Below are 57,671 nucleotides of genomic sequence, written 5' to 3' on the forward strand. Positions count from 1 at the left end.
CGTTGAGTTTTTTTGTCATTTAATCTGTACAGAGAAGATAAATAAATAGCTTCAGTTTCATGATAAGGGCGCTGGCGAGGTTTGTCAAGGGTGCGCCAAGAAGTGCTTGGAGAACAGTTGGTGAAAATCCAACACAAACAAAGTCTAGCCAACCATACGCGTCAAGTTAAGAGATTGTGAGCAAATTTAGAGAGGTTAAAGTGGATACTCTAGCCCTTCTACGTTTGTCTTTTAATGAAAATCGCGACCAAGTTATAGTGAGTTTTTTAAGAAATACTTTTAAACTATTAATCTTGGTTAATACTAAAAATAACTCTCTAACCCGTCTTTTTAGCTCAATAAATGCCTTTGTTAAGCTAAGTTCTGTATTCTTTTTCACTTCTGTGCAACCAACTATGCCGTGAAATATAAGAATTGCGCACAATTTAGCATATAGTTCACATAATACTCTGCATGGCTTTCCTTTTAGCTTATCAAGTCTGATATGGCTTTTATACAATTTAAATAATAACTCAATTTGCCACCTTACTCTGTAAATCGTTAATACTTGCTCAGCACTAATTTTATTTTCTGGAACATTAGTTATAAATATTGACCAGTTCAACAATTTTTGATTTCTTTTAGAGGATGTATATCCCTGCGATCTTGCTAATCTATTAGCTTTCCTTCTTCTGGCTATAGACTGTTCTTCAGTTAGTTTCTGACATATAATTCTTACTCTAATTTTTGCTTCTTTTCCTAACAATACCTCGTTTTCTAAAAATAACTTATCCTCTAAACATTCTAATAACTCCATTTTTTGATTTGTTTCTACATCATATACGTTGGTATCGGATTTATAACGACTTATGAAATAAGCTCCTATTTCATTGATTTGTTTAAAAGAACTTGGCACAAAATAACCGAGATCAGATATTAGCAAATCATTGCTTGATATATTACTTAAATGTTTCCTATATCCCTGGTCTGATCTTATTCCCTCCGTTAAATTAAGTTGGTCTATTATCTGATTCATGTAATCGAAAACTAATTGTAACTTTATTCCAGACTTAGTATTGCTTTCATAGCCACTGTAGCTAGTACCATAACCTTTATACATCTCTTCCATACTGTTAGGTAGAGTAATATAGCTACTGTCCAATAATTTAACACTATTAAATTGCTGTAAGATTTTGCAATCAACTTGCAAGATATTTTTAAAGAGAACCACAGATTCATTATACATCCTTTTCATAAATTCCACTGCTTCTTCAGTAAATCTAAAATCCAAACCTTGTTTTGTTATATCTATCGAGTCCTCGTTTAGTAATTGACACATTGTTTCTACGCTACAATTATCAACTCCTATATTACCCAAGACCATGGCTTTTACGAATGATGAACCTTTTAGCTTTCTCTTTCTTTTTATAAACCTTGTTGTAATTGAGATTTTCTCTGCTTTTTCATTAAAAAATTCTTTGAGCTTTTTTGATAAGCAAGTTATTTTATTCATTGGTTCTCTCACTAAAAGTATATCTGGGAGAACTTATACCTTATTATTCTATCTCTTTCATACCTTTATTTCCTTAACTTGACGCGTATGGTCTAGCCAACAGTTTGGAACAGACCACTATGTTGCATGAGGTAACGAGTGTAATAGAGCTAGTGGGATGGACAATGCAGGGCACAACGGAAGTGAAGGAGTGGAGTCCCGAAATACCTGAAGACATAGAGGTCGACATGTTCATGGCCATGGAAGACAGCATGAAGGATAACGTAAAGGCAAGTTATCACTCACTCTATCGGGATCTGAGACCGTGCCATGTATTGAAATGGACTTCAAGTGAACTTGGGAGATCCCATGCATTCCTATTAAGGTACGTTGGAACAAGTCAACAAAGGCAAGAACTAGCGGAAGATGCAGGGGAAGTCGGACTGATTGATAGTACTCAGAATGTGGGAAAGCCACGTACAAGGGGAAGCGATCAGCAATATAGTAACTGGAATAGGGATTGCTATGCCAATACAACGGAGGTAGGAATAACATGCGATATAAACTAAACCAGATAGCAGTAAGAGCAAAGCAAGATAAGCGACTAAAATTCACATCGTTAGTCCATCTGATAAATACAGAGAATCTTGCGAGATGTTATAAAGAACTGAAGCGTAACAAGGCTTGTGGAGTAGACCAGATAACAGTGGAATCATACGGAGAAAATCTGAATGAGAAACTCGAAGTGCTAGTAGAAAGTATGAAGAGGAAGCAATATCAACCACAACCAGTAAAGAGGGTATATATACCGAAAGCTGGAAGTAAAGAGAAACGCGGACTCGGAATACCATCGACCGAGGATAAATTAGTACAGATTATGCTGAAGAAGATATTAGAAAATATTTACGAGGCAAACTTTCTGGACAGCTCATATGGATTTCGACCAGGAAGAAACTGTCATCAAGCGGTAAATGCACTAGATAAAGCAGTTATGTACAAGCCAATAAACTACATTGTAGAAGTGGATATCAAGAAGTTCTACGATAATATACAGCATAAATGGCTAATGAGGTGTCTAAGGGAACGAATAACTGACCCAAATTTGCTGTGGTTAGTAAAGCGGTTTCTCAAGGCAGGGATAGTCGAAGCTGGAAATTATGAAGCAACAAAACAAGGTACACCACAAGGCGGTATAGTAAGTCCTGTATTAGCAAATATATACTTACATTATGTGTTGGATTTATGGATAGAAAAGAAATTTAAACCAAGATCCAGAGGATATATACAAGTAATAAGGTTTTGCGATGATTTTGTGGTTTGTTGCGAAAGTAAGGTAGACGCGGAAGAATTTCTGGAATTACTGAAACAAAGGCTAAATAAATTTGGGTTGGAAGTATCTGAAAACAAGACCAGAGTAGTAAAGTTTGGCAAGAGGGAGTGGCAACGAGCGATAAGAGAGAAACGAAGGACGGAAAGTTTCAATTTTCTGGGGTTTACGCACTATGGTGCAAAAAGTCGTCGTGGTAGATTAATGATGGGACATAAAACCTCTAAGTTAAATCTAGCCAGAAAACTAAAAGAAATCAAGGAGTGGTTGAAAATAGTCCGCGGAAGTATTCGACTTAAAGATTGGTGGCAAGTACTGAAGGCTAAATTAACAGGACACTATAACTACTTTGGTATTAGCGGAAATTATTGGTGTTTGAAACAATTTTACACATCAGTAAGAAAGCTAGCATTTAAATGGATAAATCGGCGTAGTCAGAAAAAGAGTATGACCTGGGAACAGTTTGTACACTACGTAGAAGTAAATCCATTACCAAAGCCAAAAATACATTTTTCTTTATATGCATAAGAGGGACGACTGTGAAAACTAATATTGATGAGCCGTGTGCGGGAAATCTGCAAGCACGGTTCTTTAGGGGGAGTTGTAGTAATAAAACTCAAACGAGAGGAGTAAAGCTACAGCTTCTACCGAACAATATAACAAATTTCTCCAAGAAAGAGGAAGCATTTTTTGTTATATCAATGACGCCATAGAAAATTGGTACGAGAATTGTCCAAAAATGCAGGGCGGCAACTATATTTATAGTGATAAAGTTGTGATTTTGGTGCATATAATCGTCAGTTTCTTTAGAATTGGTTTAAGACAAACAGTCGGGTTTATAAAAGGGTATTTGCAACAAATAGGAAGAGATTTGGCAGTTATCAGCTATTCACAAGCATCAAGAAGGTTTAAGAAACTTAATATTAAGATAAATGATTGCAGAATTGATAAAAATAATATGGAAGATATCGAAATTGCTATAGACAGTACAGGAATTAGTATATACAACAACACTCCTGGTCACAGCAAGGAAAATAGCACTGACAGAAAATATCGTGGCTATGAGCAAACGAGAAAATTGCACGTAATGTTGAATATAAACAACAAAAAAGCCATAGCTGTAAAATACAGTAACGGTGTCTACTCTGATCACTATGGAGCTTGTGATTTGCTAAAAGAAGTTGATTTTCAGCATGCCATAAAAGCACTATATGCAGATAGAGCATGTGATAGGCACAAGTTTTATAAGTTGTGTAACGAATATGATATAAAGACAAAAATTCCACCAATAAACAATGCGGCAGAACATCCAGAAATAGATTATATGTCTGACAGGAATGCTGCTATTAGGTTAATAAAATTATACTGTGAAGATGGCATGAAAGAATGGAAAAAAGAAGTAAATTATGGGAAAAGATCTTATATTGAAGGGTTTTTCTCAAGATTAAAGCAAATATTCGGATTTAGTTTTAGGAATAAATCTGAGATAAATCGAGAAAAAGAACTGCTAATCAAATGCTATTTGCTTAATAAATTCACTGATATTGGTATGGCTAAATTTGAGATAGTTACATGAATTTACCATAAATCACCATCTCATAAAGTGTGATGCAACAAAGTCATCCCAGTGTCAAGCACTGGGATGACACCCTCCTTATGGGCCAAAATCACAATGTTCGTACAGTTGTGGATTCATTCGCGGTATCTCGGCATAGATTCCGCTAACAAGTAGCGGAATGACGAATTTGTCATTTTTTAGATTGTTGTAAGTCAGTTTAGCTATAGCATAATGCTATATTAATAAATAATCTATATAATGCTATTAAATGTAATAATTAAAATCTAAATCACTTTCTCTATAAAAGGAGAAATTTACCTTAATGAAAATATATATATATTTAATATTATTTTTATTTTTTTCTTGCGCTCAACTATATGCTGACGAGGAAATTGCAAAATTTGATTTACTTATTGGCGAGATAAATGAAGCAAGCTTCACTCTTAAAGGTGCAATAAAGGTTACAGTAGAACCAGGCTGGCACATATATTATAAAGATCCTGGAGATTTTGGCCTTCCCACGTCTATTAGTTACAAAGGTAATGCATCAGATATAAATATTCACTGGCCTATTCCAAAGGAACATAAAGATAAAGTAGGGAGAGAGACGTTTGTAAGTAACGTATATGAGGATATGGTATTATTTCCCTTTAAGATGAATATATTTTTAAATCAAGGGTATATTGACCTTAACTTCCATATAAATTATGCGATATGTAAAGATAGGTGCATCCCTAAAAATGTTGAGATAAAAATCAGGCAACCATTAAAGGATTTTATAGATTCTGATATCAATAAACTTATAAATGAGTGGTATGAAAAATAGAGTTCTCATGGGGTAGGTGTCATTCCAGCGCGTGACACTGGAATCTCATTTACTTTTTTGTTCACTATGTGAGGAACTTGGGCCTACAAGTATATAAACATAATGGTTTCGCATAAAAAATTTAGATCCCAGTGTCACGCACTAACTGTACGAACATTGAGATATAAGAGTAATTTGTACCAAGAAAAAAGATGTCATCCCAGTGCTTGACACTGGGATGGCTTTGTTGCATCGCTCTTCGGATAGTAGGTAACGCACAATAAATTTATGAAGCTATCTCAAATTTAGCCATACCAATATCAGTGAACTTATTGAGCAAATAGCATTTAACAAGTAGTTCCTTCTCTCTATTTGTCTCAGATTTATTCCTAAAACTAAACCCGAATGTTTGTTTCAGTCGCGAGAAAAAACTTTCTATATAAGATCTTTTTCCATAACTCATCTCTTTTTTCCACTTCTTTATACCATCTTCATCATATGACTTTATGAGCTTGACTGCAGAATTTCTCTCAGCCATATAGTCTAACTTTGGATGCTCTGCTGCGTTGTTTTTCGGAGGAATTTTCGTTTTTATACCATATTGATTACACAGCTTATAGAGCTTTTCTCTGTCATATGTCCTATCTGCATATAGTACTTTTATGACATACTGAAAATCGACTTCTTTTAGCAAATCACAAGCTCCATAGTGATCAGCCGTTACTGTATTTTACAGCTATGGCTTTTTTGCTGTTTGTATTCAACATTACATGCAATTTTCTTGTCTGTTCATAGCTGCGATACTTTCTATCTTCGCTATTTTCTTTGCTATGACCAGGAGTGTTGTTGTATATACTAATTCCTGTACTGTCTATAGCAATTTCGATATCTTCCATATTATTTTCTGCAATCATTGATCTTAATATTGAGTTTCTTAAACCTTCTTGATGATTGTGAATAGCTGATAACTTGCAAATTTTTCCCAATTTGCTCAAGGTATCCTGCTATAAACCCAACTGTTTGCCTCAGGCCTATTCTAAATAAACAAGTTATTATGTGCACCAAAATTACAACTTTATCGCTATAAATATTGTTGCCACCTGGTATTTTTGGACCATTCTCGTACCACTTTTCTATGGCTTCGTTGATATAATGAAAAATATTTCCTCTTTTTTCTAGAAATTTGTTATATTCGCTATGGTTACTGACCCTCATTTTTTGTGGCATATTTTTTCTTTCAAGGTTAAATGGCTATTTTATAATGAATTTTGTCAGTAATCACTAATTTTTCTGCTGCTATGCAACAAAGCCCACTGGGATCCAGATTGGACACTAAGTTGGTGAGTATAAAAGTAGCTAACCTTATGTTAAAACACAATATTTTTGGTGAGGGGTTGCATTAAAAGCTGGATTCCAGTGTCAAGCACTGGAATGACATCGTCTTAACATTGTACCATATTACAATGTTCGTACAGTTATGTGTCACGCTACTTGGATGACAAGAAAAGGTTTCTAGAATGACGGAAACGAAGTCATACATAGAAAATAGGTTAGGTATTTTCAATTTTTGTTGTATACTCAAATAAAAATCTCACTTTTACAGATGGATACAGTAAAGTTTGTTTTATTACTGCCAACAATATTACTCATGCTAGTTGCTGGTGTTTACCTATCGATTAAACTAAAATGGCTACAGGTATTTAGATTACCATACGCCCTTTCACTCCTTGGAGCTAAAAAAGGAGAAAATAAATTTTCTTCTATAGCCGCTCTGTTTACAATTTTAGGGGGAAATTTAGGAGTAGGAAATATTTCAGGAACTGCTGTTGCTCTAAAAACCGGAGGACCGGGCTCTATTTTATGGATGGCAATAATTATTGTTATCACTTCTGTGATAAAATATGTCACTTGTTATCTAAGTATAAAAACCAGAAAGGAAAAGAACGAACGGTTTATAGGTGGCCCTGTAGCCTACATGACTGATGCGTTTAACTCTAGGAAGGCCACAATTGTCTTTCTAGTTATCATGATGATGGTTTCAATAACAGTTGGTAACCTTGTTCAGGTAAATTCTCTATCAATACCACTTAATATGATAGATGTGCCTGTAGTTGTTGGTGGCATTGTAATGGCCATAATATTTTTTGTTGTTGCAGCTCTCAGCTTAAAAAAAATTAAAATTTTTATATCGGCTATGATACCGATAATGACGGTAAGTTACCTCACACTTTGCGGTATCATATTATTTAAATTTAGTGAAAATATTCTTCCTTCTCTAAAACTAATAACAAGCAGTTTTTTTACAACCAGTAGCTTTAACTCTGGTTTATCTCTAGGTTTGATTCTAGAAATGTTGACTATTATTCAAGTCGGAACTTTGCGAGGTATTTTTGCAACAGATATAGGGCTTGGCCTTGAAGGAATCGTACATTCTTCAATTGTTCCTAAGAAAAATAATAATAAATTTATTATTGAGCAGAGTCTAATTACGATAATATCGCCTTTTATAGTTGCGTTTATAGTGTTTATTACAACAATGGTACTGCTTGTCACAGATTCTTGGGTCACTGATTTAGAGAGCACTAACATGTGCATATTTGCTTTTAGAAAGGCAATGAATTGGCCTTATATTGACTATTTAATTATGGCCATAATGTTTTGTTTTGCTTTTACTACTATTTTTACTTGGTTTTTTTGCTCAAAACAGACAATACGCTATGTGTCTATGGATAATAAATACACTAAAATCTGGATTGTAATTTTTACCATGATCATTCCGCTTGGTGCGATAGGTAAAGTCCGGTTGCTATGGGATGTTGCTGATATCTCGATTGCTGCTTTGTTGTTTATCAACATACTCGCTATACTCAAGCTAACCTCTCAAGATCCAGAAGTGTTTACTATGAGTAGCAGATATTTGAAGTTGCAAAAACAGAGCTATAGCTAAAGCAATTTAGGCTATGCAGCTGTTGTGATATAAGAGTGATTTCCGCCAAGAAGGATGTCATCCCAGTGCCCAGACACTGGGATCCAGGAATCTTGATTGGCACTAAGTTAGTGAGCATAAAAGTAGCTAATCTTATGTTAAAACACAACATTTTTGATGGGGTTCGTGAAAGGCTGGATTCCAGACTGGAATGACAACTTAAATCGTTTGATGTTACCATAAAATAGCTTGTGTCATCACATTAGTAACACAACCTTCCTTAATAAAAATTCAACCAATGCTTGTGATAATTATATTAGCTAGTATTAGCTAGAACTAAAGGCAGAGGGTTATTAGTGAGGGATATATGGGCACTAACGATACACAACAAGAACACATTTATAATGAGCGCATTCAAGAAATTTTTCCTTTATTTGATAAAATAAAAAAGGAAGACGACCCAATTTATAATGCTAGAGTTGATTTTAACACAGTAAAGTTTTTAACAAAACACGCCAACTGGAATTGGGACGAAGAAGAAAACAAAGATAAAGCATATGGAGTTATTCTTCAGAAATGCGACAAGACAAAGAAAGCTGGACAAGACCTTGAAAGTGAAGTTAAAGAAAGGTTGAAAGAGTATGTTGATGATGTTGCAGGAGTTTCAATATACGGTAATCACGCAAGTATTACGCTGGGAAATAACAAAAAAGAGTTTAAAATCAGCGAATTTTTAAACAGTGATTTTTGTGAGAAGAATGAAATCTCGGGATTTTCAACATTGCATAGTGATGGAAAGAGAGGAATGCATGGTTTTGTTGCCGAGGAAGAAGGGAAAAAAATAAGACATTATGTCGTAACTGATGGTTCATATGAAATGACTTTAAAGTGGTATGCGGAGGGGAAGGAATGTAAGATCAAAATTAAGATTGATGCTAACGGTGTAGACCTTGTTAAAGGTGATGATTTTTCTCTAGAACGGTTAGAAGTAAACAGAGATGTAAAAATAGGTGGTTTATTCTTGCATGAAATACAATTCAGGGAGAAAGGACAAGGAAAAGCGAATGAGATGCAACATAATAAAGACAGTAACGAGCTATCATCTGAAACTACAACAAGAATTGATGTTAATAGAGGTGTTAGCGTTCAAGCTACTGATATAACTCAAAAAAAAGAAGACCACCATTCACATTTTGGACTACAATCTAACAGCAGAAGGCAGTCTTACGATAGCGGAATTGGAAAAGATTTTGACGATAAAATTAATTCTCAGGAGGCTAAAGAAAAGCGTGAGCTTAGACAAGCAGCACGAGAAGCAAATTCGGGAGGTCAAGTTTATAACCTACAATCGCTTTTTGAGGAGAATCCTCAGAACAAAAAAACTCCTCCGCCACTTCCACCTAGAACTAGTTCACTACCACCTAAAAAAGGTGTTTTCGATGAGCAAGGGGGAGCCAAATCTGGAAGCCAAAAACCAGATGACTTGCGCGAAAATGAGCAAACACCTAATAATCAGCAAAAAGGTGCAACTTCTGATTCTTCAGATAGTTCTACTTTCACCAAGTCTGTAAGCCACAATCAAGATAATAGGCAAGAAGATGAACGGTATGACAATCCTACATTTGGACATGCTGTACCTGGAAGCCAAAAACCAGATAGAAGTGAGCAAACACCTAATGATCAGCAACAACCTAAAACCCAGCAACAAGAAGGAAATAGCAAAGGCGATCTGTTACAAGACATCAGAAATTTCAAGAAAAACAACTTACGGCACATTGATGTTGATGATAGAAAAGCATCAATTGCAGGAAGTAGAAAAAATAACCCATCACCGTTAGAGACATTAAAGGACATAATTCCTTATTCATCTTCTCCAGATAACAGTGATAACCAAGATGCTAGTGATGCTAAGTGGAAAGAAAGTGAACAGCCGCTCTCTGCTACAGCACTCAATAATAAAAGTGACTCGGGCTATTCATCTCCAACTCATGACAATAATGAACAATCTCAAGTAAATCCTGAACAGTTAAAGAAGAGCTTAGAGAACATTGAACAAAGTGATCAAACTCCACCTGAAAATCTTCTTAAAGAAATCAGAGATAGATCACAGCAGGATAATAGAGGATTAAGGCAAGTTGATCCTACTGATAAACTGTCACAAGATAAAGAAGATGGATTGCAAAAAGACGATTTAGCAGATGTAAAAATAGTGGAAGGTCCAACTGTTAGTGTCTCTGCTTCAACACCAAATAGTATAAGTGATTCAGGCTATATATCTCCAACTAATAGTGATAGTAAATCTCAAACAGATTTAAAACAGGTAGGAAGGAAATTAGAAGAACATATTAGACAAAGTAATCTAACTCTATTTGAAGAACTTAAAAATACATTAGGTCAAGAAAATCTCGGGTTAAAACCAGCTGATCAGAGTCAGATTAGCGAAGAAACTAAAAAACGCTTGAGAGAAGTTGGGTTGCTAAAAGACAGCTCAACAGACATAAAAGCAAACGATTCGGGCTATTCATCTCCAACTCATGACAATAATGAACAATCTCAAGTAAATCCTGAACAGTTAAAGAAGAGCTTAGAAAACATTGAACCAAAAGAAATCGGAGATACGAGTGAGTTAAAAGGAGCATTGGAAAACCCGGATAAAGGGTTAAGAGAACCGGCACAACAGGCTACTAAAGAAAATATTCCTAAAGATTCATTCTCAGAAAACATTTTAGAAAAGATAGGAGAAGGTAAACAATATGACCCTATACGTAAGTGGTTAGAAAAAACAGTGGCAGAACGAGAAAATAATGACACTAATCCAACTGTAGATAAAAATAGCGAACTATATAAATTACTAGAGAAAGATGAAGCACAACTGAAAGCTGGAGTAATAGAAGAAGAAAGAGGAGATACTTTAACAGAACACACTGATGGTTATGATCGCAATAGAATTGCATTAGCTAACAGAAATAAAAGACCACTAGATTGGGCTAAACAGGTTGCTGAGTCACAACAAAAAAAAGATACTAATAAAGGTATTTCAATATAAATTGAAGTTAAAATAATTGCTTAGCAAACAATAGGTTTCATGTAATGGTAACCCTATAACGGAAGAGTAGGAGCCGCGTAAGAACAATACGAACACTCCAGCTAGGCCTTGTATATTGCATCCCCCCGCCCTATTTTTCCACTCTTCTGATGCTAAATAATACTTAATTTCTTGTTCACTGAGACGTTTAAATTTCACTATTGTAACCACAGTCCTGATATGTTGTTTAGATTGATCGGGAGTTAATAGACATACACTGGTGTATACTCTATGCCTTCTTCCTGATAACAAGCGGATACATTTTTCTGCTTGCTCAACGTTTTCAGCTTTGAGCAATATCCTTCTACCACAAGCAACAACTGTATCAACACCAAGCACAAAGTAATTTGGATTTGAGCTTTGTATTTTCTCCGCTTTACTTTTTGCCATACGGATTGAGTAATCCTTCGGAAGTTCCTTTTTTAAAGGGGCTTCATCTATATCTGCTGGCAAAATTAAACCTGGCTCAATGTTTATTTGTTTTAGTAAAGCTATACGCCTTTTCGATGATGAAGCAAGAATAAGATTATTTAGAGATCGTTCTGTCACTTGTACCTTTAAGCCTTCTAATGATCCTACCCTTTCTCGCATTCCTATCGTAAATGCTCATCTCAACTAACACCCTATCCCCTATAATGATGCGTATTTTACTTCTTCTCACTTTCCCTGATACATGACAGATAATCTCATGTTCATTGTCCAGTTTCACTCTAAATTCTGCTGCAGGTAGTAAAGCAGTTACTGCCCCTTCCACTTCAAAAAGTGTTTTCGATTTCTCGTCTTTTATCATATGTTATATTATAATTTAATAATCTTTTTTAGTCTACTATAGATTTTAAATTATTATCAACAAAAAAGACCTTTTGCGCCCCACTTAAGTTGCAACTTAACCCCAACCATCTTCACAATGATACCCTACCTACGTTTCTACTCTCTGCCACCTTCTCAATAGAACTTATAGGACTTATGTTGAAAGATAAATCATTATCACAATTTTCTTCATCGCTATCAAGTCCACTATCAACGCTTAAAGATCTGAGTAATGTTGTCTTCTCTCTCAGTGGAACATAAGACTCATTATCAACGCTTGAAGATTTGGATAACCTTTTCTTCTGTCGTGGAGCATTACCAGACTCATTAGAAATTTCTCCCGTTAATTGATTGTTGAAGCTCCTTTGTTCATCAGCACGAATTTTTTCTTCCAGTCCATCAAGCATTCCTACCAATTCATCACCCCATTCATTTTCTTCTTCTAATAATTGTTTACACTTTTCTTTCTCACGCTCTAGCTCGTTTCTTAACTCTTCGACTTTATCTTCATCTTTAGTGAGTTCAAGTGTAAGCACCTTATCTCCTGGAAATTCCTCGTACTCGTTTTCTAGCTCTTCAATGTTGAGTTTTAGTCTCTCTTCTCCAAGTGTATCTTGTAAATTGCTATCCTGCCTATCTGATTCTTTAATCTTTTGCCCAATTTCTACTTGTACCTTATATTCCTGATCTAATTCTCTTAGCTGATCTTTCAAGCGCTCTTTCTGCTGGCGTCGTTCAACCATTATCTGTTCCGCATCTTCTCGTGCTTGATTTAGCTCTTTTTCCAAATTCTTCTTTCCTGCATTAACAATTTTCAGCTCTTCCTTTAGCTTTCTTTTTTCTTCATATACACCTTTAAGTTCTTGTGCTTTCCCTTGTAGCTCTTTTAACACACCTGCTAATTCTTCATTTTTTTGTGCCAGTTCAGTTTGCAATTCCGTGTTTTTTTGCTCCTCTTTTTCAAACCTGTCTTGTAAATCGCTATTCTGCTTCTCTAACTTTACAATTGTTTGATTAGCTTCTGCTTGGGTTGTTTCTAGTTTCTCCTGTAGTCGCTGATTTTCTTGTATTAATTCATGGTGCTTTTTATTTATCACTTGCAACCCTGCTTCTATTTCTCGCTTCAATTCAACAGCTTCTTTTTTCAAATTTGACATTTCTTGCTTCAATTCAACGTTTTCTTTGGACAGCATCCGATTATTTAAAATCAATTCATCCATTTGTTGTGAAGCAACTTCTGTCTGAGTTCCAGTGTGCTGTAAATTGACTTCCGTTTGAGTTTCGATTTGTTGTGAAGCAACTTCTGTTTGAGTTTCAGTGTGCTGTAAATTGACTTCCGTTTGAGTTTCGATTTGTTGTGAAGCAACTTCTGTTTGAGTTGATGCATTGCTATTAATAGAAGGAGGAAGGCTATTGTCAGCATCAACTTTAGGGTCTAATTCCCCCTCTGGTTCCTTGCGATAGGCCACTATAGATTCATTTTGAAAATTGTTATTAGCAGTAGGCACAACATCAGCAGCCTTACCCTTTTCTAGTACAGCATCATATAAGGAGAGACTTTGAATATATAATTCATCATTTTGCTTTATCAATTCTAAGATCTCCTCCGATAGCACAAAATCTTCATCATTAAATTTTAGTACTTCAGTTATGCCATCGCTACTCACATTCATAATGTTCGGTAGAAGCTGTAGCTTTACTCCTCTCGTTTGAGTTTTATTACTACAACTCCCCCTAAAGAACCGTGCTTGCAGATTTCCCGCACACGGCTCATCAATATTAGTTTTCACAGTCGTCCCTCTTATGCATATAAAGAAAAATGTATTTTTGGCTTTGGTAATGGATTTACTTCTACGTAGTGTACAAACTGTTCCCAGGTCATACTCTTTTTCTGACTACGCCGATTTATCCATTTAAATGCTAGCTTTCTTACTGATGTGTAAAATTGTTTCAAACACCAATAATTTCCGCTAATACCAAAGTAGTTATAGTGTCCTGTTAATTTAGCCTTCAGTACTTGCCACCAATCTTTAAGTCGAATACTTCCGCGGACTATTTTCAACCACTCCTTGATTTCTTTTAGTTTTCTGGCTAGATTTAACTTAGAGGTTTTATGTCCCATCATTAATCTACCACGACGACTTTTTGCACCATAGTGCGTAAACCCCAGAAAATTGAAACTTTCCGTCCTTCGTTTCTCTCTTATCGCTCGTTGCCACTCCCTCTTGCCAAACTTTACTACTCCGGTCTTGTTTTCAGATACTTCCAACCCAAATTTATTTAGCCTTTGTTTCAGTAATTCCAGAAATTCTTCCGCGTCTACCTTACTTTCGCAACAAACCACAAAATCATCGCAAAACCTTATTACTTGTATATATCCTCTGGATCTTGGTTTAAATTTCTTTTCTATCCATAAATCCAACACATAATGTAAGTATATATTTGCTAATACAGGACTTACTATACCGCCTTGTGGTGTACCTTGTTTTGTTGCTTCATAATTTCCAGCTTCGACTATCCCTGCCTTGAGAAACCGCTTTACTAACCACAGCAAATTTGGGTCAGTTATTCGTTCCCTTAGACACCTCATTAGCCATTTATGCTGTATATTATCGTAGAACTTCTTGATATCCACTTCTACAATGTAGTTTATTGGCTTGTACATAACTGCTTTATCTAGTGCATTTACCGCTTGATGACAGTTTCTTCCTGGTCGAAATCCATATGAGCTGTCCAGAAAGTTTGCCTCGTAAATATTTTCTAATATCTTCTTCAGCATAATCTGTACTAATTTATCCTCGGTCGATGGTATTCCGAGTCCGCGTTTCTCTTTACTTCCAGCTTTCGGTATATATACCCTCTTTACTGGTTGTGGTTGATATTGCTTCCTCTTCATACTTTCTACTAGCACTTCGAGTTTCTCATTCAGATTTTCTCCGTATGATTCCACTGTTATCTGGTCTACTCCACAAGCCTTGTTACGCTTCAGTTCTTTATAACATCTCGCAAGATTCTCTGTATTTATCAGATGGACTAACGATGTGAATTTTAGTCGCTTATCTTGCTTTGCTCTTACTGCTATCTGGTTTAGTTTATATCGCATGTTATTCCTACCTCCGTTGTATTGGCATAGCAATCCCTATTCCAGTTACTATATTGCTGATCGCTTCCCCTTGTACGTGGCTTTCCCACATTCTGAGTACTATCAATCAGTCCGACTTCCCCTGCATCTTCCGCTAGTTCTTGCCTTTGTTGACTTGTTCCAACGTACCTTAATAGGAATGCATGGGATCTCCCAAGTTCACTTGAAGTCCATTTCAATACATGGCACGGTCTCAGATCCCGATAGAGTGAGTGATAACTTGCCTTTACGTTATCCTTCATGCTGTCTTCCATGGCCATGAACATGTCGACCTCTATGTCTTCAGGTATTTCGGGACTCCACTCCTTCACTTCCGTTGTGCCCTGCATTGTCCATCCCACTAGCTCTATTACACTCGTTACCTCATGCAACATAGTGGTCTGTTCCAAACTGTTGGCTAGACTTTGTTTGTGTTGGATTTTCACCAACTGTTCTCCAAGCACTTCTTGGCGCACCATGGTACACATTTCGGATCCATCCTTTACAGGCCAAGTGCTTGTCATTTCATAACATGCGCCTTCTTTAAATTCATAATATCTTTTCTTATCTTCTTGATGAGCGTGTATTTCATGTTTTTTATTGCAATAGATATTCAGCTCTTTAATATCTTTCTCTTGCTGTAAAATGTCACTAACCCTTACTGGCTCATTTCCATTGTGATTAATAGAGTTGATATTCAAAACTCTATAAGCGTTATCAGTTTCTGTGTAATAAGCTTGAAGCTCTACGCCTTTCCTTCCAAGATATTTACTTGCAGCTTTTTTTCCCTGCTCTGCCAACTTTATGCATTTATCTATATCTTTCTTAAAGCTCTTATTAGCAGACTCTGTTACTGCTTTATCTATGTACGTTTGTTTAAAATCTCTATCGTTTATTAGGTCATAAAAACTCCACTCATCTCTATAAGCCTTCTGTATAGCAGTGAGGTCTCTTTCTTCTTTCAAAAGCATTAAGAAGCCTACCTTGTCTTCTAGGTTTTTTAGTTTAAAGCCTGTTATTATCTTCTCTAATTGAGAATCAAATTCTTCATTGGCAAAATTTTCAGCAAGATTATTTAAATTTTTTAACTCTTTGTATAATTTATTATTTTCTGCAATTGAGCGGCAGAACTTTATTATAGCAGATTCCTTAGTGAAAGAATTGTCTTTTTCCATTTTATTGATACAGTCCTTGAGGGATGTAAAATGCGATTCAAGCCATGACGAATATAGATCGTATTCATAAGATGCCAACAAGCAATGTATTGCATTCCAAGCACATGATGCTACCCTTATAACTGATTCAACATCATAATTCTCTGACTGATTACTTGTTTTTCCTGCCTCTGCTGTTTTTTCTTCCTTAGCCAAACTTCCAATCATAATACGCCCCCTTAACTATATTTATATTATATCAATTAACATATATTAAAAGAAATCAAACTGTATAACCTCGTCCTACACTAACTTTTATGATTACTTAATTGTGTAAAAATAACTGCAAGTGTTAAACTTGAGCTTTTATTTTTCATTATACATTTCTTACTACATGTTTATACTGCTGTCTTGCATAATAGACTATTCGAAGTTACACAAGTATTTTTTTTATTAGATAAGAGTTAGTAAGAGCCTGTTCATAATTTTTTCAGAAGTAAGGCAGTGAAAGCCAGAACTACCATTTGTAGGCTAGTATTGAGTTTTCGCTCACAATTTTTCCACAATCTTCTACATTTTTCTAACTAAGCAAAAGATCGCTCCACAACCCATCTTTTGGGCAATACAACAAAGGAACGTAATTCATTTCTTTTGATCACTTCAACGGTTGCACCAATAATCGTTTTTATTTGAGTTGCAAAATTCTCTCCAGTATAGCCTGCATCAACCAGTACATTTTTAACTCCCGAGAGGTTTTCTTTTGCATTTTCGACCATTCTCACAGCACTGCTACGGTCAGTTATCTCTGCTGTTGTTGTATAAATTGCATGCTTGCGTATCTACTGCAATACGGCCCTGAAATCTTCTTGCCTGCATCATAGCTTCAGCAGTATCTGCATTTTTTATACTCTGTGCATCAATTGTGCAGAAGCTTTTCCGACCATTGTTTTGTCGCAATTATTTTTTTTTAATACCAGCTCCAGAACACTTTCTTTATTTACATCTGGTTTTTCACTCCACTTCTTAAAATAGTCGTAACAATTGCGCCATTTTGGGAACTCTTTTGATACCATTCTCCACTGGCAACCACTTTTTAACACGTATAACACTCCACAAAATACATCATGTAAATCAAGTGTTCTTGGTTTTGTCTTCTTTCTGCAAGATTCCAGATCTGCTACAATAATCTCAAACTTTTCTCGACTTATGTCACTTGGTTATAAACTTCGCATATCCTACTTTATATACTTTATCCTCTCACTTTAACTCTTTTTTGAGATTACGTACAGGCTCTAAGATACAAAGACGTTTTCAGAAATCTTTAAGCTTAATAACATCCTCTCTCTTTGGACTAGTTGAAATTAGATGAATTGGTACACCTATTAATTTTTCTAACCTGTCTATATATTTTATTAAATTGATAGGCAATGTTTCAATCGACCTTTTACCTTGAGTGTTTTCTTTCCAGCCAGGAAACTCTTCATATATTGGCTCTAATTCCCCTTGTATTGAATGCGATGCGGGTAAATAATCATACATTTTTCCGCTATACTTGTAACCAGTGCATATTTTAATTGTATCAAAAGAATTAAGCACATCTAATTTGGTTAATACAATGCTTGAAACTCCAGAGAGTTGTACGGCCTGGCGCACTAAAACTGCATCGAACCATCCGCAACGCCTTCTTCTATTGCTCACTGTTCCAAGTTCCTTACCTATAGTAAACAAGCTATCTCCTACTTCATTTTTCTGCTCAGTAGGAAATGGGCCATTGCCCACTCTTGTTGTATAAGCTTTTACCACACCAATAATGTAAGCATTGGAGGATAACCCTGAGCCTGTTATTGCTTGCGATGCTACAGTATTACTTGAAGTAACAAAAGGGTAAGTTCCGTGGTCGATATCTAAAAATGCGCCTTGGGCACCTTCAAATATTATTTTCTTACCTTCTTTCATCAAGTCATTTAATATCTTCCACACAGGTTTTTTATATGAAAGAATTTTTTCTGAAATCTCTTGAATTTCCTTTAATATTTCTTCTTTTTTAACCACCTGGTAGTTAAGGCCTTTCCTGATAGCATTGTGGTAATTCAAAAGAGTATCCACTCTTTTATTGAGCTCATCTGCGTTTTCTAAGTCACAAAGGCGTATAGCTCTCCTTCCAACTTTATCTTCATAACATGGCCCTATCCCTTTGTTTGTTGTACCAATTTTGTGATTTCCATTTAAATCTTCAAATAGCTTTTCCTTGTCCTTATGTATGCTAAGTATTAATGGACAGCTCTCGGATACCATCAAGTTGTTATAGTTTACGTCTACTCCTTTAACTTTCAATGACTCTATTTCTGAGATTAGAGCGTGTGGATCAAGAGCAACGCCATTTCCTATGATAGATATTTTGCCTGGCCTCAAAACAGCAGAGGGCAGTAAATTTAATTTATAAACCTCATCATCTACTACTATAGTGTGCCCTGCATTATTTCCTCCCTGAAATCTCACAACTACATCTGCATTCTCAGAAAGATAATCTACTATTTTACCCTTGCCTTCGTCACCCCATTGCAGACCAACAATTACAATGTTATTCATCATTATTTTCTAGATTAATACATAAATATTAATGCAGTACGCTACAAATGGAAAGAGAAATCTACGCCTTTCCTACACCTCTTAAATAAAGAAATATACTGTCGATTTTCTTAATATATTACCAAATTATTCATCATTATATGATATAACTTACAGCATATTTGCAGTAAGGTGTTATTTATGAAAGAGACAAAAGGAAAAAATAATAAGAGTCCAGTAGTTAGATTAAAGGCCACAGCTAAAGAGTTCAATTTTAGTAAATTAAGAGCAGATCAAGATAATAAATTAGCGAATTCCGGTGAAACAATGTTCTTAGATTTTCAAAGGATGAATTTTATTATTAACGGAAAAGAAATAGATAAAAATCTTATTATTGCATTTAAGGAAGGAGCTAAGCACCGCAGAAGCGAACTTTTTAATAGTGATGATATATATAATGACGAAATATTTAACAAAAAAGGAACAAGAGAAATAGATACGGATCGTGGCAAAGCTTTTGTTGCTTCAGTACTCGAAGATATTGAGAAAGAGCTTGTAAGTGACGCATTGGGTGAGCTGTGGAAAAATCACTGCGAAGATCCCAAAACTACTGATCATCAAAAAACTGATTCATATAAGAAAGAATTTGAAGAATTTTACAATGCTGGCCAAAGGTATATCCATCTATTACCAACAGAGAAAGATGAAAACAAGGATTACCGTTCCTTTGCAAAAGAAGTTTTCAAAAAAATGTTCAGATACACTGGGGCAGAAGTTCCAAGTGATGCTATTTTAGAAGAGCTAGTTACCAATTGTAATCAAGCAGGGTATGAGGCTGCTCCATTTATACAAACCCAACTTGCACTTGGACAGTCGTTCATAGTAGAAAATCCTAAAAAAGTAATAAACATTGATTGTGCTAACCAAAATAATGTGAGAATTAGATCTGATATGAGGCTACCAATACTCTCTGTTAAAAATCAAGTTATGCATGGCGATAAGATATGTAATCTGTCTAGTTCATTGGAATTTACAATTGAATCTCACAATGGTGAAGACTTTGTAACATACAGAGATGGTAAATTGTCACTTACTATTCCTAAAGAGTTAAAAAATTATAAAGATAATGGCAAGAGCTTGTTTGACATTATTAAAGAATATTTTCAGAAATTCTGTGCAAAATTAGGATTTAAACCTGAGACAAAAATACAAATAGAGCATGGCTTCGGTGCTCAAAGTAACTATTTAGATGGTACAATATCAACCACAGGATCAGATGCAAATGAAGAATTTATCAATCTTTTAAGCGAAAATCTCAGAGAGAGGTTATTGGGGTCAGGAGTTGCTCTAGAAGATGAAGATGTTGATGATATTGTTGAAGTCAGAGTATCTACCGTTATAGATCTATTGAGTGATTATGCTAAATTGGAAGATAATAAAGAACACAGAGAGTTATTAATAAGTAAAGTAGCAGATAATTTAGGACTTTCCACTCAAGATAAAACAGCACCAGAAGTATTGATGGAATTAGGCTCTTTACCTTCTTTGATAAAAGGTCAGGTTAATCATAATCAAGTGCAGTCTGTTGTAAATACTTTTATTAAGTTAATTATTGAAGGGAAAAGCGAAGTATACAAAAAAGGAGGTGCGATTAATGCAATTGATGCAATTCATAAGGAGATAGATAAGGCAATTGTTGAGCAAGAAAAAAAAGCAACCAACAAACAAGATATAGAAAATGATAAATGGACAGATAGAATCAAAAAACAGAATTATTCTGCGGAATCACATGAACATTTACCTTAAAGATATTAGTAGGCTCTTTAAATATTTTAGAGTTCATGGTTACAACGGTTGCTATTTTACAGTGCATCTCACAACACTTTCTTCAAAAATATACATGTTAACATACCCTGGACGTACAAGATCACACTTATACCCAAGCTTTTCATAAAATACTTTCGCTTTTTGAAAATTCATGGTTGCAACGGTTGCTATTTTACAGTGCATCTCACGACCATAATCATGAACTTCTTCCATTAGCTGCTTTCCCATACCTTTTCTTCTATAATCAGAATGTACCCAAAGCAAGTCAGTGTAAATTGAACCATAGATAACAAAACCGCTACAACCTGCAATAATTTGTTCAGTATCATCGCGAATAAAAAAAGCAAATGGGTTACACGTACCTTTATCAACGGTTTCTTCATTAATCTTTTTGAGTAGGAATTCAATGTCTTTGCTACTTGGTGATGTGGTGTGTTCTATTTTCATCTCTCGGCCTAATACCGCATACTGATTTCTCTCTTTATCTTATATAAATTAATTAAGTAAAGTGAATACAGTATCCACACTACTAAAAAAAATGTGGCACAAAACATAAACATTGCAACCAGTGGCAACAGCAGGGAACTTTCTATTGCTATTCCACCTTTTCTCAAAATGCTTGCTGGCTGATGGAGAGTGGACCATAAATTCACGGAAAATTTTACTATAGGAATATTTATAGCACTAAAGATGGCAAATACTGCTGCTGATTTTTCTGCCCTCGCTTCATTATCAAAAGCGCTCCACAATGAAAGGTAGCCAACATATAGGAAAAGTAAAATCAGCATTGAAGTAAGCCTTGCATCCCATACCCACCAAGTGCCCCAGGTTCCTTTTCCCCAGATGCTGCCTGTGATTAAGCATATTGCCGAAAAGATTGTCCCTGCAGGAGCAGCAGCATGTGCCAAGACACTAGCAATGCTATTGTTCCATACCAATGAAATGAAACTGAGTGATGCAATTAATCCATATATTCCAAGAGCAAGCCATGCAGAAGGCACATGAATGTACATGATTCGTACAATTTCTCCTTGTTTATAATCTTCTGGAGAGAAGAATAACGCCAAAGACATTCCAATTAAAAAACATGCGAAACAAATAACCCCAAGCCAAGGTAGAGCTTTCTTAGAAAAATAAGAGAAATTTGTAGGCTTTAATAAAAACATTCGTTTTGAGAATAATTGTGTTAAGAATTTACCAATTAGTTTGAGTTTTATCAACAGGATAGTTTTTCTATATTTACGTAGGTCAACAAATTAGCATAATTTCAGTAGCAGATTGCTAGCCATTATTTTTAGTATAACACTATATAAAACATGACCATTAAAAAGCTTAATCTACACTTAGTATCAGATTCAAGTGGTGAAACTGTTATATCAGTTGCAAAATCAGCTCTGAAACACTTTCGTTCTATAGAAACGATCGAATATGTTTGGTCTTTTGTGAAAAAAGAGGAGCAGATTGACAAAATTCTGGAGGAAATTAATAGGAAAAGTGATGAGCATAATTTTGTTATATGCACTATTACTGATGATGAGCTAAGAAAATATTTAAAAGATAACTGTATAAAGTTGAAAATTCCCTATAGAGCAATATTATCACATATTATTAGAGAAATTTCGTCCTATCTTGAAATTGAAAAAGACGAAAAGCTTGACTTGCATACTGAGATAAATAACGAATATTTTCAGCGCATTGAGGCAATAAACTACACTATTAATCATGATGATGGACAAAATATTCAAGATATTGATAAAGCAGATATAATTTTGGTTGGAGTTTCACGTACATCAAAATCTCCCACCAGTACGTATTTAGCTTACCGAGGCTATAAAGTTGCAAATATTCCTTTTGTTAGTGGAGTACCCTTTTATGTTGACTTGGCAAAATTAAAAAATAAACTAACGATAGGGGTAACAATAGACGTAAGTAGGCTAATAGAAATACGCAAAAATAGACTTACTTCAATTAACAACGAAGATAATAATATATATGCTAACCCTGAGAAAGTAGAAAAGGAAATTAAAGAAGCAGAGGAGCTCTTTAAACAGAATAACTGGCCAATTATCGATGTCACGCAAAAGTCGATCGAAGAAGTATCAGCAACAATTATACAATATTTTAATAAAATGTTATCAATTGACTAACTCTTGATAAGTGATTATAATGTAAAGTAAATTAATTCTTACTATAGATATGAAAGTCAAAGGGTCGCTAAAATCTCATCGTAACAGAGATAAAAATTGTAAAGTTGTGAAAAGGGGTGGTAAGATTTACATTATAAATAAGGTAAAGCCAAGGTGTAAAGCGCGTCAAGGTTCTTAGCTTTTTGTTCACCTTTTCATGTTATATATTTTTTATATGTGAAAGTACGGTGCTTATACCTAAAAAGAAGCAAAAATTGCTGTGTTTAAGCGCAGCCTTACTCATTTCTTCTCTTACATTATATTTCAGCATTAGCACAATTACAGGTAAACGTGGCTTATTGACGCTAATAGACTTAAAAAAAGAAATCGAGTACAATAAACTTTTGCTAAAGGATGTCTCTTCTGAAAAGGAAAAGTTGGACAACAAAGTATTTGGCTTATATGAAAAAAGCTTAGATTTAGATCTGCTTGATGAGCAAGCAAAAAATGCTTTAGGTTATGTGAACCCTAATGAACTTATGGTTGTTCTTGACGTGGAATAGCAGTAGAGATCTCCCTACGTCATACCGCCGCGGCGCTAACACGTAGCGGGATGACGGTTTTTCAAATTGTCGGTAAATCTAAGTCAGTTTAGCTATATTGTCTCTCACACCGCTTAGCTGAACAGACAATGGCGTCAACTTAAGGAAAAATGTCAGAGATTGTGTATAAAATTTCTCTCTAAAATTTTTACCATTAAATTACCCAAAAGCTGCATGACCTTACCCAGAAAAAGTGGAGAGAAAGAAAAGAGTTTTTTTGGGTAAAATAAAATTTTGGAGGATTAGAAATGGTAAGAGAATATACAGCAGAATTCAAATTGGAAGCTGTTAAGCTGGCAAATGAACAAAGAAAGGTAGGTCAACCAGTTGCAAAAGTAGCAAGAGATCTAGGAATAAGGGATAGTGTATTAGGAAAATGGATGAAGAAATATAACGAAAAAAAGTCAGCGGCAAATGCATTTCCAGGTAGAGGTAACATGACTCCTTACGACAAAGAGAGGTTTGATTTACAAAGAGAGTTAGCAAGAGTAACAAGGGAAAGAGACATTTAAAAAAAAGCCCTGGCCAGTCAAAAAGAGTAAAATATTTTTTTATAAAAGAGCATAGTATAGCTCTTTCCATAAAAGTCCGGATGTGATAGGATAAGGGTAGATGATGATAAGGAGGTTGAATGCCAGCAGCATATAGTTATGATTTAAGAAAAAAAGCAATGGAAGCGCTAGACGAAGGAGAAAGCAGAGAAACAGTGGCAGCAAGATTTAAGATTGGACGAACTACTTTATGGGAGTGGCAGCAAAGAAGAAAAGAAACAGGAGACTTTCAATCAAAAAAACTTGGAAATGGGGGTTACAATCACAAAATTACCGACTGGGATACCTTTGCCAAATTTGCCAGAGAACACGGAGGAAAGACTCTATCGGAAATGGCTAAACTTTGGAACAACGTTAGTATCCAAACGATCTATCGAGCCCTTAAAAAAATTGGATTTACGCGCAAAAAAAGACATATGGATACAAGGAAAGAAACGAAGAAAAACGTGCTGAATTTTTGAAAATTATAGCGACAAAAGAACCTAAAAACTTAGTGTATATAGATGAGTCTGGCATTGATAACACCGAAGACTACCCCTACGGATATTGCCAGAAAGGACAGCGGTTTTATGCCTTAAAATCTGGAAAGAAAACTCAACGAATCAGTATGGTTGCAGCCTTAAGTGGAAGAAAGATAGTTGTTCCGTTAACCTTTGAAGGCCACTGTAATATGGATGTTTTTAATGGATGGTTTGAGCAATTTTTGACACCGATCTTGGAACCTGGACAGACTGTCATTCTTGACCATACGCGTCAAGTTAAGAGATTGTGAGCAAATTTAGAGAGGTTAAAGTGGATACTCTAGCCCTTCTACGTTTGTCTTTTAATGAAAATCGCGACCAAGTTATAGTGAGTTTTTTAAGAAATACTTTTAAACTATTAATCTTGGTTAATACTAAAAATAACTCTCTAACCCGTCTTTTTAGCTCAATAAATGCCTTTGTTAAGCTAAGTTCTGTATTCTTTTTCACTTCTGTGCAACCAACTATGCCGTGAAATATAAGAATTGCGCACAATTTAGCATATAGTTCACATAATACTCTGCATGGCTTTCCTTTTAGCTTATCAAGTCTGATATGGCTTTTATACAATTTAAATAATAACTCAATTTGCCACCTTACTCTGTAAATCGTTAATACTTGCTCAGCACTAATTTTATTTTCTGGAACATTAGTTATAAATATTGACCAGTTCAACAATTTTTGATTTCTTTTAGAGGATGTATATCCCTGCGATCTTGCTAATCTATTAGCTTTCCTTCTTCTGGCTATAGACTGTTCTTCAGTTAGTTTCTGACATATAATTCTTACTCTAATTTTTGCTTCTTTTCCTAACAATACCTCGTTTTCTAAAAATAACTTATCCTCTAAACATTCTAATAACTCCATTTTTTGATTTGTTTCTACATCATATACGTTGGTATCGGATTTATAACGACTTATGAAATAAGCTCCTATTTCATTGATTTGTTTAAAAGAACTTGGCACAAAATAACCGAGATCAGATATTAGCAAATCATTGCTTGATATATTACTTAAATGTTTCCTATATCCCTGGTCTGATCTTATTCCCTCCGTTAAATTAAGTTGGTCTATTATCTGATTCATGTAATCGAAAACTAATTGTAACTTTATTCCAGACTTAGTATTGCTTTCATAGCCACTGTAGCTAGTACCATAACCTTTATACATCTCTTCCATACTGTTAGGTAGAGTAATATAGCTACTGTCCAATAATTTAACACTATTAAATTGCTGTAAGATTTTGCAATCAACTTGCAAGATATTTTTAAAGAGAACCACAGATTCATTATACATCCTTTTCATAAATTCCACTGCTTCTTCAGTAAATCTAAAATCCAAACCTTGTTTTGTTATATCTATCGAGTCCTCGTTTAGTAATTGACACATTGTTTCTACGCTACAATTATCAACTCCTATATTACCCAAGACCATGGCTTTTACGAATGATGAACCTTTTAGCTTTCTCTTTCTTTTTATAAACCTTGTTGTAATTGAGATTTTCTCTGCTTTTTCATTAAAAAATTCTTTGAGCTTTTTTGATAAGCAAGTTATTTTATTCATTGGTTCTCTCACTAAAAGTATATCTGGGAGAACTTATACCTTATTATTCTATCTCTTTCATACCTTTATTTCCTTAACTTGACGCGTATGGTCATTCTTGACAATGCTACTTTTCATAAGTCTGATAAGATTATCGAGCTTGCTAAAGGGGTTGGTGCAGAAATTTTGTATCTGCCGCCTTATTCTCCAGATTTCAACAAAATTGAGCATCATTGGTTTGCTATAAAAAACAGAGCCAGGAAAAACATTCCTCTATTCGAATCCTTTCGTCGTGCTGTTGATTCTGCCTTCCTATGACCTGTTCGGACTATTATGAGAAATGCTATAACTGCTATAAAGTACAGGAATTATGTAGGATTTTCTGCTAGTGGCTACTATAAGTGGACCACAAGAAAAATAAGCAGTAGAGAATCAGCAAATAAAGAGCTACTCGAAGCTATTCAAAAAATATATCAAGTTTCTAAATGTAGATATGGAGCTCCTAAAATTCATGCTGAATTGAAGGCTTTGGGTAAAAGTTGCAATTTGAAAACGGTGCAAAGTATTATGCAGAAAAATGACATCAGGGCTATACTGAGAAGAAAGTTTAAAATTAAAAAACAACAAACAGATAATAGAGCTGTAGCTCCCAATATATTAGACCAAAACTTTATTGTTGATCAACCAAATAAAGTATGGGATTACTTACATCAAAACCAAGGAGGGATGGCTATATTTGGCAGCAATAATTCTCACGTATGGTAGTTAATGAGTAGTGCAATAAAAATAAACAATTGGTTATGAACTCTTTATTAATGGCCATTAATAGGCGTAAACCTGTTAAAAATCTACTGCTGCACAGTGACCAAGGTTCACAATATACTGCGCAAGGGTATCAATATCTCTTAGCTGTAAAGAATATAGATGAGTAATAAAGGCTGTTGTTACGACAATTCTGTTGCAGAAAGCTTCTTTAGCTCATTGAAAAGAGAAATACTTATTGATACTTCACAACACTCTGCTCAACAAACTAGAACTGCAATATTTGAATACATAGAAATTTTTTATAACAAACAACGTCACTATTAACTATTGCATTCCAGAACAATTTGATGCATCATTCTTTTTGTAAAAAACATTCCAAACTTTCTCTCCACTTTTTCTGGGTAAGGTCAAAGGATCTTATGTCTTAAACCTTATCACCAGGCTTAACAAATAGGTGGCCCAATACTATTAACTTTATGGATTTACCTTCGTTATTTGCTACTATCCAAACCCCATCGCTCTCATGATCAATAATTTCTATTGGTGCAAATACTATATAATTATTATCATCAACAATCTTTATTCCAAGAGCACCTTCGTCACTTAAGCTCAGGGCTGAAGAAGGAACTTTATATGCAAATCTTTCGCCTGAAGGTAGCCTTACGTTGGCAGTTAGTCCCTGCAAGGATATCATTTTATTATTAGTTACCTTTACTTCTACCCTATAAGACCCAGTTTTAGGCTCAGCAATTTTACTAATAAAACTTACTTCACCTGCCAATTCTTTTCCGTCCAGCAAATTAATTTGAGCTGTGCTGCCTAGCTCTATTTTATTTACTTCATTTTCCGAAACGTATAACACTACAAGAATTTGATCGAAATTAACCACGTCAGCTATTTTTTGCCCAGCATTAACAAAATCCCCTTCGTTTGCATTGATTTTATCAATATAACCATCTATAGGAGATGTGACTGCAGTATTTTCTAAATCCAATTCTAGCCTTTTTAGGTCAGCTTTTGCACTTTGTAACGCAGTAAAAGCTGCTTCTACTTGTATTTGTGCCCCATAGCCTTTTTTATTCAGTTTGTGAGAGGAATCATACTCAATTTCACGCTGCTTTAATAAAGCTTTGGCTTTCTGAGCTTGCTCAATCCTGTCATAATCTTCTATCTTTAACACTACATCATCTCTTTTTACCTTTTCACCATCAGGTAAATAAATAGCAATAATCTTACCACTTATTTTTGAGACAAGGCTAGCTCTATGTAAGGGATTTACTGTACCAGAAAAATTTAAATATATAGTGCGGTTTTGCGGCGCACATTCTTGAGTTTTTACTGAAAAGCTACTAGTTGCATTATCGCTATGAACCGCCTGATCTTTTTTTAAAAATGCACTGCTGATAAAAAACAGTAGAATAAAAGCAATACTGGAAATGATGATTACTTTATTTCTCATCTTTAAACAATAGAATTTGTTGACCAATCTTGTTAGAAACAATTGCATAAATTTTCGAATCAGAAATGTAAGTATAATACATGTACCATTGTCACTCCATAAATAGTTTTATATGAGAACAAACACAAGATTTTCCTATAATAAGTAAGTTTTTTATTGCTAAAATGCAATTTTTAATCGAATAAAATTGCAAACAAAGTTGTGCATAAGACTGGATTTAAAAAAATCTCGAAAAACATACTAAAACTTTTAAATAATAACTTTATATCTAGTGGCTTTGCCTTCTCCAAGACGCTGTAAGTATTTCATCCCTAGCAGTTTCTTTGTAATTGCCTCTACTGTTCTTGGAGGAAATCCTAGAGCTTCTATAGCATCTTTTCTACTAAATTCTTTATCTGCAAGGCTAAGTGCCCACTCCCAGAAGAATAATTGTTTTCTTGATAATAAATATTCAGTATTCTCCCTCTCAAGAATATAATGCGCCTCATTTGCTTGCGTTTTGAGCACATTAAGAAAAAATATTAACCATGGGGAAATATCTTCTTTGCCACTTTTCCAGCTACTTTGTGTTTTATTAAGCGCTAAATAGTAATCAAGTTTGTTAGTTTCAATTATCTTTTCATGTGATACAATAGATACAAAATCATAACCCTGCTGCAACAGCATTAAATTAGTTATCAATCTACTAGTTCTGCCATTCCCATCTTGAAAAGGGTGTATTGCCAGATACTCAAAAACAAAGTTAGCAACAATAATAAGAGGATGCTTAAATTTATTATTTAAGGACCAGTGATACCAATCAATAAGCTCTTGTACTTCCTTTCTAACAAGGTAAGGTGGTGTGGGATCAAAAATTATACCAACAACTTTTCCATTCTGATCTTTTGCCTCAACTCTATTAGAACTTGCTTTGTATTTTCCTCTATGATACAAATCTTTTTCACTATAAAGTAGCATCTGGTTATTAATGTGCAATATTGATGACTCACTAATTGGAATATCCGTATAATCATGAAATATTAGTTTAAGCATTTCTAAGTAGCCAGCAATTTCTTGCTCATCTCTATTTTTAAATTTTTTGACACGTAGGTTTTTATATAGGTCCTCAACTTCTTTATCGGTTAGACGATTTCCTTCAATACGGTTAGAAGCGCCAGAAGATGTAACAATAACTGAATGAGTTAATCTTTCAATTGTTTGTGGTAGTAGTTTTTTCGTTATCTGCCAGCTATTTTTAACACTATCAACTGCAGTAATTAACTCGTACACTTGCTCAATTACAGGCCCTTCTAGGTTGAGACGTGTACTAAGACGAAAATTCTTCCAGTTCATATTCTTCTCACATGCATATTATGTGAGATAATGTGAGATAATGTGATAAAAGTCAATAGTAAGCTTTATATGCATAGCAGAGCTAACTACAAAAATTATACATTTTCAAGTGATCCTAACCATATCAAAAACTACAGGGCAAAGCTGTTGGAGGAAGGCTTAATTAGTTAAAAATTTCAATCTTATGTAAAATATTGTCTTATTTTGTAATTTTCTTGTTGACTAACGAGACGATATCTACTTTTCAATAAACTCCATTTGCATTTCTTGTATACTACTTTCTATTTGCTCTATTTGTTCTATTAACCTTTCTTCTAAGTCAAGATTACCGCTCAGCCTCGCTTCGGTTCTTTCTTTTCGTAATGCATTTAATTCTTTTAGTAACACTATATTATTCCACACAATTTCTGCAGATTTTCTCTCGTTCAGTTGGCTATTTAGTACACTAGTTTTTTCAAATACATACTTTATAACGTTAAACTGTTTCAATTCTTGTAACAAAGCCTCTTTATCGAGTTTGCTTTTGTTACTTATTACATCAATTACACGCTGTTGTAATCTTTTCATCTCATTAGTAAATTCAAAATGAGAAAATTGCTCAAAAAATATAGGACGGTTCAAAATTTCAGGAAATTCTACGGCTATACGCAAAATTACGGCCTGATTTTGCTCTGCTTCAATTAGCTCTGGAGATTTGTTATGAAGATACTCACCTTTTGTTGCTCCAGTTTTACTATTAAAAATCTGTTTTTTGAAGCTACTTCTTAGTTCACTAGCCTTATTGTAAAAATAATCTCTGTAATACCTTCTAATACTGCTGTTGCTAATAGTATTTACATATTCCATGAACTTGTGCTCAAGAATTGAATATTTTTCCGGAGCAAGTTTTTCATAATTTTGCAAATTGCTATCGATTATGTGATGCCATAAATATTCAGAATGCAGTTTTGTTGAATGGTCAAGAGCAGTCAACACGTCTTCTTTCTTGTATGCCAGTTCGTTACATATATCGTATGGATCTTTATTACTTGGCAAAGTCACAAACTTTAACGTGTATCCAGGCTCTAATATTGGCAGAGCAAGTTCTGCAACTCGGGTAGCAGCATGACGTCCAGCACTATCGCCATCCATACAGATGGAGATTTCTTTAGCAAATCTCCATAGATTTTTTATCTGTTCTGCAGAAATTGCGGTACCAAGCGGAGCAACTGCATTACTAATTCCTGCTTGATGTAGCGCTATAGCGTCCATATATCCTTCAACAACGAGTATGTGCTGTTTTTTACGTATTTCGCTTAAAGCAAAGTTTAATCCGTATAAATTCTCCCTCTTCTTGAAGAGCTGACTCTCTGGACTGTTTAAATATTTCGGCTGTTGCTCAGAACTTAGCGCACGTCCGCCAAAACCAATAACTCTCCCTGCAATGCTCTGTATAGGAAATATCAGCCGGTCATAAAAATAATCATGAAAATTTTTGTTTACTAATCCAATATCAATTAAAATTTTGTCTTCAATACCTGAAGAGTTTAAATACTCTTTCAAACCAGAGCTTGGTGCATAACCTATCTTAAATTTATCTATGATTTTAGGTAAAATCTTACGCTGCTTTAAATAATCTACAACACCTTGATTTTTTTGTGCAAACCAATTTGCAGCTAAATCAAGCGCTAAAAATAGTTTATTGTCCTCTTTTGTAATACTAAGATTTTTGGGCAGTTCAACACCTGTAACCGATGCTAATTTTTCCAATGCTTCTTTAAAGCTTAATCCTTCAGTTTGTGAAATAAATTCAAATGCATCACCACTAGCCAAGCAACCAAAACAGTAATATAACCCCTTAGTATTGCTCACCGAAAAAGATGGGGTTTTTTCGTTATGAAATGGACAGAGCCCAACAAAACTATCTCCTCTTTTTATTAATCTGACTTTTTTACCTACTATGTCGGATAATAATAATTTTGATTTTATAATATCTATATGATCCATCTTGTTAAATTAGTAGTAGGATAAAAATTATATAGAATTTATACACATCTGACTCGAAATTTATTTCTATAACTAAAGCAATTTAGATTTACCGACAATGTAGCTATACAAATTGTTCGGTAGAAGCTGTAGCTTTACTCCTCTCGTTTGAGTTTTATTACTACAACTCCCCCTAAAGAACCGTGCTTGCAGATTTCCCGCACACGGCTCATCAATATTAGTTTTCACAGTCGTCCCTCTTATGCATATAAAGAAAAATGTATTTTTGGCTTTGGTAATGGATTTACTTCTACGTAGTGTACAAACTGTTCCCAGGTCATACTCTTTTTCTGACTACGCCGATTTATCCATTTAAATGCTAGCTTTCTTACTGATGTGTAAAATTGTTTCAAACACCAATAATTTCCGCTAATACCAAAGTAGTTATAGTGTCCTGTTAATTTAGCCTTCAGTACTTGCCACCAATCTTTAAGTCGAATACTTCCGCGGACTATTTTCAACCACTCCTTGATTTCTTTTAGTTTTCTGGCTAGATTTAACTTAGAGGTTTTATGTCCCATCATTAATCTACCACGACGACTTTTTGCACCATAGTGCGTAAACCCCAGAAAATTGAAACTTTCCGTCCTTCGTTTCTCTCTTATCGCTCGTTGCCACTCCCTCTTGCCAAACTTTACTACTCCGGTCTTGTTTTCAGATACTTCCAACCCAAATTTATTTAGCCTTTGTTTCAGTAATTCCAGAAATTCTTCCGCGTCTACCTTACTTTCGCAACAAACCACAAAATCATCGCAAAACCTTATTACTTGTATATATCCTCTGGATCTTGGTTTAAATTTCTTTTCTATCCATAAATCCAACACATAATGTAAGTATATATTTGCTAATACAGGACTTACTATACCGCCTTGTGGTGTACCTTGTTTTGTTGCTTCATAATTTCCAGCTTCGACTATCCCTGCCTTGAGAAACCGCTTTACTAACCACAGCAAATTTGGGTCAGTTATTCGTTCCCTTAGACACCTCATTAGCCATTTATGCTGTATATTATCGTAGAACTTCTTGATATCCACTTCTACAATGTAGTTTATTGGCTTGTACATAACTGCTTTATCTAGTGCATTTACCGCTTGATGACAGTTTCTTCCTGGTCGAAATCCATATGAGCTGTCCAGAAAGTTTGCCTCGTAAATATTTTCTAATATCTTCTTCAGCATAATCTGTACTAATTTATCCTCGGTCGATGGTATTCCGAGTCCGCGTTTCTCTTTACTTCCAGCTTTCGGTATATATACCCTCTTTACTGGTTGTGGTTGATATTGCTTCCTCTTCATACTTTCTACTAGCACTTCGAGTTTCTCATTCAGATTTTCTCCGTATGATTCCACTGTTATCTGGTCTACTCCACAAGCCTTGTTACGCTTCAGTTCTTTATAACATCTCGCAAGATTCTCTGTATTTATCAGATGGACTAACGATGTGAATTTTAGTCGCTTATCTTGCTTTGCTCTTACTGCTATCTGGTTTAGTTTATATCGCATGTTATTCCTACCTCCGTTGTATTGGCATAGCAATCCCTATTCCAGTTACTATATTGCTGATCGCTTCCCCTTGTACGTGGCTTTCCCACATTCTGAGTACTATCAATCAGTCCGACTTCCCCTGCATCTTCCGCTAGTTCTTGCCTTTGTTGACTTGTTCCAACGTACCTTAATAGGAATGCATGGGATCTCCCAAGTTCACTTGAAGTCCATTTCAATACATGGCACGGTCTCAGATCCCGATAGAGTGAGTGATAACTTGCCTTTACGTTATCCTTCATGCTGTCTTCCATGGCCATGAACATGTCGACCTCTATGTCTTCAGGTATTTCGGGACTCCACTCCTTCACTTCCGTTGTGCCCTGCATTGTCCATCCCACTAGCTCTATTACACTCGTTACCTCATGCAACATAGTGGTCTGTTCCAAACTGTTGGCTAGACTTTGTTTGTGTTGGATTTTCACCAACTGTTCTCCAAGCACTTCTTGGCGCACCATGACACCCTGACAACCGTCATCCCGCTACTTGTTAGCGGGATCTAGAGATACCGTGATGGTATGACGTAGGGGTTGCCGAGAACTTGTCATCCCAGTGCTTGACACTGGGATCCAGTTTTTCGTATAATTTTGTCAAAATCTATTGTGCTAGCAAGTTCACTAGCGTCACGCGCTGGTCTGTTAGACATTTACGTGTAGGGTGAAGAAATTTTGAAAAAGACATACCAAATATGAAAGGCCTATATATTAAAACTTACGGCTGTCAGATGAACGTTTATGACTCCGTTTTAATGGAAAATGTAATTAAACCTTTGGGGTTCAACGTTGTTAGTGATGCAGGGAAAGCCGATTTAGTGATACTGAATACTTGTCACATTAGAGAGAAGGCAGCAGAAAAACTTTACTCAGAGCTTGGGAAGATTCATTCGTTACGAAAAGAAATGACTATAGTGGTGGCTGGGTGTGTAGCGCAAGCAGAGGGAGAAGAAGTGTTCAGAAGGGCTCCTTTTGTTGATATTGTTGTTGGTCCGCAGAGTATCGCTACCTTACCGGAGCTGATAGTCAAAGCAAGCAGAAGTAAAGGTCATGTAATAAACACTGATTTTCCTGAAGTTGCAAAGTTTGATAAATTGCCAGATGAATGCTATGGCAATAGCCAGGGGTCTTCTGCGTTTCTTGCCATACAAGAGGGTTGTGATAAATTTTGTACGTTTTGTGTAGTGCCCTATACTCGTGGAGCTGAGTATTCACGGCCAGTGAATGAAATATTTCGTGAAGCATTGAAATTAGTTGCAAATGGGGCAAATGAGATCAATTTGCTTGGTCAGAACGTCAATGCTTACCATGGGGAGTGCGAAGGGGAAGTGTGGGATTTAGGAAAATTAATTAGTCATATTGCTAAAATTGAAAAGCTAGAGAGGATTCGTTATACAACTTCTCATCCAAGAGATATGCATGAATCTCTCTACTTGGCACATGCGGAAGAGCCAAAGCTCATGCCGTTTGTTCACCTGCCTGTGCAGTCTGGTTCGAATAAAATATTGCACGCGATGAACAGGAAACACACTGCAGAGGAGTATTTGGAAATAATAGACAGATTTCGCAAATTGAAACCTGAAATCGAATTTTCTTCTGATTTTATTGTTGGTTTTCCTGGAGAAACCGAAAAAGATTTTGAAGAAACTATGAAATTAGTAGAAAAAGTTAGATATGCTCAGGCTTATAGTTTTAAATACAGCCCAAGACCAGGCACACCGGGAGCGGAAAGAAAAGATCAAGTACCAGAAGAGGTTAAAACAGAGCGCCTTCTTCGTTTACAGAAATTAATTAGTAAGCAACAACTTGAGTTTAACCAGAGTATGGTAGGTAAAACTATACCTGTTCTATTTAGCGATAAAAAAGGTAAACACCAAAACCAAATTATTGGTAAAAGCCCATATATGCAATCAGTGTGCATTGATGATTCTGAAGATAAATACAGGGACAAAATAGTAAATGTGAAAGTGTTGGAAGCTCGGCAGAGTAGTTTGCTGGGGTGTGCATTTCACTGATTTTAAGCAGCGTTAAATATAAATCTTAAGCAAAGAGTATTGAAAAAATGCAATCATAATCTTTTTCAAAAGTTACAAAGTTTAATTGCTACCTCTGCTGAACGGGTACCTTAAACCTACAAATTTGAGCTTACCTATATCAATTTTTTGTACAAGATGAGTTAGTAACAACTTTATGTATAAAATTGAAGAAGAATAAAAATACAATAACGAGCATTAAATTAAATATTCCCACCTTTAAAAAACCCTCTTTATATATTTCTAAAGATTCTAAATAATTTATTTTACCATTTACTGAAGGAACTGACATAAATTTTGATATTGCAACTCCGGCTAGGTTAGAAAACGCTAATGACAGCATTACTATACCCATCACTACTCCTCTAAGGTTTTTGGGGGCTAGTGTAGTTGCTTGTTCTTGGACTAATAGAGCAATACATAATTCTCCCAGTCCCATAAAGGAGATAGCAATTATTAAATATAAGTATTCTACTTTACCTTCAATGTTAGAGTTTAAACATCCTATGTACAGTGTGAAAAAACACATAGCCATTGTCAGAAGGCCAAGGGTAAACATGGAAGTTGCATATTTTTGCTTAAACTTCATGTATGTTCCAAAAAGAAAGCCAAATATTATAATTGACAAAGGATTTATGGCTTGAGAAACTGAAGCTGGGATTGTTATACCTAATACATTGTTAATAACGTTTCTTTCGGTGAATAAGTTAACCAAAGAGCCAAGCTGCATTTCTAAAGCAAAAAAACACAAGAAAAATACCACAAGAATAGATAATGCCACTAATTTTCGTCTTTGTTCTGCTGATAATTTAGATATTATATAAATAAATATGCCCAGAGCTGTTATTCCAATAAATATGAGCATATTAGTAAAAAATTCACTATGTATAAGCATTTTAGCAATTATTGATGATGACAGAAAGCTTCCTATCAATACTATACCAAAAATTTTAATCCCTAATATGCGCTTATTCATAAGCTCTGGATAAGGAGAAAGGCCGCTATCTCCTAAAAGATTCTGAAATTTGAGAAAAAAGATTAGCCCTATAGACATCCCAATACCAGCTAAACCAAAGCCGTAGTGCCAGCCAAACAAGTGGGCTACATAACCACATGAAATAGAAGCCAATATTGCTCCAATATTCACACCTACGTAAAATAAAGTAAAGCCTCTGCTACGTTCAGGATCGTCTTTGCCATAGCATGAACTAAGTAAGTTAGTTACGTTCCCTTTAAACATACCAGTACCTATGGCTATTAGAGATAAACCTAAATATAATAAACCTGGTTCAAACTTAACCAATGACATGCAAGCATGACCTGCTATCATCACTATCCCTCCAAGCAACACCATGTTGCGGAATCCCATCAACTTATCAGCTAAAAAACCTCCAAGTATTGGTATAGCATAACCTGTTGCAGCAAATAATGAGTAAATAGTAAAGGCCCTCTCATCAGTGAAACCTAAGTGAGAAGTCAAAAATAGGACCAAAAGTGCCCTCATTCCATAGTAAGAGAAACGTTCCCACATTTCAACAAAGCACAACATTTTTAAAAATTGTGGAAACTTATCTGTCTTCTGATCCATAAAATACCCCTAAAGCTTGGGTTAATGTTAAGTAAAACAATAAAAACTGCAAGTAAAACTTAAAAAAAGGTATTGGAAGCTCGGCAGAATAGTTTGTTGGGGTGTGAGCTACGGAAATATTTTTGAATTTGTAATTTTTCAGAAAGCCCTATATTCTTTAGTTTTACATAGCGAACATGAAGTCAAAGCATTATCCTGATACAGTAAGTAGTCCTGATTTTTCATCGTTAGAAAAGGAAATCATAAAATTTTGGCAGGAAAACAAAGTTTTTGAGCGGTCAGTTGAAGAACGTTCCAAGGATAATTGTTTTGTCTTTTACGATGGGCCTCCGTTTGCAAATGGACTTCCGCATTATGGACATTTACTCACTGGTTTCATCAAAGACGCATTTGCAAGATATCAAACTATGCTTCAAAAAAGGGTTGAACGTAGATTTGGCTGGGATTGCCATGGATTGCCGGCTGAGATGGGTGCAGAAAAAGAACTTGGAATATCTGGTAGAACTGAGATAGAGAAGTTTGGTATAGATAAATTTAACGATCATTGCCGTACTTCTGTGATGAAATTTTCATCAGAGTGGGAGAAGTATGTAAATAGGCAAGCAAGGTGGGTAGACTTTCACAATGACTATAAGACTATGGATAAATCATTCATGGAGTCGGTCATGTGGGCATTCAAGCAGCTTTATGATAAGGGTCTGGTGTATGAATCAGTGCGCGTTGTACCATATAGCTGGGCATGCGAAACTCCATTATCTAATTTCGAAACAAGGCTTGATAACGCGTATAGAGAAAAAGTTAGCAAAGCTGTAACTGTTGCATTTGAGCTTTTAGAAAACCCACAGCAATTTAAAAGTGTTAAACGAAAGTGTAAATTACTTGCTTGGACTACAACTCCTTGGACGTTGCCGAGCAACTTGGCTTTAGCAATAGGAAAAGATATTAAGTATTGTGCAGTGTCAGTCCACCCTTTGATGTCATTCCAGCGCGTGACGCTGGAATCTATTTCTGGATCCCAGTGTCTGGGCACTGGGATGACAGGGAGTAGTGAAGGAAGTTCAATGAATGGTGAAATATACATTTTTGCTGAAAGCTACTTAGAGAAATTTATCAGCCACTCTGAACAAAACAATATTCCATATGAAAACTGCAATATAAAACTTAAAGCGAATGATCTTGCAGGTCTTTCTTACAAACCACTGTTTGACTATTTTAAAGACACAAAAAATGCATTTCGCGTTTTTATTGCTGATTATGTGACGGAAGAAGACGGTACTGGCGTTGTGCATACTGCTCCTGGATTTGGTGAGGAAGATTTTTACCTTTGCCAAAGCCATGATATTCCAGTTATTTGTCCAATTGATAACAGTGGAAAATTTACTGCTGAAATTTCAGATTTGGCAGGGGTTCATGTTTTTGATACCAATGATACAGTAATAAAAAAATTAAAAGAGCAAGGGAATTGGTTTAAAACTGAACAATATATTCACAATTATCCACACTGCTGGAGAACTGACACTCCTTTGATCTATCGCACTATGCCTTCTTGGTATGTTGCTGTTACAAAATTCAAAAGCAGAATGGTAGAGCTAAATAAGAGAGTTAATTGGATACCAAACCACATTAGAGATGGTCAATTTGGAAAATGGCTTGAAGGGGCACACGACTGGTCAATTTCACGCAATCGATTCTGGGGTACGCCAATCCCTGTATGGAAATCAGACGATGCGAGATATCCAAGAGTAGATGTATATGGTTCAATAGAAGAACTGGAGAGAGATTTTAATGTTAAAATAGACGATTTGCACGGACCATTTATCGATACTTTAACAAGACCAAATCCTGATGATCCAACAGGAAAATCAGTTATGCGCCGTGTACCTGACGTGTTTGACTGCTGGTTTGAATCTGGCTCGATGCCATTTGCGCAAATCCACTATCCGTTTGAAAATAAGGAGTGGTTTGAATCTGCGGATTTTATCACTGAATACATAGCGCAAACCAGGGGGTGGTTTTATACGCTCTTTGTATTGTCCACTGCTTTGTTTGATAGGGAACCATTTAAGAACTGCATATGCCACGGTGTTGTTTTGGATGTAAAAGGGCAAAAATTGTCCAAACGTTTGAATAACTATGCAGATCCAATGGAGGTTTTTGATAGATACGGTTCTGATGCACTGCGTTTTCTTATGCTTTCTGGATCTATTGTTTGTGGTGGTAATTTGCTACTCGATAAAGAAGGAAACTCAATACGAGATGTTCTGAAAAACGTAATAAAACCTATTTGGAACAGTTATCACTTTTTTACTATGTATGCAAATGCAGATGGAATTAAAGCTGAAGTTTGTAAGGATTATCAAAGTACTATTGATCGCTACATGATTTCCAAATGTTTTGAAGCTATAGAAAGTATCCAAGCTTCTATGAACAGCTATAACTCCCAAGAGGCTTGCAAAATTTTAATGAACTTTTTTGAAGTGCTAAATAATTGGTATATTCGTCGCAGTCGCGAGCGTTTTTGGAAAAGTGATTTGGATCAGGATAAAACTGATGCTTATAATGTTCTATATACGGTTTTTTATTACATACTAAGAGCTGCAGCTCCTTTGTTGCCACTTATAACAGAGAATATATGGCAAGGGCTTAAGTATGAAGAAACATCTGTTCATTTGGCTAATTTTCCACAATTAGAGAAGTTTGATAGTCAGCTCATTGCCAAGATGGATCTAGTGAGAGAGGTGTGCAACTCTGCACTTTCGATCAGAAACACTTTTAATATACGTATCAGACAGCCGCTTGGCAGTATGATCATTTATCATCAGTCTTCCTGTAGTTTTCTTGAAGGTGAACCGCTTTCTGTCATCCCAGAGTTCTCTCCTGTTATCCAAGTAGCTGACACTGGGATCCAGTGTGCTGCAGATTCAAATGAGTACCAGGAGATGATAAAAGATGAGGTAAATGTAAAAAAACTGAAGTTAGTAAACAGACTTGAAGATATTGCATCACTAGAGTTAAAGCTAAATTTCCCACTGCTTGGGAAAAGAATTCCAGACAAAATCAAGAAGCTAGTTCAATATGTCAAGGAGGGAAAATGGAAGCAAGTTGAGAATGAGCAGATATTTCTAGGAGACGAATCAGAGAACTATATTATAGAAAAAGGCGAATATGAACTATTGTTAAAAGCAAACAGTGAATATTCCTCTGTATTTGATAACAATAAAGGGATTGTCATTCTAAATACTGAACTAAATGATGAATTAATTCTAGAAGGGCTCGCGAGAGATATTGTGAGGCTCATTCAAGAAACTAGAAAACAAGCTGATTTTCATATATCAGATAGAATTAGAGTAACAATCAAAACAGAAGATGAGAAAATTAAGGAAGCAATAAATACGTGGAGTGAATATATAAAAGAGCAGACCCTTGCCTTATCTTTGGACATTAATACAGAAATTGGAACTAACTTCTATTCTAAGGAATATCAGGATTTAAGTGTTAGTATTGAGCGTTAAATTTTTAATAAAGTTGCAAGATTGTCAGTATTTATGCTATACTTAAGGTAATTGGATAAGGTTATAATATGAATAAAGCTGTTGCAGATGATTATGAAGAAGTTGTTAACAATAGTGGTGGTTTAGGTAAAGCAGAATCTGTTGTTACTTTGGAGGAGGAAGAAGAGTTTTTTGATGCTATGGAAGCTGTTTCTAATGTAGAAGAAGGGAATAATTTAGGTCTTGCTACTTCAGAAGAGGAAGAAGAATTTTTTGATGCTGTGGAAGAACAAGAGCCGTTAGCTAATTTTAACGTTCCACTCAGTATATTTCATTATAAAGATTATAACTCTGATTTTTTTACTTCCTGGTATAATATATCAAGCGAAATATTTAAGGAAATAAATAGAACTTGCCCAGAAAAGAAAATATTAAATTTAGCTCTGTCAGTTTTAATGCTTCCTTATATTGCTTTTACTGCACTGGGATTAGTCGTATGCAGTAGATTTCAAGCAAACAGCAAGACACAAAACAGTGTAGGGGAAGATAAGACAAAAAAGAGTGAAACTGGCGTGCCAAAAAGATTGGCATATGGTGTTCTTGCTGCAATAGCAATTTTTGTTAATATGGCTGTACTTGTAGCCTTAGTTGTTCCTGCAACAATTGCTTTGGCTACTTTTTATCTTTTAAATAGAGATTTATCTCACTCTTTAGTTACTGCTCTTAAAATAAGTATGGGGCGGTATTCTAATAAGCATCAAAATATTGAGGTGTCTTTTCATGAAAAGGAAGTTACTGGACCAAATATTGCGTGGGATATGGAAATAGAATTTCCACCGCAATTTAAACGATTGCTTAGAGATTTGTATGAAAATGAAAATAACAAGTGGTTTGATGTGACGCGGGATTCAGAGCATAGCATCGTACTGAAATTGTCAACTAACATCAATTTAAAAAATGGTCTTAAGCCCTTACGCAATGAAATCAAGGATGTGCTTGCAACTTCTATTCAGGAATTTGCGAAGACTATGGAAGAACTGATAAAGCTAGAAAAGAAAGAGATTACATATGATAAATTGAAGGAATTATTGAACGGATTCAAGTCGAAAGTGGTAGATAGTATAGGTCCTAATTTGACAAGTCACTTAATACAAAGTGCTTATCAAGTTGCCTTTATACAAGCAATTAAGTTTCAGCGAGATAGACGGGGAGAAGATTTTTCGCTGGAAGATGAGATAAAAAATTCTTTAGTGAGACAGGAATTAGAGAGCCAAGGTAAGGAATTACCAAGTAGAAAAGAGATTATAATAGAAGATTTGAAAAACGCAGGAATGGAAGTAGAAGACTCAAAAGATGATGAATTTTCTGTACATGAGGCGGAATGGAAAAAGCTTATAAAGGAAGGCGAAATAGTTAAAAGGACAGTAATTGATATTTATAAAAATAAGCATCTCCAAGCAACAGAGAAAGCCTTAGGTAATGCGAAAGAAGAAATTGAACGTTTAAGAGGAATAGGTCAAACAAGGTGTAACGATATATATAAGAAATTAAAAGAAATACATGAAAACAGTAGCTTAACAAATGACACCTTAAAAAGGGGGTTAGAAGACCTTTTTAAATTCGAATATGATGATCAAGAGATTGAGCGCAGGCTGATAAAATCAGTAATGAAAAAAGTTCAAGGTAAGTTAAGTCAATCAGATATACCGGATAAGGAGAAGCAAAGCCTAAGGAAGCAGCTTGAAGATTTAGAAAAAAAAGTAAAGGTTCCATCGGATAAGGAAGCTTCAGCTAAAATAAATGACTTTATAGAAAAGATGTATTTAGAAATAAAAAAATATAAAGTGCAAAGGTTACTTCGAGAACAAAAAAAGGGTGTTTTACGTTTATGCAAGAAATTAAGAAAATATGGTGAATCAGGTCTAGCAGAAATAATTGAAGCTTTTCGCGTGCAAGATGAAGGACATTTAGAAAAATCTACATTAGAACAAACACTCAAAGATCAAAATAAGCGTTTACAAGCTGAACAAAATAACAGGGAAAAAGGGCATCCGGGTACAAGATCAATAGAAGTGCTCTTAAAAAGGAATGAAGAAATTCTGAAAGCATTAAAACAGTTAGAATTAGGCAAAAAAGAATTATTGATAAATGAAGAAACAAAAAATGATTATAAAGAAGAACTAACGTCTCGTGAAAAAATAAAATTTGCAGTAATAGAAGATGATTTACTGAAGGTATTCAAGCTTGAAACTTTTGATGAAAAAGAAATCAAGAAGTTATTAGAAAGAGCAGAACTGGAGTACTGTTTAGCAGAAAAACGCATCAAATATCCTGTAATTAAAACAAAAGATAATATCAAACATTTTAGTCAAAATTTATTGTCTCCTTTGATAGACAATTTGACAAAAAATATAATAAATAATATACCAGGAAATAGTGAAGGTTGTATACAGAAAGTTAAGAACTGGAGTAAAGTTATGTTTGGTGCAATAAAGATTGGAGCATCAAATGCTTATAAAGAGACTACAGAGAGAAAAGCGTTAAATGTGGCACATAATACTTATAAAGAAGGAGAGACATTTCTTCAATGTTTTCAGTCAAATTATGAAGGTATTGGAGCCTTTTTAGGTAATTTATTTTCTGATGATGGGGTAACATTTAAAAATGATGTGTGGCCTAAAATAGAAGAGCATTTGCATGGAATGTGGGATAGATTTTTCAAGGATATTGAATTCAATATTGGAAATAAATTGGATGAAGTAAGTGTGACACAGCAACGGCAGGAAACTATGATTGTGACTCAACGATAAGTTCTCAAAGTTCCTCCGGTATTTTCACATACTAAATTAACTATAGCACTTGATTCTTTTTGGATCTCTTTTTCAGTTAAAGTGTGGATTGGAGAGCAAAAAGTAACTGACAACGCTATAGAGATCTTATTCGGTTCTATATTATTTCCATGGTATACATCGAATATCAAAACTTCTGTGATGAGCTCTGAGCTTTTTTTTATCACATTGATTATGTTACCTACTTCCACATCCTTATTTACTATAAATGCAAAATCACGTTTTACACTTTGGTATTTATAATCGATAAATTTCTTTCTACTTACAGGTAAATTTTCAATATTTTCTAGTATTACCTCAAAACCTACAACTTTTTGCTTGATATCAAAAAGATCTAATATATTAGGATGCAACTCTCCAAAATAACCTGCTACTTTATTCTTAAAAGAGAGAGTGCCTGACTTTCCTGGGTGGTAATGTTCTTTTTCTGCTTTCTCTATCGTTAAATTATCACAATTAACGTTAAAAAACTCCAAAGCTGCTATGCAATCAGCCTTTGCGTCAAAAACATCTACTTTCCTATCAGTATTATAATGGTTTCGCGGTAAATTATTTCCTGACCTAATTCCACTTAAAACATACTTAGACTGAGCTTCACCATCGTAAATCGGCCCGATTTCGAAGATTGCAAGATCAGATATTCCATGGGCAATATTATCAGCAGTAACTTGCAATAAATTTGGCATAATACTTGGTCTCATTATATTAAAGCTATTGTTAAACGGATTATCGATGATAAATAACTTATTCGAGTAACCAAATTTTTCAGCTGTTGATTCACTCATAAACGACCAGGTTAGCACTTCATGAAACCCTCTGTTTGTCATCAAAATACGCAAATTGTCGTATGTACTATCTACTTCTTCAACATTATTTGGTAGTGGTTCTTCTTTTATTTTGTCATAGCCGTATATCCTTGTTACTTCTTCGATTAGGTCAGCCGGTATTGTCACGTCCGGTCTCCAGCTTGGTACTTGTACATTCCAATTGCCTTCGGTTTTTTTATCAATACTAAACCCTAGTTTCGTTAAGATATCAAGCACCTCATCAGGCGATACAGACACACTTCCAAACTTGTTCACATCCTGATAATCAAAGCTCACCTTGGTGTCAGCACTATCTAAACTGCCAGCAGACACTACGCTTGAGGTTTCTCCACCACATAAGTCCAGAATCATTTTAGCTGCAAGGTTGAGTCCATCAAAAGTAAATCCAGGATCAACTGAACGTGCAAATCTGTAACTAGCGTCTGTGGAGATGCCGAGCTGCCTTGAAGATTTAGTAATAGAGATGGGATCGAACCAAGCAGACTCTAAAAAGATATCAGTAGTTTCAAGAGTACATTCACTGCACTTACCACCTATAATTCCAGCAATTCCATGAATATTTTTATCACCTGCAATAACGCTTATGTCTTTGTTTAATAAGTATTCTTTACCGTTCAAACCAGCAAATTTTTCTCCGTCGTTTGCTTTGCGTACTGTGAGCTCTCCTTCTATTTTTTTTGCATCATACGCGTGCATTGGGCGGCTGAAAGATATCATAATATAGTTCGTGATATCAACTATTGCAGAAATGGAGCGCATTCCTATCGATTCCAGCCTATCTTTTAACCATTTTGGGCTTTCTTGATTTTTTACATTGGCGATGTATATTCCACTAATAAAACTTTCCCCGTCAGTAACTTCAACATCGATTGGTGAATTTATGGAGCTGGTAAGTTGTGGAATGCTTAAAGTCTTTAATGTCCCAATTCCAGTTGCAGCAAGGTCGCGAGCTATTCCATAAATGCCTAAGCAATCTCCACGGTTTGGAGTAACATTTATATCAATTACAGGGTCACAATTGAAAAATTTATCCCCTACTTTATAATCATCGGAAAGCTCGATTATTCCTTCACTTTCCTCTTGAACCAGCGCAAGTTCAGAAGCAGAGCAGAGCATCCCTTCACTTAGCATTCCTCGTATTTTTGTGGACTTAATTGTGAGATCACTTTCTGGCAACGTGCTACCAAGAGATGCAAGTACAGTTTTCATACCTTCTCTAACATTGTTTGCTCCACAGACTATTTGTAGAATTTTACTTCCATCATTTACTTTACATAATTTTAATTTATCAGCATTTGGATGAGGTACGACTTCTAATACCTCTACAACAATAAACCCAGTCAATCTGGAATTATCGATCACATCTTCTACTTCTAACCCTATGTGAGTTAATTTATCGGTAATTTCTTCTAAACTAGCATTGGTTTCTAAGTGTTCTAATAACCAAGATAATGTGAATTTCATGGACCTAAAAAGAAGTGAAAAAGTTATTGTAATGTAAAATGTAGTGATTTTAAAGCTTATTGTAGTGGAATGAAAAGTGACTTCTGTATCACAAGCAATGATGCAGAAGTTTTTGTAACTTTATATCTTCTTGTAAAGAGAATTTATCTTCTTTATATCACCTTTTAAATCTATCTCCGTAAAGGATTTAAGATTCATATTGTGGGTATCTGCATGGAAGCTATGAATGTAGCCATCTATAGTTAAGTCTCCTATCATATTATGGCTTTCATCTAGTATTTCGCTTCCTATTTGATAATGGCCAGTATATTCGTTAAAGGAACCATCTGTCAATTTGATGTATCCGTTACCAAATTCCTGCTCTAAATTTAAAGGATGATTAGCGTTAATAAAATCTATTTCGTTGTTCGGTAGAAGCTGTAGCTTTACTCCTCTCGTTTGAGTTTTATTACTACAACTCCCCCTAAAGAACCGTGCTTGCAGATTTCCCGCACACGGCTCATCAATATTAGTTTTCACAGTCGTCCCTCTTATGCATATAAAGAAAAATGTATTTTTGGCTTTGGTAATGGATTTACTTCTACGTAGTGTACAAACTGTTCCCAGGTCATACTCTTTTTCTGACTACGCCGATTTATCCATTTAAATGCTAGCTTTCTTACTGATGTGTAAAATTGTTTCAAACACCAATAATTTCCGCTAATACCAAAGTAGTTATAGTGTCCTGTTAATTTAGCCTTCAGTACTTGCCACCAATCTTTAAGTCGAATACTTCCGCGGACTATTTTCAACCACTCCTTGATTTCTTTTAGTTTTCTGGCTAGATTTAACTTAGAGGTTTTATGTCCCATCATTAATCTACCACGACGACTTTTTGCACCATAGTGCGTAAACCCCAGAAAATTGAAACTTTCCGTCCTTCGTTTCTCTCTTATCGCTCGTTGCCACTCCCTCTTGCCAAACTTTACTACTCTGGTCTTGTTTTCAGATACTTCCAACCCAAATTTATTTAGCCTTTGTTTCAGTAATTCCAGAAATTCTTCCGCGTCTACCTTACTTTCGCAACAAACCACAAAATCATCGCAAAACCTTATTACTTGTATATATCCTCTGGATCTTGGTTTAAATTTCTTTTCTATCCATAAATCCAACACATAATGTAAGTATATATTTGCTAATACAGGACTTACTATACCGCCTTGTGGTGTACCTTGTTTTGTTGCTTCATAATTTCCAGCTTCGACTATCCCTGCCTTGAGAAACCGCTTTACTAACCACAGCAAATTTGGGTCAGTTATTCGTTCCCTTAGACACCTCATTAGCCATTTATGCTGTATATTATCGTAGAACTTCTTGATATCCACTTCTACAATGTAGTTTATTGGCTTGTACATAACTGCTTTATCTAGTGCATTTACCGCTTGATGACAGTTTCTTCCTGGTCGAAATCCATATGAGCTGTCCAGAAAGTTTGCCTCGTAAATATTTTCTAATATCTTCTTCAGCATAATCTGTACTAATTTATCCTCGGTCGATGGTATTCCGAGTCCGCGTTTCTCTTTACTTCCAGCTTTCGGTATATATACCCTCTTTACTGGTTGTGGTTGATATTGCTTCCTCTTCATACTTTCTACTAGCACTTCGAGTTTCTCATTCAGATTTTCTCCGTATGATTCCACTGTTATCTGGTCTACTCCACAAGCCTTGTTACGCTTCAGTTCTTTATAACATCTCGCAAGATTCTCTGTATTTATCAGATGGACTAACGATGTGAATTTTAGTCGCTTATCTTGCTTTGCTCTTACTGCTATCTGGTTTAGTTTATATCGCATGTTATTCCTACCTCCGTTGTATTGGCATAGCAATCCCTATTCCAGTTACTATATTGCTGATCGCTTCCCCTTGTACGTGGCTTTCCCACATTCTGAGTACTATCAATCAGTCCGACTTCCCCTGCATCTTCCGCTAGTTCTTGCCTTTGTTGACTTGTTCCAACGTACCTTAATAGGAATGCATGGGATCTCCCAAGTTCACTTGAAGTCCATTTCAATACATGGCACGGTCTCAGATCCCGATAGAGTGAGTGATAACTTGCCTTTACGTTATCCTTCATGCTGTCTTCCATGGCCATGAACATGTCGACCTCTATGTCTTCAGGTATTTCGGGACTCCACTCCTTCACTTCCGTTGTGCCCTGCATTGTCCATCCCACTAGCTCTATTACACTCGTTACCTCATGCAACATAGTGGTCTGTTCCAAACTGTTGGCTAGACTTTGTTTGTGTTGGATTTTCACCAACTGTTCTCCAAGCACTTCTTGGCGCACCATGAGCAAACATCACCATGCCAGTGCTATAAAATCCACGTAAAGATCCAGCACCGCTTAGGCCTTGAAATGGATCTTCTTCCAGCATCTTTTTGGATAGTTTTTTTGTGTGGTGGGTAAGGATTATACCTGCATCTGGATTAATAATGTTCCTCAGTCTTTCAAGCGTTTTTTGCAAAAAGAATAGCATAGCGCTGTTGTCATTTTCATTACCATATTCACTTGAGTTAAAAATGTTACGAAGAGGATCAATTGCAATAATATCAGGTTTGAAACGCTCTTTAACGGTGCTTTTGATCTCATCTATTTCTTCACTGCTGAAAGATAATTGCACTCTTGGCGTGATAATTAAGTTATTGGCAGCTATATCCAAAAGTTCTTGGTCGAATGTCAGTTGCTGTAAACGCTCTTTCATGTATTCATACTCAATTTCAGTTTGCATGTAGAAAATTTTCATAGGACGACTAGGAGTCATACTGAGAAATGAAACTCCGGCAGCCATGTGAATCAACCAGGAAATAAGAAAATCACTCTTGCCAATCTTAGGTGGGCCACCCAGTACCAATAGACCTCTTTTAGTTAGAATCCTTGGTGCGATTATATCTTCTGGTATTGGCGATTGATCATTCAAATATTCTTTCACACTGAAAAAGGGAATTTTTTGACCGATATTGAAAAAGCTTTGTTCCATAATAATTATTCTCCAATTTTTAATTAAGCAATAGGAGCCAAAGTTTTGGCTTTAATTTTCGCAAGTAATTTACCCAAATGTGGTTCTTCAACCATATTCAGGCAGCCACTTCGATCTTTAGCTGGGTATCCCCAAGTATTAATAGTCTGACAGATAAATGAACGTACTTCTGTGCCATTATCTTTCTTAATTCCAACCATGCTGATTACCTCATCAACAATACCTGGAATCTCACTAGCAGTTTTAGCTCCTTCACATTGAGGTAGCCAAGTTGGACGATTGCAGTCATCGAGATATTGACCTAATGTGCCAACTATGATGATGTCTTTATCTCTGATATGTTGAAACTGATTGAGCCAAGCCATCATCTCTTGAGCAAGTAACCCATAAGCAGCTCTTTTGTCTTCTTTTCCCGATCTATCAGAAAAACACTCAGGTTGCATCCTTGCCCATAAAAGACATAAACGTGAAGCAACGGTTATACTATCTACAAAGATGCATCGGTATTTAGAAGTCTCAGAAAGAAGATCTTTATACTTGCCAGATACATGTTCATGGTGTTTTTGACTGTATGCTTGGTCAGATTTCAGCGCAGGGTTTGGACCACCAATTAGGCAGGCAATATCCCGAGCTTGATTCCAAGTACGAACACTAATTGAATCTCCCTGCCAATCTTGAACAGCAAGCAGACCTGCTTCAAAGTCAAGACATAGTGTTGGTTCACTTATAGTCTTTAAGAGGCTGGTTTTACCAATACCGTAAGGACCAAAAATTACTACTTTTATGCCTGTAGTTGTTTTCAATCTTTCATTATTGTTTAAAATTTTAAAAGTCATTTATTCACCTCAATGGTATATGTTATATATTCAGGAAAGGTAGAATTTATGTTCAATTTTTCTTTTTGCTCTTGTAGTAGATGGAAGAGAGTTTTATACGTATTTTTCTTACCATAGTATTTAAAGTAGTTCTTGATATGTTGTTCATCTTAGCAACTTCATATAAGTTAAAGTACTTGAGTTGTTCGCATATCTTTTGCATCTTTCTTGGTAGCGTTGAAATCATGTAATCTACATCAGTACGTTTTGCTACTTCATCTTCAAAAGCTTCTGTTTTCTCAATATTGACGTAGTTATTAATGTTGCGTTTAATACATAGTTGTTTCTCCAATAAGTTATTGGCACGACGTTCAGTTAATCTTGCTACAAAAGTGTTAAAGCTACCTTTACTTTCATCATATCTATCAAGATAAGTCCAAATTTCACAGAAAAGTTCTTGCTCAAGATCTTCATGAGTTTCATGAGCAAAGCATTCAAAAAGTTTTAATCTCTTAGCTTGATACCGTATATTTTGAACAACTATGGCAGTTTTTAGTTTCATAACTTTTCCCTAAAACAATTAATGCTTTAAGGATGAGAACTTATAGGTGCACTTTGTAGGACAGGAGCAAAAATAAATAATACAGATGCAATTTTTAACCTATTGATATTCTATTGTTTTTTTTCGAGAATAATACAGTTCGATTTTTAAATAATACTGCAACAAAAAATTAGGCAAAAATTCATTTTTTTTGGACAAAAATTTTCCAAATCCTGAATATATATTATATAAGCCTTTCAAACTCATCACAGGTGTCAATTCTTACACAATCAGGAAGAGCAGCAATAGCAGCCAGCATAAAAGAGCAAGTTATACATCTTGCTTGGGGAACAGGTGATTCAAGCTCTGGAAGTAGCCATCAGGTCGAAAAAGTTTTTGTTGAGGGTGAAATAGCTCTAGATCACCACACTATTAAAGATGTAAGGGTTTTTACAGGACAAACAACTTATCAGTCAAGTATAGATTATATAGTTGATAGCAGTAGTGGTGTAATAAAACGTACGGAAAATAGCTCTATCAGGGCAAATAGTGCAGTTACTGTAGAATATAGTGAAAGCACACCACCAGAGCTGATAACTTCTGAAAAACTGCTCAATGAGCTTGGCAGACGTACTGCGAACGAAGTGCTCTTCTGCACAGGTGATGAGAATGGAGAGCTTGTTACTCCCTCCGGAAGGTTTAGGCCCTCAAATGTACCAACTAATAATCTCTATCTTAAATTTACTTTCGATTTCACGGACGCAGCAAATCAAGTTATCAGGGAACTTGGGGTTATGGTTGGTACTAAAGTAAAAAAAGGATTACCTACAGGACAGAGATATTTTGAGCCAAAAGACATTGAAGATTCAGGAATTTTGTTGGTACTTGAACATACGGTACCACTTATTCGAACTGCAGCAACTCGGGAAACTTTTTCCTTTGTTGTCACATTTTAAAAAACTTAAAGGGAGAAAAAAATGATAAATGATGCTATTGTCCGTCTTCAGAAGATGGGACTTGATGATTTAACTGCAAAGCAGCTGCTTAGTTTTAAAGATAATGAAAACTTCTTATACGACTCAGCATTTAAAATTACCGACTTATTCGAAGATAGATTTGTCGAAGCGGTAAAAGATATATTTTTAGAAAGCACAGCACGGGATATCTATCAAAAAGCTGTGGCCAGGAAAAAGTTTATCTCAATTTACATGGCAAACGCTAGGAACATCTCTGAGCCTCATTATCGAGCTCAACGTTGTTGTAACATACATTAAAATTTACAGGAGAAAAAATGCAAATACCAAAAATCTTTAATACCGACGATTACAATCAATGTGAAAGTTGCCAATCGGTACTTAGTCCTGCAGCTTATCTGGTTAAATTATTGGAAATAGTTGATAAATATGAGCAGCCACCTAAATTACTTAAAAAACGTCGTCCTGATCTCTACGATATTAAACTCGATTGTGACAATACCAACAAGGAAAAGCTATATCTTGAAATTGTCAATGAAATAATGGAGAAAAATCTAAAACTTACGCTTAAAGAAGATGATGTCCTATGTAAGCTTGCAACTGCCAAATATCCTTTTAATCTTCCAGCAAATTTTCCGCTAATGAGTATACGTGCTTACCTTAAGAAGCATAAGACAAGCTTAGCAGAGATATATAAAATACTGATTGAAAATGCTGACACTGATGCAGAATTTTTGAGTCTTTCTCCGGAGGAATATGAAGTAATTACGTCTGATAATGAAACAGAAGCTTATTTAAAAGAGGTATATGGAATAAAAGATGGAAAAATAGATCAATTGAAAAATGTTGATAAATTCATTGCACAAACAGGTATAGAGCATGATAAGCTTCAACCATTACTTGATAGCTATAAAGGTGCAAAAAAACTTACTATTACAGAACAAACTATAAATAATCTTGATAATCAAGCACTGAGCTTTCTACATCGCTTCATTCGTTTAGCAAACAAACTTAATTGGTCATTTGCTGAATTAACTCAAGCACTAAATGGGAGTAAAATTGATCAGAAAAAAATAGCAAAGATTAAAAATCTACAAGAAAGATTTAAGCAACCTTTAGCTAAGATATTTGCATTGTATGCTGATAGTTTACCAGAGAGTGTATCAAGTAAAATTGACAGTCTACCAGAATTTAAAGCACTTTTAAGTCAAAAAAGCCTCAAAGATCTAGCTGCTACAGCAAGTAATTATAGCGCATTGCAAAATATTTTAGAAGTAAACAGTAATGAATTAACTGCTTTGATTAACTACCACAATGATCAAGAGGTATTCGGAGAAAAAATTTTAAAAGTATATAAACAAGTTCTGCTTGCAAGATTAGTAAACATACCAATAGCAGAGCTCTTATTACAATTAAGCGTAGAAGGAATAAATCTGGAAAATGTGGTTGAATTTAATGATTGGCTCACAAAACATGCAATTACGACAGAGCAAATACGCAGATTGATTGATCCTGCTTCAAGTAAGCAACTTGCGAAACAATTATATGAATCAACAAAAGAAGTAAAAGATTCGCAGAGTTTCTATAACGAAGTATATAAGTGTGTAGGCAACATTCAACCTGAAATACTCGATGCTATTTATGCATTTACTGTTGATCCCAATAAACCACAGTCATTTTCAGACAAAGGATTTTTAGAAAAGCTCATTCATAACATAGATGTATTTACAACGCTAAAGTTTGAAGTAGAGGGTATTACAAGTTACAAAAGTGTCTATGGAGTAGAGGGAAAATGGTCAATTGAGCAGATTCGGACTCTGTTAAACTATAAAACACTTAAAGCATCATATTCTACACTACCTGAATACATTAACTGGTTATTTGGCAATGACTACAGCAGTGATAAAGTAACGGAGAAAATGGTTCAGCTTACTGGTTGGAGTAAAGATACACTCGAAGCTATTAAAAAAGTCGAAATATTTAAGCAATGTTTTGGCAAGCAAGATTCGGTGAATTCTTTAATGAAGATTAAGTCTCTCATGGATATAGCTGAAATCAATGTCAAAGTTCTACTGAAGCTTCAGGATTTATACAATTTAAAAGCAAGTGAAGGATGGAAAAAATATACCGATACTGAAAAAGATTTAGAACTGATCACTGAAAAAGACGAAGGATATTTAGCAAGAGAAAAGCGAGATATTCTAGCAAGGTACATGATACATACTAATCCAGGTCTGAAAAACATGAGAGATCTTTATGGATTTTTGTTGATCGATGTTGAAATGAGTGAATGTTCAAAGATTTCGCCGATTAAAGCAGCACTAAATAGTGTTCAGCTATACATTCATCGCGCTATGATGAAGATAGAAAAAGATAAAGATAAGGATGTGGAGATTAAAGGCCTGACGGAAGAAGAATGGAAATGGCTGTCCAGTTATCGTGAATGGGAAGCAAGCAATAAGATAAAATTATATCCAGAAAACTACTTAAATCCAACATTACGTAAAATTGTTACTCCAGAGTATAAGAAACTACAAAACACGCTCATGCAAGGAAATATCACCGACGAAGGAGTAAGTGATGCATACATGAAGTATTTTGAAGATTTTGAACAAGTAACTAGTTTAAAAATAGTTGATAGTTGTTATGAAAAAGTAGAAGGAAAAAACACACTGTACGTTATTGGCAGAACTCTTGCGCAACCATACGATTATTATTACCGCGCAGCAGTATTTGATCAGAAAAATCAAAATATACTTTACTGGACTGCGTGGGAGAAAATAGAGGCATCGATTCCAGTTGAAACAATAACCCCAATACATGCATTCAACAGATTATTTATATTTTGGGTGCAACAAATTGAAAAAAGTGAAAATAACGAAAAAAGAATCGATGCAACGATTAATTACATATTTCAAAAACCAAGTGGCAGTTGGACAGCACCACAGAAGCTTGCAAGTGATATTAAAATAGATCCAGTTGATGAAGCAAAAAAATTATACTGGAAGAAAGTGGCAGCTTTTTACCTTCAAGAAGAGAACGGAAAAGAAAAACGGATAGTAATTGTTATCGGCAAAACAAAGTTTGATAGTGTAAGTTTATCTAATCTATTTACTCTTGATGAAGATTTAGTTGCTAGTAAGAATCAGAAAGGAAAGTTTATTAATAATCTTCCTTATAAATATCGTATTATCGACCTAAACAAAAGTTTCCTTAATCGAAAGAGTATAACGATTACAGGAGTTGGCAATAAGGTCATTTTTTTTGGTGGCAGGAGTGGCAATTATCCAAATTATCAATACTTTTCACAAGTAAATGTTTACGATGATAACACAGGAAATTGGACAACTCATACTTCTAGCGAAGCACGATATCAACCAACAGTAGGAATAGTAAGCAACAAAGCTATTTTCTTTGGGGGTACTACAAATAATCGGTTCTCAAAGGAGCTATTTTCCTCAAAAATAGATATTTATGACAGTGAAACAGGAAGCTGGACTACTCATACTGCTAGTGAAGGACGGTGGGATGTAGCAGTGGCAGTAGTAAATCACAAAGCCGTTTTCTTTGGAGGTAAGAAGATTAATGGTGAATGCTCAGCACGAATAGATATTTATGACGATGAAACAAGAAGTTGGACAACATGCACTACTAGTGAAGCAAGAATGAGTGTAACAGTAGCGGTAGTAGGAAAGAAAGCTATTTTTTTCGCAGGAAATAAAGGTTATGATAGTAGTAATCATGTAATATGTTCTTCGCAAGTAGATATCTATGATAGTGAAACAGGAAGTTGGACTACTCATACTGCTAGTGAAGGAAGGTATAGTGCAAGAGTAGGTGTAGTCGGCAAAAAAGCTATTTTTTTTGTAGATATAAAAACTATAGGTAATTCTTCAAAAATAGATATTTATGACAGTGAAACAGGAAGTTGGACTACTCACACCACTAGTGAAGCACGGGAATGGATATCGGTAGCAGTAGTAGATAAGAGAGCTATTTTCTTTGGAGGTTACGAATCCTCACAGATAGATATTTATGATGATGAAACTGGAGAATGGACAGTACATGCTGCTAGTGAAGCGAGGGCTTTTGCAGCAGTAGCAGTAATTGGCAAAAAGGCTATTTTCCTTGGAGGAAATAAAGGTTTGAGAAATGGTAATTTTATATACTCTTCGCAGGTAGATATCTATAATGACGATGAAGTTGATGAAAATAAAAAATGGACTTCACACACCTTAAGTGGAGAACTAGGTAAAGACAAAGTTGCAGTAGTTGGCGATAACGTTATTTTCTTTCGTAGCAAATTAGATGGTAAGTATTGTGAAAAAGTATATGTTTACAACAATGAGGCTGATTATTGGACAACCATAACTTCAAATATTAAAAGCGATGCCTGCTCTATCATTCGAGGTGATAAAGTATCATTTTTCGGTACTGATGAAAATAATAACGTATTCAAACAAGAAATACAAATAAGCATTTCATACCCTTCTTATGATGTAATTAACCGTGATGATAAACTTCATTTAGGGAAAACTAAAAATATCTTTGAAACTAACGTTACTAATAAAAAGGATAATGCTGAACTTCTACATAAAGATGATGATAAAAAGTGGTTAACATTGCTAAGTAATTTTAAAAAGTCCTTATCCCAGCAAGTAATCAATAAACCTGGTTGGTTCATCGTTGAAGGTAACCTCGAGCGTGAAAATATTCGTGAGTCTTTCTTGCTTTTACCTAAAGATTACGATCTACCTGCAATTAGTGAGAAATCAACTTACAAGATAAACAAAAGTGAAAATAAGCTTGAGTTTGAATATGATGGTAAAAGCCAAAAATCTAACTTTCAAGATATAAAATTCTCTTTTACGAGGTTAAACATCACCGGCAATGTTCGCCATTTACGTCAAAAAGCTTATGCTGGTGGGCCAAAAAGTATTTTAACTCTAAAGTCACAGAAAATAGAACAACTTCCATTTTCAAGATTTAATCCAACAGATAGTATCTCTCATCGTCCAAGTGATACTTTGGACTTCAGTGGCGCTTATGGCCTTTATCTATGGGAAATATTTTTCCATATTCCAATGCTGGTTGCTTGGCACTTGCACAAAGAACAGGACTTTGCTACAGCAAGGAAATGGTATCAATATATCTTTAACCCTACCAATAATAATAAAGAATGGCAGTTTTTGCCTTTTGAAAAGCATAACAGTGATAATATCGTTGAGTCGATAAATGATACTCAAACTGCTGAAGAACTGGCAATTGATCCATTTGACCCATACACCATTGCAAAACAACGTACCACTGCATTTGAAAAGTATATCATCATCTCCTACATAGATAACCTCATTGATTGGGGAGATATGCTCTTTGCTAAGGGATCTTGGGAAGCATTAAATCAAGCTACGATGCTGTATATCAGAGCTTGGGATTTACTTGGCCCAAAACCTATTAAAAAAGGAAATTTTTCAGTTCAACCTCAATCCTTCAGTGAATTAAAAGACCATGATTTATTGAAAATGGAAACAGAACTACCAGCTGGTTCACAACTCGCAGTTCAATCTGATGAAGCTCATGATCTTATCAAATACAGCAATTACTTCTGCACACCTGAAAATAAGAGCTTTATTGGTCTATGGGATAAAGTTGAAGATCGCTTATATAAAATAAGACATTGTTTAGATGTTAGAGGAAAAAAAGCAGTATTACCTTTATTTCAACCACCACTTAATCCTAAGCAATTAGCAGCAGCAACTGGCAGTTATTCTCTAGCACTACCAGAGGTGAAGCTAATACCACATTATCGCTTCAGTAAAATGGTAAGTTATGCAAAATCGATAGTTGAAACGGTGATAGAATTTGGCTCAGAATTACTTGATGTTCTGGAAAAGAGAGACGCTGAGTCACTGACTATTCTTTACAACAAACAAGAAGGAATAATCAGTAATTTAATCTCATCGGTTAAAGAAAAGACCATAGAAGCCTTAAAGAAAGAAAAAGATGCACTGAGTGCAAGTTTAAATAATGCTGAGGAGCGTGAATCGCATTATGAAAGTTTAATCAATGCTGGACGTTCATACCATGAAGTGAAAGGAATCTTATCATATTCTGAAGCAACTTCAACAAGACTTGGAGCTTGTGGTATATTTGGAGCTGCAGCATTAGCACATTGGATACCTACAGTATTTGGTTTTTCTTTTGGTGGTGCTAAACCTGGCTTTTCTACACAAACAGGAGCAGATTTTCTGACTACTCTAGCAGATATTAAGAAAGAAGGTGCAGAATTATCCAATATCATAGCAAGTTATCAAAGACGTGCTGAAGATTGGGATCTACAGAAAAAATTAGCTGCCTGTGATGTGAAGCAGATCAACCACACAATAGAGGCAAATCAAATTAATCAAACCATTGCTGAGCAAGAATTAAAAGTACATAAAGAGTCAATCAAGCAAAACCAGGAAAAAAGGGAATTCTTTGAAAGTAAGTTTACAAGTAAAGAGCTCTATGACTGGATGAAAGGGCAAATAGCAATAATATATTTCCAAGCTTATAAGATGGCTTTAGAGATGGTAAAACAGGTGGAAAAAACTTATCAGTATGAGTTGAATAACGATAGAGTATTTGTTACAGCAAGCTCTTGGAACAGCTTAAAAGAAGGATTACTTGCAGGTCATAGCTTGAAGTTTGCTCTTGAGCAAATGGCCAAAGAGTATCTTGATAATAATGAAAGAGCTCTGGAGATTACTAAAACAATACCTCTAAGTCCTATTGCAATCAATGAGTTAAAAACTCAAGGAAGCTGTAAGTTTGCATTAACAGAAAAAATGTTTGATCTTGATTTTCCAGGTCATTATTGTCGTAAGATTAAAAGTATAAGAATTACTATTAAAGCAGAAGTTGCTCCTTATCAGGATATTCATGCTACATTGCAACAAACAGCCAACAGAGTAGTACTGAAAC

48 protein-coding genes and 3 pseudogenes (1 of these 51 cut by a window edge) are annotated in these 57,671 nt (G+C 35.2%); 22 read left to right on the forward strand and 29 right to left on the reverse strand.

Features of this window, described 5'->3' with window-relative positions; all coding sequences use genetic code 11:
• Positions 1-166 precede the first annotated feature (166 nt).
• Complete coding sequence (locus tag AAGD84_RS04920) at positions 167-1,492, reverse strand: IS4 family transposase (protein WP_341817859.1); 1,326 nt, start codon at positions 1,490-1,492, stop codon at positions 167-169.
• A 104-nt stretch (positions 1,493-1,596) separates the two neighbouring features.
• On the opposite strand from AAGD84_RS04920, the gene AAGD84_RS04925 reads away from it, so the two are divergent.
• From AAGD84_RS04925 to AAGD84_RS04945, 5 genes are all read left to right on the forward strand, one after another.
• Positions 1,597-2,040, forward strand: a complete 444-nt coding sequence (locus tag AAGD84_RS04925; protein ID WP_341810171.1) for a hypothetical protein — start codon at positions 1,597-1,599, stop codon at positions 2,038-2,040.
• Entirely contained in the window at positions 2,025-3,326 is a 1,302-nt protein-coding gene (gene ltrA / locus AAGD84_RS04930) for a group II intron reverse transcriptase/maturase (protein ID WP_338476458.1), read from the forward strand. The genes AAGD84_RS04925 and ltrA (AAGD84_RS04930) overlap by 16 nt, the downstream gene beginning before the upstream one ends.
• An 11-nt stretch (positions 3,327-3,337) precedes the next feature.
• A complete protein-coding gene (locus tag AAGD84_RS04935) occupies positions 3,338-3,511 on the forward strand; it encodes a hypothetical protein (RefSeq protein ID WP_264723325.1) in 174 nt (57 codons plus the stop codon).
• On the forward strand, positions 3,508-4,374 hold the full coding sequence (locus AAGD84_RS04940) for an IS5 family transposase (RefSeq protein WP_341818166.1): 867 nt from the start codon (positions 3,508-3,510) through the stop codon (positions 4,372-4,374). Before AAGD84_RS04935 ends, AAGD84_RS04940 begins: the two co-directional genes overlap by 4 nt.
• Before the next feature lie 304 nt (positions 4,375-4,678).
• Complete coding sequence (locus tag AAGD84_RS04945; protein ID WP_015589109.1) at positions 4,679-5,182, forward strand: protein-disulfide reductase DsbD domain-containing protein; 504 nt, start codon at positions 4,679-4,681, stop codon at positions 5,180-5,182.
• Positions 5,183-5,447: 265 nt separating this feature from the next.
• Here AAGD84_RS04945 and AAGD84_RS04950 read toward each other — a convergent pair whose 3' ends face one another.
• The 4 genes from AAGD84_RS04950 to AAGD84_RS04965 form a co-directional block, all read right to left on the reverse strand.
• Positions 5,448-5,855, reverse strand: coding sequence for a transposase (locus AAGD84_RS04950; protein ID WP_341817889.1), 408 nt, complete (start codon positions 5,853-5,855; stop codon positions 5,448-5,450).
• A 19-nt stretch (positions 5,856-5,874) separates the two neighbouring features.
• Complete coding sequence (locus AAGD84_RS04955; protein ID WP_010082383.1) at positions 5,875-6,075, reverse strand: hypothetical protein; 201 nt, start codon at positions 6,073-6,075, stop codon at positions 5,875-5,877.
• Positions 6,059-6,388, reverse strand: a complete 330-nt coding sequence (locus tag AAGD84_RS04960) for a transposase (RefSeq protein ID WP_007548762.1) — start codon at positions 6,386-6,388, stop codon at positions 6,059-6,061. The genes AAGD84_RS04955 and AAGD84_RS04960 overlap by 17 nt, the downstream gene beginning before the upstream one ends.
• Positions 6,389-6,560: 172 nt before the next feature.
• Complete coding sequence (locus tag AAGD84_RS04965; protein WP_174515886.1) at positions 6,561-6,743, reverse strand: hypothetical protein; 183 nt, start codon at positions 6,741-6,743, stop codon at positions 6,561-6,563.
• A 21-nt stretch (positions 6,744-6,764) separates the two neighbouring features.
• Here AAGD84_RS04965 and AAGD84_RS04970 point away from each other — a divergent pair, with 21 nt between their 5' ends.
• Positions 6,765-8,108 carry an alanine:cation symporter family protein gene (locus AAGD84_RS04970; protein ID WP_038198671.1) on the forward strand — a complete coding sequence of 448 codons (1,344 nt, stop codon included), beginning with the start codon at positions 6,765-6,767 and terminating at the stop codon, positions 8,106-8,108.
• A gap of 346 nt (positions 8,109-8,454) precedes the next feature.
• Positions 8,455-11,133: a hypothetical protein gene (locus AAGD84_RS04975; protein ID WP_341817890.1), complete on the forward strand. Its 2,679-nt coding sequence runs from the start codon at positions 8,455-8,457 to the stop codon at positions 11,131-11,133.
• On the opposite strand, the gene AAGD84_RS04980 is transcribed toward AAGD84_RS04975, so the two are convergent.
• The 7 genes and pseudogenes from AAGD84_RS04980 to AAGD84_RS05010 form a co-directional block, all read right to left on the reverse strand.
• A complete protein-coding gene (locus AAGD84_RS04980) occupies positions 11,125-11,721 on the reverse strand; it encodes a Maf family nucleotide pyrophosphatase (RefSeq protein WP_007550161.1) in 597 nt (198 codons plus the stop codon). The genes AAGD84_RS04975 and AAGD84_RS04980 overlap by 9 nt on opposite strands.
• Positions 11,699-11,962, reverse strand: a complete 264-nt coding sequence (gene infA / locus AAGD84_RS04985) for a translation initiation factor IF-1 (RefSeq protein WP_341817891.1) — start codon at positions 11,960-11,962, stop codon at positions 11,699-11,701. Before infA ends, AAGD84_RS04980 begins: the two co-directional genes overlap by 23 nt.
• A 112-nt stretch (positions 11,963-12,074) precedes the next feature.
• Positions 12,075-13,772 (reverse strand): hypothetical protein, encoded by a 1,698-nt coding sequence (locus AAGD84_RS04990; RefSeq protein ID WP_341817892.1) that lies wholly within the window; start codon positions 13,770-13,772, stop codon positions 12,075-12,077.
• Positions 13,773-13,783: 11 nt separating this feature from the next.
• On the reverse strand, positions 13,784-15,085 hold the full coding sequence (gene ltrA / locus AAGD84_RS04995; protein WP_341817847.1) for a group II intron reverse transcriptase/maturase: 1,302 nt from the start codon (positions 15,083-15,085) through the stop codon (positions 13,784-13,786).
• Complete coding sequence (locus AAGD84_RS05000) at positions 15,070-16,485, reverse strand: hypothetical protein (protein ID WP_341817893.1); 1,416 nt, start codon at positions 16,483-16,485, stop codon at positions 15,070-15,072. Before AAGD84_RS05000 ends, ltrA (AAGD84_RS04995) begins: the two co-directional genes overlap by 16 nt.
• Positions 16,486-16,736: 251 nt before the next feature.
• Positions 16,737-17,465, reverse strand: a pseudogene (locus tag AAGD84_RS05005) (IS5 family transposase).
• Between the two features lie 103 nt (positions 17,466-17,568).
• On the reverse strand, positions 17,569-18,846 hold the full coding sequence (locus AAGD84_RS05010; RefSeq protein WP_265038001.1) for an adenylosuccinate synthase: 1,278 nt from the start codon (positions 18,844-18,846) through the stop codon (positions 17,569-17,571).
• A 180-nt stretch (positions 18,847-19,026) separates the two neighbouring features.
• Between AAGD84_RS05010 and AAGD84_RS05015 the strand changes: the two genes are divergently transcribed.
• A complete protein-coding gene (locus AAGD84_RS05015) occupies positions 19,027-20,631 on the forward strand; it encodes a hypothetical protein (RefSeq protein ID WP_341817895.1) in 1,605 nt (534 codons plus the stop codon).
• 51 nt (positions 20,632-20,682) lie between these two features.
• On the opposite strand, the gene AAGD84_RS05020 is transcribed toward AAGD84_RS05015, so the two are convergent.
• Together AAGD84_RS05020 and ccmC are read right to left on the reverse strand one after the other, a co-directional pair.
• Entirely contained in the window at positions 20,683-21,099 is a 417-nt protein-coding gene (locus tag AAGD84_RS05020) for a GNAT family N-acetyltransferase (protein ID WP_006279634.1), read from the reverse strand.
• Positions 21,100-21,107: 8 nt separating this feature from the next.
• A complete protein-coding gene (gene ccmC / locus AAGD84_RS05025) occupies positions 21,108-21,818 on the reverse strand; it encodes a heme ABC transporter permease CcmC (RefSeq protein ID WP_006279633.1) in 711 nt (236 codons plus the stop codon).
• A gap of 150 nt (positions 21,819-21,968) precedes the next feature.
• Between ccmC and AAGD84_RS05030 the strand changes: the two genes are divergently transcribed.
• The 5 genes and pseudogenes from AAGD84_RS05030 to AAGD84_RS05050 all read left to right on the forward strand — a co-directional run.
• Positions 21,969-22,799 (forward strand): pyruvate, water dikinase regulatory protein, encoded by an 831-nt coding sequence (locus AAGD84_RS05030; RefSeq protein WP_065095172.1) that lies wholly within the window; start codon positions 21,969-21,971, stop codon positions 22,797-22,799.
• A gap of 49 nt (positions 22,800-22,848) precedes the next feature.
• Complete coding sequence (gene ykgO, locus AAGD84_RS05035; RefSeq protein WP_006279631.1) at positions 22,849-22,977, forward strand: type B 50S ribosomal protein L36; 129 nt, start codon at positions 22,849-22,851, stop codon at positions 22,975-22,977.
• Between the two features lie 49 nt (positions 22,978-23,026).
• The gene (locus AAGD84_RS05040) at positions 23,027-23,341 is read left to right on the forward strand and encodes an FtsB family cell division protein (RefSeq protein WP_264723423.1); all 315 of its coding nucleotides are present in this window, start codon (positions 23,027-23,029) and stop codon (positions 23,339-23,341) included.
• A 287-nt stretch (positions 23,342-23,628) separates the two neighbouring features.
• Positions 23,629-23,892 (forward strand): transposase, encoded by a 264-nt coding sequence (locus AAGD84_RS05045; protein ID WP_341817896.1) that lies wholly within the window; start codon positions 23,629-23,631, stop codon positions 23,890-23,892.
• Between the two features lie 119 nt (positions 23,893-24,011).
• Positions 24,012-24,679: pseudogene (locus AAGD84_RS05050) on the forward strand (IS630 family transposase); the annotation flags it as partial.
• Positions 24,680-24,689: 10 nt separating this feature from the next.
• Here AAGD84_RS05050 and AAGD84_RS05055 read toward each other — a convergent pair.
• Positions 24,690-26,015, reverse strand: a complete 1,326-nt coding sequence (locus tag AAGD84_RS05055; protein WP_341817859.1) for an IS4 family transposase — start codon at positions 26,013-26,015, stop codon at positions 24,690-24,692.
• Positions 26,016-26,105: 90 nt separating this feature from the next.
• Between AAGD84_RS05055 and AAGD84_RS05060 the strand changes: the two are divergent.
• The 3 genes and pseudogenes from AAGD84_RS05060 to AAGD84_RS07560 form a co-directional block, all read left to right on the forward strand.
• Positions 26,106-26,312 (forward strand): annotated as a pseudogene (locus AAGD84_RS05060) (transposase); the annotation flags it as partial.
• Between the two features lie 15 nt (positions 26,313-26,327).
• Entirely contained in the window at positions 26,328-26,759 is a 432-nt protein-coding gene (locus tag AAGD84_RS05065) for an IS3 family transposase (RefSeq protein ID WP_341817897.1), read from the forward strand.
• Positions 26,760-26,918: 159 nt separating this feature from the next.
• A complete protein-coding gene (locus AAGD84_RS07560; protein WP_010082072.1) occupies positions 26,919-27,083 on the forward strand; it encodes an IS3 family transposase in 165 nt (54 codons plus the stop codon).
• Positions 27,084-27,183: 100 nt separating this feature from the next.
• On the opposite strand, the gene AAGD84_RS05070 is transcribed toward AAGD84_RS07560, so the two are convergent.
• The 6 genes from AAGD84_RS05070 to AAGD84_RS05095 form a co-directional block, all read right to left on the reverse strand.
• Complete coding sequence (locus tag AAGD84_RS05070) at positions 27,184-28,266, reverse strand: efflux RND transporter periplasmic adaptor subunit (RefSeq protein ID WP_341817898.1); 1,083 nt, start codon at positions 28,264-28,266, stop codon at positions 27,184-27,186.
• A gap of 201 nt (positions 28,267-28,467) precedes the next feature.
• Entirely contained in the window at positions 28,468-29,550 is a 1,083-nt protein-coding gene (locus AAGD84_RS05075; RefSeq protein ID WP_213863077.1) for a Fic family protein, read from the reverse strand.
• Positions 29,551-29,787: 237 nt separating this feature from the next.
• Positions 29,788-31,536: a DNA primase gene (dnaG, locus tag AAGD84_RS05080; protein WP_264723421.1), complete on the reverse strand. Its 1,749-nt coding sequence runs from the start codon at positions 31,534-31,536 to the stop codon at positions 29,788-29,790.
• A gap of 72 nt (positions 31,537-31,608) precedes the next feature.
• Positions 31,609-31,764, reverse strand: coding sequence for a hypothetical protein (locus tag AAGD84_RS05085; protein WP_264723420.1), 156 nt, complete (start codon positions 31,762-31,764; stop codon positions 31,609-31,611).
• Between the two features lie 11 nt (positions 31,765-31,775).
• Positions 31,776-33,077, reverse strand: a complete 1,302-nt coding sequence (gene ltrA / locus AAGD84_RS05090; protein WP_341817847.1) for a group II intron reverse transcriptase/maturase — start codon at positions 33,075-33,077, stop codon at positions 31,776-31,778.
• On the reverse strand, positions 33,062-33,574 hold the full coding sequence (locus tag AAGD84_RS05095; protein ID WP_245611107.1) for a hypothetical protein: 513 nt from the start codon (positions 33,572-33,574) through the stop codon (positions 33,062-33,064). The genes ltrA (AAGD84_RS05090) and AAGD84_RS05095 overlap by 16 nt, the downstream gene beginning before the upstream one ends.
• 230 nt (positions 33,575-33,804) lie before the next feature.
• On the opposite strand from AAGD84_RS05095, the gene miaB reads away from it, so the two are divergent.
• Positions 33,805-35,124: a tRNA (N6-isopentenyl adenosine(37)-C2)-methylthiotransferase MiaB gene (gene miaB, locus AAGD84_RS05100; RefSeq protein ID WP_010962578.1), complete on the forward strand. Its 1,320-nt coding sequence runs from the start codon at positions 33,805-33,807 to the stop codon at positions 35,122-35,124.
• 139 nt (positions 35,125-35,263) lie between these two features.
• Here miaB and AAGD84_RS05105 read toward each other — a convergent pair whose 3' ends face one another.
• On the reverse strand, positions 35,264-36,730 hold the full coding sequence (locus AAGD84_RS05105; protein WP_341817899.1) for an oligopeptide:H+ symporter: 1,467 nt from the start codon (positions 36,728-36,730) through the stop codon (positions 35,264-35,266).
• A 176-nt stretch (positions 36,731-36,906) separates the two neighbouring features.
• Here AAGD84_RS05105 and AAGD84_RS05110 point away from each other — a divergent pair, with 176 nt between their 5' ends.
• Both AAGD84_RS05110 and AAGD84_RS05115 read left to right on the forward strand, forming a co-directional pair.
• Complete coding sequence (locus AAGD84_RS05110) at positions 36,907-40,242, forward strand: isoleucine--tRNA ligase (RefSeq protein ID WP_265037949.1); 3,336 nt, start codon at positions 36,907-36,909, stop codon at positions 40,240-40,242.
• A gap of 68 nt (positions 40,243-40,310) precedes the next feature.
• A complete protein-coding gene (locus AAGD84_RS05115; protein WP_341817900.1) occupies positions 40,311-43,031 on the forward strand; it encodes a hypothetical protein in 2,721 nt (906 codons plus the stop codon).
• On the opposite strand, the gene pheT is transcribed toward AAGD84_RS05115, so the two are convergent.
• The 7 genes from pheT to AAGD84_RS05150 form a co-directional block, all read right to left on the reverse strand.
• Complete coding sequence (gene pheT / locus AAGD84_RS05120) at positions 43,022-45,361, reverse strand: phenylalanine--tRNA ligase subunit beta (protein WP_341817901.1); 2,340 nt, start codon at positions 45,359-45,361, stop codon at positions 43,022-43,024. The two genes, AAGD84_RS05115 and pheT, sit on opposite strands and share 10 nt — an antisense overlap.
• Before the next feature lie 120 nt (positions 45,362-45,481).
• Positions 45,482-45,880 carry a hypothetical protein gene (locus AAGD84_RS05125; RefSeq protein ID WP_264723415.1) on the reverse strand — a complete coding sequence of 133 codons (399 nt, stop codon included), beginning with the start codon at positions 45,878-45,880 and terminating at the stop codon, positions 45,482-45,484.
• Between the two features lie 11 nt (positions 45,881-45,891).
• Positions 45,892-47,193, reverse strand: a complete 1,302-nt coding sequence (gene ltrA, locus AAGD84_RS05130) for a group II intron reverse transcriptase/maturase (RefSeq protein WP_338476458.1) — start codon at positions 47,191-47,193, stop codon at positions 45,892-45,894.
• The gene (locus tag AAGD84_RS05135) at positions 47,178-47,690 is read right to left on the reverse strand and encodes a hypothetical protein (protein WP_245611107.1); all 513 of its coding nucleotides are present in this window, start codon (positions 47,688-47,690) and stop codon (positions 47,178-47,180) included. Before AAGD84_RS05135 ends, ltrA (AAGD84_RS05130) begins: the two co-directional genes overlap by 16 nt.
• The gene (locus AAGD84_RS05140; protein ID WP_341817902.1) at positions 47,596-48,378 is read right to left on the reverse strand and encodes an AAA family ATPase; all 783 of its coding nucleotides are present in this window, start codon (positions 48,376-48,378) and stop codon (positions 47,596-47,598) included. Before AAGD84_RS05140 ends, AAGD84_RS05135 begins: the two co-directional genes overlap by 95 nt.
• 23 nt (positions 48,379-48,401) lie before the next feature.
• Positions 48,402-49,214 (reverse strand): ATP-binding protein, encoded by an 813-nt coding sequence (locus AAGD84_RS05145; RefSeq protein WP_065095314.1) that lies wholly within the window; start codon positions 49,212-49,214, stop codon positions 48,402-48,404.
• Positions 49,215-49,266: 52 nt separating this feature from the next.
• Positions 49,267-49,755: a sigma-70 family RNA polymerase sigma factor gene (locus AAGD84_RS05150; RefSeq protein ID WP_065095315.1), complete on the reverse strand. Its 489-nt coding sequence runs from the start codon at positions 49,753-49,755 to the stop codon at positions 49,267-49,269.
• A gap of 251 nt (positions 49,756-50,006) precedes the next feature.
• Between AAGD84_RS05150 and AAGD84_RS05155 the strand changes: the two genes are divergently transcribed.
• The 3 genes in view from AAGD84_RS05155 to AAGD84_RS05165 are tightly spaced (at most 21 nt apart) and all read left to right on the forward strand, a layout consistent with a single transcriptional unit that may run on beyond the window.
• A complete protein-coding gene (locus AAGD84_RS05155; protein ID WP_065095316.1) occupies positions 50,007-50,690 on the forward strand; it encodes a hypothetical protein in 684 nt (227 codons plus the stop codon).
• Between the two features lie 21 nt (positions 50,691-50,711).
• Positions 50,712-51,008, forward strand: a complete 297-nt coding sequence (locus AAGD84_RS05160; RefSeq protein WP_065095317.1) for a hypothetical protein — start codon at positions 50,712-50,714, stop codon at positions 51,006-51,008.
• Positions 51,009-51,025: 17 nt separating this feature from the next.
• Positions 51,026-57,671, forward strand: partial view of a neuraminidase-like domain-containing protein gene (locus tag AAGD84_RS05165; protein WP_065095318.1) — the 5' portion only. Its footprint extends 653 nt past the window's final position; only the first 6,646 of its 7,299 coding nucleotides appear in the window; its start codon is at positions 51,026-51,028; the stop codon falls past the right edge of the window.

Source organism: Wolbachia endosymbiont (group A) of Andrena fulva, from assembly GCF_964026815.1.
GTDB lineage: Bacteria > Pseudomonadota > Alphaproteobacteria > Rickettsiales > Anaplasmataceae > Wolbachia > Wolbachia pipientis.

What these genes read in the sequence shown, in the direction of transcription:
- ltrA (WP_341817847.1), bottom strand. Translation starts at nt 15,085, where the DNA reads ATGCGATATAAACTAAACCAGATAGCAGTAAGAGCAAAGCAAGATAAG.
- AAGD84_RS04920 (WP_341817859.1), bottom strand. Translation starts at nt 1,492, where the DNA reads ATGAATAAAATAACTTGCTTATCAAAAAAGCTCAAAGAATTTTTTAAT.
- ltrA (WP_341817847.1), bottom strand. Translation starts at nt 33,077, where the DNA reads ATGCGATATAAACTAAACCAGATAGCAGTAAGAGCAAAGCAAGATAAG.
- AAGD84_RS05145 (WP_065095314.1), bottom strand. Translation starts at nt 49,214, where the DNA reads ATGACTTTTAAAATTTTAAACAATAATGAAAGATTGAAAACAACTACA.
- AAGD84_RS05160 (WP_065095317.1), top strand. Translation starts at nt 50,712, where the DNA reads ATGATAAATGATGCTATTGTCCGTCTTCAGAAGATGGGACTTGATGAT.
- AAGD84_RS05105 (WP_341817899.1), bottom strand. Translation starts at nt 36,730, where the DNA reads ATGGATCAGAAGACAGATAAGTTTCCACAATTTTTAAAAATGTTGTGC.
- AAGD84_RS05140 (WP_341817902.1), bottom strand. Translation starts at nt 48,378, where the DNA reads ATGGAACAAAGCTTTTTCAATATCGGTCAAAAAATTCCCTTTTTCAGT.
- AAGD84_RS05045 (WP_341817896.1), top strand. Translation starts at nt 23,629, where the DNA reads ATGGTAAGAGAATATACAGCAGAATTCAAATTGGAAGCTGTTAAGCTG.
- AAGD84_RS05095 (WP_245611107.1), bottom strand. Translation starts at nt 33,574, where the DNA reads ATGGTGCGCCAAGAAGTGCTTGGAGAACAGTTGGTGAAAATCCAACAC.
- AAGD84_RS04975 (WP_341817890.1), top strand. Translation starts at nt 8,455, where the DNA reads ATGGGCACTAACGATACACAACAAGAACACATTTATAATGAGCGCATT.
- AAGD84_RS05030 (WP_065095172.1), top strand. Translation starts at nt 21,969, where the DNA reads ATGACCATTAAAAAGCTTAATCTACACTTAGTATCAGATTCAAGTGGT.
- ykgO (WP_006279631.1), top strand. Translation starts at nt 22,849, where the DNA reads ATGAAAGTCAAAGGGTCGCTAAAATCTCATCGTAACAGAGATAAAAAT.
- AAGD84_RS05150 (WP_065095315.1), bottom strand. Translation starts at nt 49,755, where the DNA reads ATGAAACTAAAAACTGCCATAGTTGTTCAAAATATACGGTATCAAGCT.
- AAGD84_RS04955 (WP_010082383.1), bottom strand. Translation starts at nt 6,075, where the DNA reads ATGATTGCAGAAAATAATATGGAAGATATCGAAATTGCTATAGACAGT.
- ccmC (WP_006279633.1), bottom strand. Translation starts at nt 21,818, where the DNA reads ATGTTTTTATTAAAGCCTACAAATTTCTCTTATTTTTCTAAGAAAGCT.
- AAGD84_RS05015 (WP_341817895.1), top strand. Translation starts at nt 19,027, where the DNA reads ATGAAAGAGACAAAAGGAAAAAATAATAAGAGTCCAGTAGTTAGATTA.
- AAGD84_RS05065 (WP_341817897.1), top strand. Translation starts at nt 26,328, where the DNA reads ATGAGAAATGCTATAACTGCTATAAAGTACAGGAATTATGTAGGATTT.
- AAGD84_RS05070 (WP_341817898.1), bottom strand. Translation starts at nt 28,266, where the DNA reads ATGCAATTGTTTCTAACAAGATTGGTCAACAAATTCTATTGTTTAAAG.
- AAGD84_RS05010 (WP_265038001.1), bottom strand. Translation starts at nt 18,846, where the DNA reads ATGAATAACATTGTAATTGTTGGTCTGCAATGGGGTGACGAAGGCAAG.
- AAGD84_RS05055 (WP_341817859.1), bottom strand. Translation starts at nt 26,015, where the DNA reads ATGAATAAAATAACTTGCTTATCAAAAAAGCTCAAAGAATTTTTTAAT.
- ltrA (WP_338476458.1), top strand. Translation starts at nt 2,025, where the DNA reads ATGCGATATAAACTAAACCAGATAGCAGTAAGAGCAAAGCAAGATAAG.
- AAGD84_RS07560 (WP_010082072.1), top strand. Translation starts at nt 26,919, where the DNA reads ATGAGTAATAAAGGCTGTTGTTACGACAATTCTGTTGCAGAAAGCTTC.
- AAGD84_RS04945 (WP_015589109.1), top strand. Translation starts at nt 4,679, where the DNA reads ATGAAAATATATATATATTTAATATTATTTTTATTTTTTTCTTGCGCT.
- dnaG (WP_264723421.1), bottom strand. Translation starts at nt 31,536, where the DNA reads ATGGATCATATAGATATTATAAAATCAAAATTATTATTATCCGACATA.
- AAGD84_RS05020 (WP_006279634.1), bottom strand. Translation starts at nt 21,099, where the DNA reads ATGAAAATAGAACACACCACATCACCAAGTAGCAAAGACATTGAATTC.
- AAGD84_RS05075 (WP_213863077.1), bottom strand. Translation starts at nt 29,550, where the DNA reads ATGAACTGGAAGAATTTTCGTCTTAGTACACGTCTCAACCTAGAAGGG.
- pheT (WP_341817901.1), bottom strand. Translation starts at nt 45,361, where the DNA reads ATGAAATTCACATTATCTTGGTTATTAGAACACTTAGAAACCAATGCT.
- AAGD84_RS05000 (WP_341817893.1), bottom strand. Translation starts at nt 16,485, where the DNA reads ATGATTGGAAGTTTGGCTAAGGAAGAAAAAACAGCAGAGGCAGGAAAA.
- AAGD84_RS04960 (WP_007548762.1), bottom strand. Translation starts at nt 6,388, where the DNA reads ATGCCACAAAAAATGAGGGTCAGTAACCATAGCGAATATAACAAATTT.
- infA (WP_341817891.1), bottom strand. Translation starts at nt 11,962, where the DNA reads ATGATAAAAGACGAGAAATCGAAAACACTTTTTGAAGTGGAAGGGGCA.
- AAGD84_RS05115 (WP_341817900.1), top strand. Translation starts at nt 40,311, where the DNA reads ATGAATAAAGCTGTTGCAGATGATTATGAAGAAGTTGTTAACAATAGT.
- miaB (WP_010962578.1), top strand. Translation starts at nt 33,805, where the DNA reads ATGAAAGGCCTATATATTAAAACTTACGGCTGTCAGATGAACGTTTAT.
- AAGD84_RS04970 (WP_038198671.1), top strand. Translation starts at nt 6,765, where the DNA reads ATGGATACAGTAAAGTTTGTTTTATTACTGCCAACAATATTACTCATG.
- AAGD84_RS05135 (WP_245611107.1), bottom strand. Translation starts at nt 47,690, where the DNA reads ATGGTGCGCCAAGAAGTGCTTGGAGAACAGTTGGTGAAAATCCAACAC.
- AAGD84_RS05110 (WP_265037949.1), top strand. Translation starts at nt 36,907, where the DNA reads ATGAAGTCAAAGCATTATCCTGATACAGTAAGTAGTCCTGATTTTTCA.
- ltrA (WP_338476458.1), bottom strand. Translation starts at nt 47,193, where the DNA reads ATGCGATATAAACTAAACCAGATAGCAGTAAGAGCAAAGCAAGATAAG.